The sequence below is a fragment of the Bradyrhizobium sp. LA6.1 genome (assembly GCF_040547805.1).
In the GTDB taxonomy this organism is placed as follows: domain Bacteria; phylum Pseudomonadota; class Alphaproteobacteria; order Rhizobiales; family Xanthobacteraceae; genus Bradyrhizobium; species Bradyrhizobium barranii.
Window position 1 is genome coordinate 1 of sequence record NZ_JBEPQK010000032.1, and the last position, 54,608, is coordinate 54,608.

The window sequence follows — 54,608 nt, forward strand, 5'->3', positions numbered from 1 at the left end:
CGACGCAGGTGACGTCGTGACCGAAATCCGCAAAGCAGGCTCCGGACACCAGTCCCACATAGCCCGTTCCGATCATCGCGATTCGCATGAAAAACCCTGTTCCAGCTTGGTTAACGAAACCCCAACCTGAGCGGTTTAGCATTTTCCTGAGGGGAGAGAACAGCCCGGATGCAAAAACCGGCACGTGAATTGTACCGGTAAAGAAACCTTAAACCGCAAGGCTTCACACTGCGCCACGTCCGCACAGAGCCGGGCGGACCGCGCCTCGAAACGGGACACCATGGCACTATCAGGCACAATCGCCGCGAGCGGGCTTTCCAAGGCCCCCTCGCCCGCGCGTGTCGACTGGGTCGACTATGCCAAGGGCATCTGCATCGTCATGGTCGTGATGATGCACTCGGTGCTGGGGGTGGAGATCGCCGCCGGCCAGACCGGTTTCATGCATGTCGCCGTGGCCTTCGCAAAGCCGTTCCGGATGCCGGACTTCTTCCTGATTTCGGGCCTGTTCCTGCCATTGGTGATCGATCGGGATTGGCGAACCTATCTCGACCGCAAGGTGGTGCATTTCGCCTATTTCTATGTCGTCTGGGTGACAATCCAGTTCGGCTTCAAGGCACCGGCATTCGCGGCGGAGACGAGCTGGCGCGAGGCCGGCCTGCTGTATCTGGAATCCTTCGTCGAACCGTTCGGCACGCTCTGGTTCATCTACCTGCTGCCGATCTTCTTCGTGGTCACAAAACTGACACGGCGTATTCCGCCGCTGGCGATTTGGCTCATCGCTGCCGCGCTGGAGACGGCGCGCATCTCGACCGGCTGGACCGCGATCGACGAATTCTGCGCGCGCTTCGTCTATTTCTATTCGGGATATCTGTTCGCGCCTTACGTGTTCGCGCTGTCCGATCGCGCGCGCAACCATCCCGCACTCGCGCTGACGGCGCTTGCGACCTGGGCGCTGGTCAATGCGGGCCTCGTCGCGCTCGGCGCCAGCGAATGGAAGATCGTCTCGCTCGCGCTCGGCTTCGCCGGCGCCTGCGCCATCATCACGGTGGGCACGCTGCTCGCGCGCGCACAGTGGTTGAACTTCTTCCGCTTCTGCGGCGAGCATTCGATCGTGATCTACCTCGCCTTCTTCCTGCCGATGGCGGCGACACGAACGCTGCTGCTGCGCACCCACATCATTGCCGACATCGGCACGGTGTCGCTGATCGTCACCATCGTCGGCGTGATCGGATCGCTCGCGATCTGGTACGTCGCATTGCGGCTCAATGCCCGCTTTCTGTTCGAACGGCCGCAGACGTTCTGGATCGCGCCGAAGAAGGCCGGGCCAGTGTTGCAGGCGGCGGAGTAGCCGCCCTCTCGGTGTCGTCGCCGGCTCGACCGGGCGACCCAGTACGCCGAGACGCCAGTGATTGAGCCGAGAAGCCGCAGCGTACTGGATTCCCCGCTTTCGCGGGGAATGACAGCGGGGATGTGGGGAACGACAGTGGGGATAGCGGCACTAGCGACCCAAAAATCCCCCGCTCAAGGCTGTCAAAGCCCGCAAAAATTCATACATTGCGGCCATGCCCAAAAGCTCCCCAACGACATCCCCGAAGACCGCCGCCAAAGCCGACACCAAACCCGCTGCTGACAAGCCTGCTGCCAAACCGGTCGCGGCGAAGGTGGCCGGCAAGGGCGACCACATCTTCCTGGTCGACGGTTCCGGCTACATCTTCCGCGCCTATCACGCGCTGCCGCCACTGAACCGCAAGTCCGATGGCTTGCAGGTCAACGCCGTGCTCGGCTTCTGCAACATGCTGTGGAAGCTGTTGCGCGACATGCCCGAGGACAACCGCCCGACGCATCTGGCGATCGTGTTCGACAAGTCGGAAGTCACCTTCCGCAACAAGATCTATCCCGAGTACAAGGCGCACCGGCCGCCCGCGCCCGACGATCTGATCCCGCAATTCGCGCTGATCCGCGAAGCCGTGCGCGCCTTCGATCTGCCCTGCCTGGAACAGGGCGGCTTCGAGGCCGACGATTTGATCGCGACCTATGCGCGGCAGGCCAGCGACCGCGGCGCCCACACGACCATCGTATCCTCCGACAAGGATTTGATGCAGCTCGTGAACGACAAGATCATGATGTACGACACCATGAAGGATCGCCGCATCGGCATTCCCGAGGTGATCGAGAAGTTCGGCGTGCCGCCGGAGAAAGTGGTCGAAGTGCAGGCGCTCGCGGGCGATTCCACCGACAACGTGCCCGGTGTGCCCGGCATCGGCATCAAGACCGCCGCGCAGCTGATCGTCGAATATGGCGATCTCGAGCAGCTTCTGTTCCGCGCCACCGAGATCAAGCAGCCGAAACGGCGCGAGGCGCTGATCGAGAATGCCGAGAAGGCGCGGATCTCGCGCAAGCTGGTGCTGCTCGACGACAAGGTCGAACTCGAGGTGCCGCTGGACGACCTCGCGGTGCACGAGCCCGACGCGCGCAAACTGATTGCCTTCCTGAAGGCGATGGAATTCACCACGCTGACGCGCCGCGTCGCCGACTATTCGCAGATCGATCCCGCCAATGTCGATGCCGATGCGTCGAACAGCAGCGGCGCGAGGGCTGGCGGCGACGCCGCCAAGGCAAAGACGTCAGAGACCTCCGGCGATCTGTTCGCCGCTCCAGCCGCGACCGCAACGGGCGGCGACAAGGGCGACAAGTCGGCCGGTCTCAAGGGCGCGCCGATTTCACTGGCCGCCGCGCGCGAAGAGGCGCTGCGCAAGCTGCCGGTCGACCGCGGCAAATACCAGGCGGTCAAGACGCTCAAGGAGCTCGACGCCTTCGTCGCGCGCATCCACGACGCCGGTCATGTCGCGATCGAGACGAGAGCCAACTCCATCGATCCGATGCAGGCCGATCTGTGCGGCATCGCGCTGGCGCTGGCGCCGAACGAGGCCTGCTACGTACCGCTCGCGCACAAGCAGTCCGGTGGCGGCGCCGGCCTGTTCGACGCGGGTCTCGCGCCGGACCAGGTCAAGCATGCCGACGCGATCGAAGCGCTGCGGCCGGTGCTGGAATCGGCGGGCATTCTCAAGATCGGCTTCGACGTCAAGTTCACCGCCGTGATGCTGGCGCAGCACGGCATCACGCTGCGCAACGCCGACGATGCGCAGCTGATCTCCTATGTGCTCGATGCCGGCCGCGGCTCGCACGCGATCGAAGCGCTCGCGGAGCGCTGGTTCGGCCACGCCATGCTGAAGGAGAGCGAGCTGCTCGGCAGCGGCAAGGGCAAGATCACCTTCGACCAGGTGCCGATCGACAAGGCCGCGCCGCTGTCGGCGGAAGGCGCCGACATGGCCTTGCGCGTGTGGCGCGTGCTGAAGCCGCGCCTCGTCGCCGAGCACATGACCGCGGTCTACGAGACGCTGGAGCGGCCGCTGGTGTCGGTGCTCGCGCGCATGGAGCGGCGCGGCATCTCGATCGACCGCCAGGTCTTGTCGCGGCTATCAGGCGACTTCGCCCAGACCGCGGCGCGCGTCGAAGCCGAGATCCAGGAGATCGCGGGCGAGCCCGTCAATGTCGGCAGCCCCAAGCAGATCGGCGACATCCTGTTCGGCAAGATGGGACTGTCCGGCGGCACCAAGACCAAGACCGGCGCGTGGTCGACGACCGCGCAAGTGCTCGACGAGCTCGCCGAGCAGGGCCATGACTTCCCGAAGAAGATCCTGGAGTGGCGCCAGGTTTCGAAACTGAAATCGACCTACACCGACGCGCTGCCGACCTACGTCAACCCGCAGACCCATCGCGTCCACACCACCTACGCGCTGGCCGCGACCACGACGGGCCGGCTGTCGTCGAACGAGCCGAATCTGCAGAATATTCCGGTGCGCACCGAGGACGGGCGAAAGATCCGCCGCGCCTTCATCGCGACACCGGGACATAAGCTCGTCTCCGCCGACTATTCGCAGATCGAGTTGCGGCTGCTCGCCGAGATCGCCGACATTCCCGTCCTCAAGCAGGCGTTCAAGGACGGGCTCGACATTCACGCGATGACGGCCTCCGAAATGTTCGGCGTGCCGATCGAGGGCATGCCGAGCGAAATCCGGCGCCGTGCCAAGGCGATCAATTTCGGCATCATTTACGGCATCTCGGCATTCGGCCTCGCCAACCAGCTCGGCATCGCGCGCGAGGAAGCCTCGGCCTACATCAAGAAGTATTTCGAGCGCTTCCCCGGCATCCGCGCCTACATGGACGAGACGCGCGACTTCTGCCGGAGCAACGGCTATGTCACCACGCTGTTCGGCCGGAAGATGTACTATCCCGACATCAAGGCTTCGAACGCCTCGGTGCGCGCCTTCAACGAGCGCGCCGCGATCAACGCGCGGCTCCAGGGCACCGCCGCCGACATCATCCGCCGCGCCATGACGCGGATGGAGGACGCCCTGGTCCAGAAGAAGCTGACGGCGCAGATGCTGCTCCAGGTGCACGACGAACTGATTTTCGAGGTGCCCGACGCCGAGGTCGCGGCGACGCTCCCGGTGGTGCAGCACGTGATGCAGGACGCGCCGTTTCCGGCCGTGAACCTGTCGGTGCCGCTGCATGTCGATGCGCGCGCGGCGAGCAATTGGGACGAGGCGCATTGATGGCTCCACCAGCACGGTGTCGTCCCGGCCAACGCCGGGACCCATAACCACAGGATCGAGTTAGGCGAAGATTGCCCATGACGGTCCAGCCTCAAACTCCTCCCTGGGGGGTATGGGTCCCCGCTTTCGCGGGGACGACGTTGGAGTGAGATGCGGGACTCGAATTGTCCTCCGTGCAATTGCGCGATGGCTCCGCCGCGCGGCGCATATTAGAATCGTGCCGTCTCCCGCACCGGTTCACCCATGCCCCACACCTCCGCCCTGCTCGGCTTCGCCCTCGTCTGCCTCGGTCTCGTGCTCACGCCGGGGCCGAACATGATCTATTTGATCTCGCGCTCGATCACGCAGGGGCCGGCGGCGGGCATCGTCTCGCTCGGCGGGGTGGCACTCGGCTTCGTGTTCTACATGCTGTGCGCGGCGTTCGGCATCACCGCGCTCTTGCTCGCCATTCCCTTTGCCTATGACGCGCTGCGCTTCGCCGGCGCGGGCTATTTGCTGTGGCTGGCCTGGCAGGCGGTGAAGCCGGGCGGACGTTCGCCGTTCCAGGTGAAGCAGCTCGCGATCGACAGCCCGCGCAAACTGTTCGCGATGGGCTTTGTCACCAATCTGCTCAATCCGAAGATCGCGATGCTGTATCTGGCGCTGCTGCCGCAGTTCATCGATCCCACCGCCGGCAGCGTGCTGACCCAGTCGGTGGTGTTGGGGGCGATCCAGATCGCGATCAGCGTCAGCGTCAACGCGATGATCGCGCTGGCCGCAGGGTCGATCGCGCTGTTCCTGGCGAGCCGGCCGAGCTGGATGCTGGTGCAGCGCTGGCTGATGGGCACGGTGCTGGCCGGGCTTGCGGTGCGGATGGCGGTGGAAGCGAAGAAGGTGTGAGGCACACTGTCATGCCCCGGCTTGCCGCCTTCGCTGAAGCTTCGGCGGCCGGGCGAGCTTGTGGCCCGGCGTAGCCTTGGCGGAGCCGGGACCGGGGCATCCAGTACGCCGCGGCCTCTCGGCTCAATCACCGCCGCCTCTGGAATACTGTATCGCCCAATCAATCCAGCTTCGCGTCCATGCCCCGCTTCACCGCGGGACGCGCCATCAGCGCCTCATACCAGCGCTTGACGTTGGGAAAATCGGCCAGCTCAACCTTGTGGCGAGGGTGGCGCCAGGCCCAGCCCAGGATGGCAAAATCGGCAACCGAGAGGTCGCCGGCGACGAAGTCGTGGGCCTCCAACCGGCGGTCCAGCACGCCGTAGAGCCGGCGCGTCTCCGCCATGTAGCGCTTCAGGCCATAGGCGCGATCCTGCTCGTTCTCGAGCGCGATGAAATGGTGCACCTGGCCGGGCATCGGGCCGAAGCCGCCCATTTGCCACATCAGCCATTCATAGACGGGGATGCGCTCCGGGAGCGATTTCGGCAGGAATTTGCCGGTCTTTTCGCCGAGATAGAGCAGGATCGCACCGGACTCGAAGATGCTGACGGGCTTGCCGTCCGGGCCCTCGGGGTCGACGATCGCGGGGATCTTGTTGTTGGGGCTGAGCTTCAGGAAGCCCGGCGCCATCTGCTCGCCCTTGGTGATGTTCACCGGCACCACCTTGTACGGCAGCCCCATTTCCTCCAATGCGACCGAGATCTTGCGGCCGTTCGGCGTGTTCCAGGTGTGCAGCTCGATGGTCATTCAGGCATTTCCTTCCCCGAGATATCTGGCATCCAACTACTCCAGAAGGTTGCACCCCCACAACTGGCGGACCGGGATGGCCGATCCCTGTTGACTCGACCGGTCCCCTCTGGAATGTCGCGGCCGTCGCGGATAAATTCCGCCACCTCCAAAAAGCCCCGAGGGACCGCCGTGTCGAAATCTGCCTCCCGCGCCCGCCTGTTCGAAATCATCCGCCGGCGCTCCTTCGGCCGCGGTGACGTCACGCTCGCGTCGGGCCGCAAGAGCGATTTCTACTTCAACCTCAAGCCGACCATGCTCGACCCCGAGGGCGCGACGCTGCTCGCCGAGCTGACCTATGAGGCGCTGAAGGACGACCAGCTCGACTTCATCGGCGGGCTCGAGATGGGCGCGGTGCCGCTGGCCGGTGCGCTGGCGCAGATCTCCTGGATCAAGGGCCATCCAATCGCGGCGTTCTTCGTGCGCAAGAAGCCGAAGGAGCACGGCGCGAAGCTCGCGATCGAAGGTCTGCCCAAGGGCGAGACGCTCGAAGGCAAGCGCGTCGTGATCGTCGAGGACGTCACCACCACCGGCGGCTCGGCGATGAAGGCGGTGGAATCGGTGCGCGAGACCGGCGCCGAAGTGGTGCTGGTGCTGACCATGGTCGACCGCGAGGAAGGCGCCACCGATACGTTTGGCGCGGCCGGCCTGCCGTTCCGCTCGCTGTACAAGGCGTCGGAGTTCCTGAAGGCTTAAGGCCGCGAGACAGTCCGTCCATGCCCGGGCGTTGCCCGGAAGCAACCATCCGCCGGAAGCTGTGCCCGGCCTTGAAGAGGTCACGGCCTCGACTTGAAATCGCCTCCGCTCAACTGCTCATTTACCATCCAGCACTATGGTGAATCATGTGCCGAGACCTCGGAAGGTTCCGGCCGGTTCAGTAGCGTCGGAGTGAGCATTGCGTACAGCCTTGTCCCATGCGCGTCGCGCGATGCTTGTGGCCGCCAGCCTGGCGGCCCCGCTGCTTGCGGCTCCAGCCCCGGCTTCGGCCGAAGGCCTGTTCGACTTCTTCTTCGGCGGAATGCAGCGGCCCCGGCCGCAGCGTGAGGTTCCGCAGCAGTCGAACTCCTTTGCCGATCCCTTCGCCAGCCAGCAGAATCCCGCAAACCCGCAATATGTGCCCCCGACACGCGCGGCGGCGGCCGGCGGCTCCGGCCCGGCCTTCTGCGTGCGCACCTGCGACGGCAAATATTTTCCGCTGATGCGCGGCCTCGCCTCGCCCGCCCAGATGTGTCAGGCGTTCTGTCCTGCCACCACGACAAAGATCTATTTCGGCTCTTCGATCGACGGCGCCGCTTCGCAGACCGGCGAGCGCTACGCCGACAGCGAAAACGCGTTCGCCTATCGCAAGGCGCTGCGTGCCGACTGCACCTGCAACGGCCGCGAGCCGGTCGGCCTCGCCCCGGTCGATCTCGCGCTGGATTCCTCGCTAAAAGCCGGCGACGTGATCGCAACCAGCGACGGCCTCGTCGCCTATACCGGCATCCGCGTCGGCAATGACCAGGCTGCGGACTTCACGCCGGTTGCCTCCTACCCCGGACTCACCGCGCAGGTCCGCGCGCGGCTCGGCGAGATGAAGGTGGCCCCGGTGCGGGCAGAGACGGTCGCGGCAGATGCGCCGGCCTCAGTCGAGATCGTGCGCGAGGCGCTGCCTGACGTGACGGTGCCGAAGACCCCAGCACAGAAGCCGGCGAAGCGGGCGGGGCTGGACTAAGCCCCAACTGAATCAAAGTCGTCATTGCGAGCGCAGCGAAGCAATCCAGTCTGTCACCGCGAACAGATTATGGATTGCTTCGCTACGCTCGCAGTGACGGAGAGTGCTGCGTCATCTCCCGATGATCACCCCGATCACGTTCGGGGCCGCCAGATATTTCTCCTCGATCGCCGCGCGCGCGGCGGCGCGGTTTTCCTGAGTCAGCAGGCCGCGCTTCTCGGCCAGGATCATCCAGCAGAAGCCCCACCAGTCGGTGAGCATGCCCGCCTCGCCGATGAGATCGTAACCCTGCTCCGCTGCGAAGATGCGCGCATGCGCTTCGTCCAGCGTGTCGAGGAACAGATGATCCTCGGTCGAGAACAGATCGTCGCTGACGTCGTCGATGGTGTAGCCCCAGATCGACTGGCACACCGCGTTGAACTCGCGGTCGAACTGGTCGTCGTCGACCGCGTAGCGCCGCGCGGCCTGATGCAGCCGCGACAGCGAGCGCGCGAAATCGGCGATCCGGGTGAGGGCAAATTGATCAAAGGCGATGGTGGACATGTAGTCCTCGCAAAGTCTGACGGACGCTAGATATTGTGTCGGCAACGTGCCGAATCACAATGATATATCAAAGACTTGCTAAAGTGTTCTTAATTTGTTCCGGAACAGGGGACAAAGTCCGACTGGCGGAATCGAAAGGGGCCGCCTCGCAGCGACCCCTTTGCCGGTTGCAATCGTGTTCGGGATGAAATCCAGCCCCGGCAATTTGGCAAGTTAGAGGTACCTATGGACTTAGGCGATTCCGGATAAGTACTGGACGTAGTCCTGTCCTATTTTCTGTTGACGCGCCCGATGGATCCGGTTCGCACGAGGCGGGATCTCAATAACAGCGCGAGGCCGCAATGGCGTGGACGCGCCGGTCACCGAGCAGATGGGCGACAAAGCCATTGCTGGGAAAGATCTTTGCGAACGCGGCATCGCGGATGCTGAGACCGCCGGCATAGGCGCCGAAGGCGGGCATCACGGCGCGCATTCCGTCACTGGCGAAGCAGCGGCGTTCCATCGAGCGGCCGCGTGCGGAGACGCGCGCCTTCGGATGCAGATGGCCAGCGATCTCGCCGCGCGCACCGGTCGGCTCGTGGCGGAAGGTGATCGGGCCGATCGCGACTTCGTCGGCGACGGTCCCGCCCAGATCGCGCGGCAGCATGGGATCGTGATTGCCCGAAATCCAGATCCAGTCGCGGCCGGTCTGGAGTGCGGCAACAGCATCGCGATCGTCGGACGACAACCGCTCATGCGCGGTTCGGTCGTGAAAACTGTCGCCGAGCGCGATAACCGTTCGGGGATTATGGCGGGAGATGACAGCAGCGAGACGGCTCAGCGTTGCCAACGTATCGTAAGGCGGCAGCAGCACACCGCGCGTGGCGAAGCTGGACCCTTTTTCCAGATGCAGATCGGAGACGACGAGCAGGCGCTGCTCTTCCCAGAACAGCGCTCCGGAGAGATCGGTTGCGAACGACACACTGGCGATATCCAGTGCAAGCGTTGAAGTGATCGATAGTGCCACTTGCTCCGTCATGGCCGGGCTCGTCCCGACCATCCACGTTCTTGCCGCGGAAGCAAAGACGTGGATGCCCGGGTCAAGCCCGGGCATGACGATGTGGATGGAGTTGCGCGCACCACTGGTAAAATTCTCTACGACATCGCCTCTTTGACCAGCTCGTCGGCGGCTTCCGCCAGGAGCTCGTCGCCAGCTTCGCCATAGACTGACTCGCGGCCGATTTCCAGCATCACGGGGACGGCGAGCGGCGAGACGTGATCGAGTTCCCGATGCGTGATACGGCCCTGGATGCGGGCAAGCATGGCGCCGAGACGGCGCAGGTCGAGCAGGCCGGTAGCGGCATCGGCACGGGCGGCGCGCAGCAACACGTGATCGGCCTGGTGCTTGCGCAGGACGTCGTAGACGAGATCGGTCGAGAACAGCACCTGGCGGCGGCTCTTGTCCTCGCTGGTGAAGCGCCGCTCGATCAGGCCAGAGATCAGCGCGCAATTGCGGAAGGTGCGCTTCATCAGCGCGGATTCCGCGAGCCAGGCTTCGAGATCGTCCCCGAGCATGTCCGGGTTGAACAGCGCGTCGAGATTAAGCTCGCCGTTGCGGATCATGAAGGAGGCATCGCCAAGCCCCCAGATCGCCACCGCATATTCATTGGCGACGAAGCCGAGCGGCCGGGCGCGCATCCGCTCCAGCCGCCGCGTCAGCAGCATGCCCAGCGTCTGGTGCGCGAGCCTGCCCTCGAAGGGATAGCAAATGAGATAATGCTTGTTGCCGCGTGGAAAGGTCTCGACCAGCAGCTCGCGCACGCCGGGCACACGTGAGATGTCTTTCTGCAACGACAGCCAGTCGCGCACCTGCTCAGGCAGACCGTTCCATGCACGGCGGTCGTCGAGCAGGCGCCGCACGCGCTCGGCAAGATAGGTCGAGAGCGGAAATTTGCCGCCCATATAGGACGGCACTTTCGGATCCTTGTCGTTGGCGCGGGAGACATAGACCTGATCCTCGGCCAACGCCTCATAGCGCACGACTTCGCCGCCGAACACAAAGGTGTCGCCGGCGGTCAGGCCCTCGATAAAATATTCCTCGATTTCGCCGAGCACGCGGCCGCCGCGCGCGATGACGCCGGTCGAGCCGCTGCCGGTGGAGCGCCCACGAACGAGCCGCACCTTCAGCATCGGCTCCTCGACGATGGTGCCGACATTGAGACGATAGCTCTGCCGCACCTTTGGATTGGCAACGCGCCAGCGGCCCTGCTTGTCCTGCTTGATGCGGGCGAAGCGCTCGTAGGTCTTCAGCGCGTAGCCGCCGGAGGCGACGAAATCGACGACGTCGTCGAAATCCTGCCGGGCGAGATCTGAGTAAGGCGCGGCCGTGAGCACCTCGCCGTAGAGATCATCGCTCAGAAACGGCTCGCCGCAGGCGCGGCCGAGCACGTGCTGGGCCAGCACGTCGAGTGCGCCGGTGCGCAAGGGTGGCGTATCCTGCGCATTCTCGGCGATCGCATCGATCGCGGCCCGGCACTCCAGCACCTCGAACCGGTTCGCCGGCACCAGCACCGCGCGCGAGGCTTCATCAAGGCGGTGATTGGCGCGGCCGATCCGCTGCATCAGACGCGAAGAGCCTTTTGGCGCACCGATATTGACGACGAGATCGACATCGCCCCAATCGACGCCGAGGTCGAGCGAAGAGGTGCAGACCACGCCGCGCAGTCTGCCCGCCGACATCGCGTCCTCGACCTTGCGACGCTGGGCGACGTCGAGCGAGCCGTGATGCAGCGCGATCGCGAGGTTGTCGTCGTTCATGCTCCAGAGATTCTGGAACAGCATCTCGGCCTGGCTGCGGGTGTTGACGAAGACGAGCGTGGTCTTGTTGGCCTTGATCAGCTCGTAGATTTCGGGAAGCGCGTGGCGCGCGCTGTGGCCGGCCCAGGGCAGGCGCTCGCGGGTATCCAGCATCTCGACCAGCGGCGGCGCGGCACCGCCGGCGACGACAATGTCGGCGGCCGCCTCCTTCCCGCCGGGCTGCGGCACCAGGAAGCGCGCAAGCTGGTCCGGCTCGGCCACGGTCGCCGACAGGCCGATCGCGCGCAGCTGCGGCGCCAGCCGCCAGAGCCGCGCCAGACCGAGCGAAAGCAGATCGCCGCGCTTGGACGTCACCAGCGCGTGGAGCTCGTCGAGCACGATGCGCTTCAAGGAGGAGAACAGGAACGGCGCGTCGTCGGAGGAGAGCAGCAGCGCGACCTGCTCAGGCGTCGTCAGCAGGATATCGGGCGGATAGCGCCGCTGGCGCTGCCGCCGCGACACCGGCGTGTCGCCGGTGCGGGTCTCGACCTTGATCGGCAGCCCCATCTCCGCAATCGGCCGCTCGAGATTGCGGGCGATATCGACGGCGAGCGCTTTCAGCGGCGAGATGTAGAGCGTGTGCAGGCCATCGCTGCGGCGAACATCGCGGCCGGTGGAGACGAGGCTTTGCTTCGCCCTTCCGTCCCGTTCGACCGGCTGCGTCGAGAGCTCCACCAGCGTCGGCAGAAATCCCGCCAGCGTCTTGCCCGCGCCGGTGGGCGCGACCAGCAGTGCGGAACGATCCTCGCGCGCCTTGTCCAGCAGCGCGAGCTGATGCTCACGCGGCGACCAGCCGCGGGCCGCGAACCACGCCTGGAAGCGGTCGGGCAGCAGCGTGGCCGGCTCGGCCGGGATTTTGAGGATGCGGGGCGGCACGGCATCACAGGTAAGCCGTGGGGGTGGGTTCGTCGAGGGGTGGAAATGTGAATAGGTCTCGTAGGGTGGGCAAAGCGTAGCGTGCCCACCATTCGCACCGAGGTGCTCGGAGAGATGGTGGGCACGGCGCAAGTGCGCCTTTGCCCACCCTACGGCACTCTGCCGCACCTACTCCGACATCGGCTTGTCGGAGATGTCCCAGTCCTTGCCGCTGAAGGTGGAGATGAAGAGCGTCTTCATCGGCGTGTAGTCCTCGGGCGTGTAGCTGTAGGTGACGCCGTCGAGGAAATAGGGCGAGTGGAAGCCTGCGAGCGTGGACGCCTGCTTCAGCACGTTGGCGCGGGTGAGATCGTCGCCGCAGCGGCGCAGGATCTCGCCCATGGTGACGGCCTGGCCGTAACCGGCAAAGGCGATGGTGTTGTCCTGATCGATCGCCGGCGTGTACTTCTTGCGTAGCTCCTCGAACGCCATCACGTCCGGGTCCTTCTCCCATTTGGGCAGGCCGACTTCCTTGTTGTAGCGGATGGCGACGATGCCGGCGGCATTCTCCAGGCCCGCGGCATTGAGGATCGAGCGGCCGGTCGAGCCCGCCGACAACAGCTGCAGCGGCTTCCAGCCGAGCTCGGCCACTTTGCGGATCGACTGCGACGACGCCTTGCCGGTGGAAATGTTGTAGAAGACGTCGGCGCCCGATTTCGAGAGATTGATGAGCTGGGAATCGACGGTCGGATCGGTCAGATCGTAGGTCTGCTCCATGATCACCTGCGCGGTGCCCCCGGCATCCGCCAGCACCTTCTTGAACGGACCGAGGAAGTCACGGCCGAAATCGTCGTTCTGGTAGAGAATGCCGACCTTGGCATTCGGCTTCACGCTGAGGACGTGCCGCGCCAGGATGCGCGCTTCGGTCGGATAGAGCGGCAGGCCCGCCATCGTCCATTTGAACTCTTTCGGATTGTTCCACTTGGACGCGCCGGTGTTGAGCAGCAGTTGCGGCACGCCTTTCGAATTCAGGTATTTGTGCACGGAGGTCTGCGGCGCGGTGCCGAGCGAGCCATAGAGCGCCAGCACCTCTTCCTGCTCGACCAGGCGCCGCGTCGCCTCGACGCATTTCGGCGCGCTGTAGGCGTCGTCCATGGTGAGGAACTTGACCTTGCGGCCGTTGATGCCGCCCTTCTCGTTCAGCATCTGGAAATAGGCTTCGCCGATGCGGCCGAGCACGCCGTACAGCGAGCCGGGCCCGGAATGCGGCACGGTCTGGCCGATCTTGATCTCGGTGTCGCTGGCGCCCGCATCGTATTTCTTCTCCGCAGCCCAGACATGCGGCGCAGGCAAGGTGGATGCAGCGATGGTGGCGAGCGCGCCGGCGCTGAAATCGCGCCGCGTTGGATTTTTGGTCATTTTTGTTTCTCCCTAGCGCCCGCATTGTGCTGGCATCGCAGCGCGGGTCGCAAGTGGGAAGTCGCAGCTCAGCGACGCAATGACGCTCAAATCGCGGGGTTTTTAGCGCCTAAACTCAAGTTTTCTCGGCGACGACGACGAGGCCACGCACCGGCTCGTTGTTCTCGATGCGTGGCGATGCCGGCTCCAATGTCAGCAGCTTGAGCCCGGCCTTCGCCATCGCGTCACGCACATATTCCGCCGAATGGGCATAGCGCAGGCCTTCGCCGAGCACGATGCCGCTGCCGTCATGCGTCTCCAGCGTGAAAGCGAGCACGCCGCCGGATACGAGCACGCGCTTGGCTTCGACGAGTACCGGCGCGAGATCGGAGAGATAGACGAACGCATCTGCGGCGACGACGAGGTTCGCGCTCGCATCGCCCTTGGTGCGCAGGCCTTCGATCATGTCGGCGACCTCGAGCTCGGCATAGAGCTCGGTGGCGCGCGCCTCCTTGATCATGCCGGGCGACAGATCGATGCCGATGAAATGATCGACCTGCTTGGCGAAGGCAGCGGCGGCAAGCCCGGTGCCGCAGCCGAGATCGATGGTGCGCTTGAACAGGGCCGGCTTCTTTGCGGCGACGCGCGCGGCCACCACCGCCTTGAAGATCAGCGACGGTGCGCGATAGTCGAGATCGTTGATCAGCGTATGCTCGAAGCGCGGCGCATATTGATCGAAGAGGGCCTGCACATAGGCCTTGGGCATCTCCGCCATCTGCGCGTCGCCGAGCCGCATCAGATGCAGGGCGGAGCCGTGCTGGTCCTCGGGGTCGCAGTCGCGTGCTTTCCGGAACGCCGCAATCGCCTTGTCGCGCTCGCCGAGCTGCTGGCGGATCTCGCCGAGCGTGAACCAGGCCGAAGTGAAGTCAGGCGCGAGCTCGATCGCCTGCTCGATGAGGTCGGCGGCGGCGGGCAGATCGCCCTTGAGCTGGAGGTCGCGCGCGAACTCGAAACGGCGGTCGGCCATGAGATCGCCGGAGGAGTGGAACAGGCGCAGGGGCATAGGGACTCGGCTCGTCATTGCCGGGCTCGACCCGGCAATCCATCAAAAAGGGAACTGTTTAAGAGGATGGAGGCGCGGGTCAAGCCCGCGAATGACGGGTTCATTTGGGGTGGCCGCTCCCTATATGATGGACATGCGTCCGCAAGACATCCTGCTGCCAACTGCTGACGGCCTGTGCTGCAAGCCTGGCAACTTCCACATCGACCCTGTCCGCCCGGTCGAGCGGGCCGTGATCACCCACGGCCATTCCGACCACGCCCGCGCCGGCCATGGCGCGGTGCTGGCGACGCAGGAAACGCTGGACATGATGCGGCTGCGCTACGGCGAGAACTTCGCCGGCTCGACGCAAGCGATCCGCTATGGCGAGGAGATCCGGCTCGGCGACGTCCGTGTGAGGTTTCACCCGGCCGGTCATGTGCTGGGCTCGGCGCAGATCGCCGTGACCTGCAAGGACACCTGCATCGTCGCCTCCGGCGACTACAAGGATGCGCCCGACCCCACCTGCACGCCGTTCGAGCTCGTGCCATGCGACGTTTTCATCACTGAAGCCACCTTTGGCCTGCCGGTGTTTCGCCATGGCGATGCCGCGGGCGAGGTGAGGAAGCTGCTGGCCTCCGTTGCATTGTTTCCCGAACGCGCACATCTCGTCGGCGCCTATTCGCTCGGCAAGGCGCAGCGCGTAATCGCGCTGTTGCGACAGGCCGGCTATGACGCACCGATCTACCTGCATGGCGCGATGGAGAAGATCACCGAGTACTATCAGAGCCGAGGGATCAATCTCGGCGAGCTCAAGCCGGTGCTGGGCGTCAAGAAGGCGGCGCTCGCCGGCACCATCACGCTGGCGCCGCCGTCGGCCACCTCGGACCTCTGGACGCGGCGCTTTCCCGACCCCGTCACCGCCTTTGCCTCGGGGTGGATGCGGGTGCGTGCCCGCGCACGGCAGCGCGGCATCGAGCTGCCGCTGGTGATCTCCGATCATGCCGATTGGGATGGCCTCACCAAGACCATCGCCGCGACCGGCGCCGGCGAGATCTGGGTGACGCACGGCCAGGAAGATGCGCTGGTGCATTGGTGCAAGTCGCAAGGTCTTCGCGCGCAGCCGCTCGATCTCGTCGGCTATGGCGAGGAGGAGGAGAGCGAGACGCCGCTTCAAGATGAGGCCGAAGCATGAACCGCTTCGCCGAACTGCTGGATCGCCTCGCCTACGAGCCCGGCCGCAACAACAAGCTGCGGCTGATCACCGGCTATTTCCGCGAGGTCGGCGATCCCGACCGCGGCTACGCGCTGGCCGCGCTGACCGGCGCGCTGAGCTTCAAGCATGCCAAGCCCGCGCTGATCCGCGATCTGATCGCGGCGCGTACGGATGAGGTGCTGTTCGGGTTGTCCTACGATTACGTTGGCGATCTCTCGGAGACCGTGGCGCTGATGTGGCCGCGGCGGGTGCCCGGCAACGGAAAGTCTTTTCCGGGCCACCCCTCTCCCCCGCCCTCCCCCGCAAGGGGGGAGGGAGCGCAGCGGAGCGCGCGGCGGCCGGTGAGCATCACGACTGACAGTGATTCAGCGAGTGATGGAGGCACCACTCTCTCCGTTCCCTCCCCCCTTGCGGGGGAGGGGCAGGGAGAGGGGTACCGCGGGCGGGATGCTCATGAGTCCACACATCCAAGCAACCACAACAACCCGCCGCCCCCAACCCTCACCGAGGTCGTCACCACGCTGCGCACGCTCGGCAAGACCGAGCTGCCAAAGCAGCTCGAACGCTGGCTCGACGAGCTCGACGAGACGGGCCGCTGGGCGCTGCTGAAGCTCGTCACCGGTGCGCTGCGCATCGGCATTTCCGCGCGCCTCGCCAAGACTGCAGCCGCAGCGCTCGGCGACAAGGACCCGCATGAGGTCGAGCTGATCTGGCCGGGGCTCAGCCCTCCCTATCTCGACCTGTTCGCCTGGCTGGAAGGCCGCGGCGAAAAGCCGGTCAATCGCGATCCCGCGCCGTTCCGCCCGGTGATGCTCGCGCACGCGATCGAGGACACGGATTTCGCCGCGCTCGATCCCGCCGACTACATCGCCGAATGGAAATGGGACGGCATCCGCGTGCAGGCGGTGGCGGGCCGCGATGACCGCGGGCAGATCACGGCGCGGCTCTATTCGCGCACCGGCGAGGACATCACGGGGAGCTTTCCGGACATCGTGCCGTCGCTGCGGCTGGCGGGCGCAATCGACGGCGAGCTTCTGATCCTGCGCGAAGGCCGCGTGCAGAGTTTTAATGTTCTGCAACAGCGCCTCAACCGCAAGGTCGTTTCGCCGAAGCTGATCAAGGAGTTTCCGATCCATTTGCGCGCCTATGATCTGCTCGGCGACGGCGAGAACGATCTGCGCGAGCTGCCCTTCGCGGAGCGGCGCGAACGGCTGGAGACGTTCGTCGGCAAGCTCGACGATCCCCGCATCGACCTATCGCCCACCGTGCCCTTCGCAAGCTGGCAGGCGCTGACCGCGGCGCGCGCCGATCCCGCGAGTGCCGGCGCGGGCGAAGATGCCGATGCCGTCGAAGGCGTCATGCTGAAGCGGCGCGATGCGCCTTACCTGCCGGGGCGACCAAAAGGCCAGTGGTGGAAGTGGAAGCGCGATCCGCACATCATCGACGCCGTGCTGATGTATGCGCAGCGCGGCCACGGCAAGCGCTCGTCCTATTACTCCGACTACACCTTCGGCGTCTGGACCGAAGGCGAAGCCGGCGACGAGCTGGTGCCGGTCGGAAAAGCCTATTTCGGCTTCACCGACGAGGAGCTCTTGCAGATCGACCGTTTCGTCCGCCGCAACACCACCGAGAAATTCGGCCCCGTACGCCACGTCGTGCACGAGCGCGACAAGGGGCTGGTGCTGGAGGTGGCGTTCGAAGGGCTCCAGCGTTCCCCGCGGCACAAATCCGGCGTCGCCATGCGCTTTCCCCGCATCAGCCGGCTGCGCTGGGACAAGCCGCCGCGCGAGGCCGACCGGCTGGAAACGCTGGAAAGGATGCTGAAGGCTGACGAATCCCTACCAACAATTAAGGTTGCGGCGTCCGCCGACAGCCATTGACGAGGGAATGCGGGTTCCCCATCTGCCCCGCCGTGACCTATAATGGGGTCGAATCCCCGCGAGGAGTTTGAGATGGTCCAAGACGTCAGAGATTTGCCGGCCGGCCGCAGCGATGGGCTGAACCGCTTTCTCGGCGGCTCGCCGCTGGCGGTCGCGTTTCGCCTGGTCCTGCTCTCGATCCTGGTCGGCGTCGTGCTCGCCGCGATCGGCTTCGATCCCTGGAATATCATCTACAGCATCCGCTTGCTGTTCCAGCGCCTCTGGGATCTCGGCTTCGACGCGGTGAACTGGCTGTGGCGCTACTTCCTGCTCGGCGCCGTCATCGTGGTTCCGATCTGGCTGCTCTCGCGCGTATTCGGCGCGCCGCGCAACAGGTAAGGATTTGGGAGCCCGCAGCCGATGCAATTGCGCTTTGTCGGCTGCGGCGACGCCTTCGGCTCGGGCGGCAGGCTCAACACCTGCTTCCACGTCTCGGGGCGCGCGGCCAACTTCCTGATCGATTGCGGCGCGTCGGCCCTGCCGGCGCTGAAGCGACTCGAAATCGACCGTGATGAGATCGACCTGATCCTGATCACGCATTTCCACGGCGACCATTTTGCCGGGCTCCCCTTCGTCCTGCTCGATGCGCAATTCTCGCGGCGGACCCGGCCGCTGACCATCGCGGGCCCGCAAGGCCTCGAGACGCGGCTCGGCCAAGTGATGGAGGCGCTGTTCGAGCACTCCTCGAAGACCAAGCAGCGCTTCGAGCTGAACCTCATCGAACTCGCGCCCGGGCGAAGCCAAACCTTTGGCGGGGTGAATGTGACGCCCTACCCGGTGGTGCACGGCGAATCCGGCGGGCCGTTCTTGGCTTACCGCGTCGAGGTTGAAGGTCGCACGCTCGCCTACAGCGCCGACACCGAATGGACGGAGACACTCATTCCGCTGGCGCATGGCGCGGACCTTTTCATTGCTGAAGCCTATATGTACGAGAAGGTGGTCAAGAACCATCTCAGCCTGAAGACCTTGGAACAGCATCTGCCAGCAATCGGCGCGAAACGCCTGGTCCTCACCCATATGAGCGACGACGTGCTGTCGCGCCTGGACAACGTACCGCATCTCGCCGCCGAAGACGGCATGGTGGTCGTGTTCTGACATGCACGCGCCCGTTCATCCCAGGATCGGCTCTCGCCAGGTCTTCACCATCGCCGGTCCCGCGATGGTCGCGAACCTCACCACGCCGCTGATCGGCGTGGTCTCGACCACCGCGATCGGGCGGCTCGACGATGCCGCGCTGCTTGGCGGTGTCGCGATGGCCTCCGTCATCTTCGACTGCCTGTTCTGGCTGTTCGGCTTCCTGCGCATGAGCACACTCGCCTTCACGGCGCAGGCGATGGGCGCGGGCGAGACGCGCGAGCAGACCGTGATCCTGGTGCGCGGCTTCATCGTCGCAGGCCTGATCGGCGCCGCGCTGATCGTGCTGCAACTGCCGCTGGCCGCCGGGCTGTTCGACCTGATGGGCGGCAGCGAAGGCGTCACGCGCGCGGCAAAGACCTATTTCATGATCCGGATATGGTCGTCGCCGTTCGCCTTCGCCAACTACGTCATTCTCGGCTGGCTGGTGGGGCAGGCGCGCGCCAATCCGGCGCTGCTGCTGCAGGTCGTCATCAACCTCATCAACATGGCGGCGACGATCTTGCTGGTGCTGGTCTACGACACCGGCATCGCGGGCGCGGCGATCGCCGCACTGATCTCGGAGACGATTGGCTTCGTGCTCGGCGTGGTCGTCTGCCGGCGCTATGCGGATGGCGGCTTTGCGGTGCCCCTTGCCACGCTGCTCGACCGGGCAAAACTGATGCGGCTGCTGGCGGTGAACTCCGACATCATGATCCGCACTGCGGCGCTGATCGCCGTGTTCCTGTTCTTCACCGCCAAGGGCGCGCGCGCCGGTGATGTCACGCTGGCGGCGAATTCCGTGCTGAACAATTTCCTGCTGGTCAGCGCCTTCTTCCTCGACGGTCTTGCGAACGCAGCCCAGCAGCTCTGCGGGCGCACGTTCGGCGCTCGCGATGCCAGGGGCTTTGCGGATTCGACCCGGCTGGTGCTGCTGTGGGGCCTCGGTTTCGCACTGGTCGTCGCGGTGCTATTCGCGCTGTTCGGGCCTAACCTGATCAATGTCATGACCGCAAGCGAGGACGTCCGCCGCGCCGCGCGCGATTTCCTGCCGTTCATCGTGCTTGCGCCGATCCCCGGCGTGTTCGCGTTCGGCTTCGACGGCATCTATGTCGGCGCGACCTGGGCGCGCGAGATGCGCAATTTGATGCTGTTATCGTTCACGATCTTTATCGGCGCCTGGTGGGCGCTGCAATCGTTCGGCAATGCCGGGCTGTGGAGCGCGCTGATCGCGTTCTACGTCGCCCGCGGCGGATTGCAGGGCGCGCGCTATCCGGCGCTGTATCGGGTGACGTTCCCGAAATCGTAGATTCGTAGCCCGGATGGAGCGCAGCGAAATCCGGGATCTTCGTGCTCGCGGAAAGATTCCCGGATTGCGCTGCGCTCCATCCGGGCTACGGGACGGTGGCTACATCCCAGGCCAGTCTTCCGCCGTCAGTGTCGCCGCGTCGGCGCCGACGATTTCGGACAGCGAATCCCGCCCCGTCCGCAGCAGCGTCGAGGTGAGGTCACGCTTGATCTCGTCGACCAGGCCGAGGCCCTTGTAGACCAGCGACGAATAGAGCTGGATCAGGCTCGCGCCGGCGCGGATCTTCGTCAGCGCGGCGCCGCCGGAATCCACGCCGCCGACGCCGATCAAGGGGAACGCGCCCTCGACGCGCACATAGGTCTCCGCGACCATGCGCGTCGACAGGCGGAACAGCGGCCGGCCGGAGAGGCCACCCTGCTCCTTGGCGCGCATTTCCTCGCGCAGCGTGCTCGGCCGCGCGATCGTCGTGTTCGCCACGATCATGCCGTCGACCCGGCGCGAGCGCGCCACCTGCACGACGTCGTCGAGCTGGGCGAGGCTCAAATCAGGCGCGATCTTGAGCAGCACCGGCGTGTCGCCGGCCTTCTGGCGCACCCGCTCGCGCGCGTCGATCACCCTGGCGAGGAGATCGTCCAGTAGCGCGCCTTCCTGTAAATTGCGCAGGCCCGGCGTGTTCGGCGAGGAGACGTTCACGGTGAAATAGCTCGCGACCGGTGCAAAGGTCTCGATCAGCTTGACGTAATCGCCAACGCGATCCGGCGAATCCTTGTTGGCGCCGACATTGACCCCGATGATGCCGCCGTGCTGCGCACGCGCCGCGAGCCTGCGCAGCGCGACTTCAGCGCCGTCATTGTTGAAGCCCATGCGGTTGATCACGGCCTCGTCGCGCTCCAGGCGAAACAGCCGCGGCCGCGGATTGCCGCTTTGCGGCTTCGGCGTCACCGAACCGATCTCGACGAAGCCGAAGCCGAGCCGCAGCAGCGCATCCGGCACCTCGGCGCTCTTGTCGAAGCCCGCGGCCATGCCGATCGGATTGGGGAAGTTGAGCCCGAAGGCACGCACTGCCAGCTTGGGATCGTCAGGCCGCGGCTTGACCGGCGGCAGGAAGCGCAGGCCCTGGATCGCGAGGCGATGCGCATCCTCCGGATCGAGCCAGCGCAGCACCGGCAGCGAAAAGGCGTCGAAGGCGCGGATCACGGCATAAGCTCCGGAACGTCGTGGCCGCCATCGGAGCGCATGTTGAGGTTCATCACCGACAGCACCGCGCCGAGATCGAGCTCGCCATAGAGGTGCGGAAACAGCTCCTCATTGCGCGAGCGCTCCCAGCGCAATGCGCTGCCGAGCGCGTCGCCGTCGACCTCGACCAGGAACAGCGCGCGCTGCCCGAAATAGTGCTTGCGCAAGGTCTCGGGAACCTGGGGCGCGGTCGAGAAATGGATGAAACCGTCGCGCGAATCGTCCGCGCTGCCCCGGTAGACACCCTGCCGTTCCGCCTCGCGCCAGGCCGAGGCCGGACAGATTTTGTAGATCTTGACCACCGCTCACGCAGCCCTGTTTGCTCTTTGAGTCTTTTGGGTTTTTTCGTCTCGTGCGGGTCCTCAAAACCCGGGCGCGACCGTAATGGCCGCCCCCTCCGAACTCAAGGCTTAGAGCCATTTCCGTTCCGATGAAATCGGAACGGGGCTTTAAATTCTTGTTTTGACGCGTTTTCTTGACGCGAACCGGTATCCGCTTCGCTTGAAAATGCTTCCCCCACCACCCCTTGCGCGAAAAACGGAAAACCGGTTGATTTGAGGACAGTTTTCCTGAGTTGCGACGGGCTGGACCTTCCATGGTCAGACAGGCCAAAGCGCAGAGGATACTGACTCACGACCAGATCTGGGGAGCGCTGGATCGGCTGGCGGAGCGTGCCGGCCTGTCGCCGTCCGGCCTCGCCAAGCGGGCCGGGCTCGATCCCACCACCTTCAACAAGTCCAAGCGCGTCACCCCCGACGGGCGTGAGCGCTGGCCATCCACCGAATCGATCGCGAAAGCGCTGGCGGCGGCCGGCTCCTCGATGGACACCTTTGCCGGATTGACCGGTGACGACGCCAGCGACGGCCACTCGGTGCCGCTGCTCGGCCTCGCGCTAGCCGGCGCGAGCGGCGCTTTCGACGAGTCCGGCTTTCCATCGGGCAAGGGCTGGACCGAACTCGCGCTTCCCACCGCCGAGGACAGTCGCGCTTTTGCGCTGGAGATTTCCGGCGATGCGCTTGCCCCGGCCTATCGCGACGGCGACGTCATCCTGATCTCGCCCCGCGCACCGATCCGCAGAGGCGATCGCGTGGTGGTGAAGACCAAGGCGGGCGAGGTGACGGTCGCGACGCTGAAGCGCCGCACGGCAAAGGCACTGGAATTGCAGCCGCTCGATGCATCGCAGGCGGAGCATACGATGGCGCCGAGCGACGTCGGCTGGATCGCGCGAATCGTGTGGGTGAGCCAGTGATTGCGTCGTGACCGGACCATGACGCCGGCCGCGCCGCTTCTCGCCTCGGCGACCTTGCGACTCACCGTCCCTCTCGCATAGGTTGCGGCCGATTTTTCCGATCAAATTCATCACAGGGGGATATGATGAATCGCCGTCACGCATTGAAGGCCCTGGCGGGTCTCGCGCTTTGTCCGCTGTGCAAGCCGGCCTTTGCCGCCGAAGGCACGCATTGGAGCTACGAGGGCGCCGGCGGCCCGGCCAAATGGGGCGATCTCGACGCGGCGAACAAGGCCTGCGCGGTCGGCCTGCAACAATCGCCGATCGACATCGAGGGGACGATCAAGTCGCAATTGCCTGTTCTGAAGCTGAACTGGGGCAAGAGCGCCGACACCATCGTCAACAACGGGCACACGATCCAGCTCAACTTCGCCGAAGGCAGCACGCTCACGCTCGGCGACGTCAAATACAAGCTGCTCCAGGTGCACTTCCACCGGCCGAGCGAGCACATGATCGGCGGCAAGAACTTTCCGATGGAAGCGCACTTCGTGCATCGCAACGATGCCGGCGGACTCGCCGTGGTCGGCGTGCTGATGGCGGAAGGCAAGCCGAACACGGCCTTCGGCAAGATCGTCAAGACCATGCCCGCGGCGGAAGGCCCCGCGGTGAAAGCCGACGCGGCCATCGATCCCCACGCCATGCTGCCGCACAGGCTGAGCTACTTCCGCTACTCCGGCTCGCTGACGACCCCGCCCTGTTCGGAGGTGGTCGAATGGCTGCTGCTGACCGACCCGATCCAGGTGTCAGCCACCGACGTCGCTGCGTTCGCAAAGCTCTATCCGATGAACGCGCGCCCGGTGCAGAAGGACAACCGGCGCTTCGTGCTGCGCTCGATCTGAGGCGCGCTTCAAATCTGTAGCCCGGATGAGCGTAGCGACATTCGGGCTACGGCATCTACTACGCGCTTCGCGCCAGCGCGCCGTCGATCATGTTCACCGCGTTCTGCACGCCGTAGACCGCAACGAAGGAGCCGAAGCGCGGGCCCTTCTCCTGGCCGAGCAGCACCTGGTAGAGCATGTTGAACCAGTCGAGCGTCACGCCTGGACGGCCGTCCTTGCCCTTCTTGACCTGGTCGAGGAACGGCTCGCGGCGGCCGATCTCGTAGACGACGTTCTGGATGTCCTCGGCCGAGGATTCCTGCGGAAGCTGCGACAGCGCATCGCGCAGATCCTGCAACGCGGCGCGCTCAACCTCGGTCGGCTCGCGGAACTGCTTCGTCGGCGCCACGAAGTCACGATAGTAGTTGATGGCATAGCCGACCATCGCATCGAGCTTCGGATGCGTCTGCGGGCTCACGCCGGGACGATAACGGCCGATGAAGCCCCACAGCGTCTCGGCATTCTCCGCATTCGACGACGACACCAGCGTCAAGAGGAGCTGGAACGTGACGGGCATGTCGCCCTTCGGCGGATGGCCGTTGTGGATGTGCCAGACCGGATTGCCGAGCTGCTGCTTGCCATCCTGCTTCGCAAAGCCATCGATGAACTGCTGGTAGTCGTCGACATTGCGCGGGATGACATCGAAATATAGCCGCTTGGCCGCCTTCGGCTCGCGATACATGAACAGCGACAGCGATTCCGGCGAGGCGTAGCGCAGCCATTCGTCGATGGTGAGGCCGTTGCCCTTCGACTTCGAGATCTTCTGGCCCTTGTCGTCGAGGAAAAGCTCGTAGTTGAAGCCTTCGGGCGGCGTGGCGCCGAGCGCCTTGGCGATCGCGCCTGACAGCTTCACGGAGTCGATGAGATCCTTGCCGGCCATCTCGTAGTCGACGCCGAGCGCGACCCAGCGCATCGCCCAGTCAGCCTTCCACTGGCACTTGACGTTGCCGCCCGTCACCGGCGTCTCGACTTCCTGGTTGGTATCGGGATCGACATAGGTCACGGTACCGGCCGCGACGTCGCGGCGGATCATCGGGACCTGGAGCACGACACCGGTGGTCTTGCTGATCGGCAGGAACGGCGAATAGGTGGCGCGGCGATCGGGCCCGAGCGTCGGCAGGATGATCGCCATCACCTTGTCGTAGGCAGCTAACATCTTCAGCAACGTCGCGTCGAAGCGGCCGGACGTGTAGTAGTCGGTCGAGCTCGCGAACTCGTAGTCGAAGCCGAAATGATCGAGAAAGGCGCGCAGCCGCGCGTTGTTGTGGTGCCCGAACGACGGGTACTCGTTGGAGAACGGATCCGGCACCCGCGTCAGCGGCTTGCCGAGATGCGCGGCCAGCATCTCCTTGTTGGGGACGTTGTCGGGCACTTTCCGAAACCCGTCCATGTCGTCGGAGAAGGCGAGCAGGCGCGTCTTGATCTTGTCCTCGGTCAGCACGCGGAAAGCATGGCGCACCATCGAGGTGCGCGCGACCTCACCGAACGTTCCGATATGCGGCAGGCCGGACGGGCCGTAACCGGTCTCGAACAGCACCTCGTCCTTCGGGCTTTTCTTCAGCCGCGCGACAATGGCCTTCGCCTGCTCGAACGGCCAGGCGTTGGATTGTTCGGCGAGCGCACGCAGGTCGCTCGGGTTCGCGGCAAGATCGATGACAGACATTCAGGGGCCTCCGGGCCGCGGAAAATAGCGATTTCCGGGCAGAATGCAAAAGTAGCAGCGCCTTTATCGTGGAATCGTAGGGTGGGCAAAGCGAAGCGTGCCCACCACTGCCAAAGACGGTGGGCACGGCGCTAGCGCGCCTTTGCCCACCCTACGGCACTAAAACGGGCTCACCGAAAAATACCGCAGCCACAGATCGGTGTAGCGGCCTTTCTCCCAGACGCGGAACAGGGCCCAGTTCAGGGCCTGGCGCAGCACGTCGTTGCCCTTGCGGACGGCGATGCCGATGCCCTCGCCGAAGAAGCGGCTCTCGACGAAGGGACCGCCGGAGAAGGCGCAGCAATCGCCGGAATCCGTGCCGTTGATCCAGAACGCCAGCGAGATGGCGTCGCCGAAGATGAAGTCGACCTCGCCCTTGCGCAAGGCGGCGCGCATCGCGTCGTCGTTGGGATAGGGATGCAGCTCGGCGTCGGTGAACATCGCCTTGAGGTACGCTTCGTGCGCAGAGCCGGCGATGACGCCGACTTTCTTGCCCTCGAGATATTCGGGCCGGATCTCCGGCATCACCGCATCCTTGCGCGAGGCGAAGCGCGCCGGCACGCGATAATAGGGATCGGTGAAATCAACGCGGACGCGAAGCTGCGGACTCACCGCCATCGAGGCAATGATGGCATCGCCCCGGTTGGAGGAGAGCGCGTCAACCAGGGTCTCGAAGCGACGCATCTGCACCGTGCAGGTGACCTTGATCTCCTCGCACAGCGCGCGGGCGAGATCGACGTTGAAGCCGGCCGGATTGCCGTCGGCGCCGGTGTAGTTGAACGGCGGATAGTCGGTCTCGGTCAGGAAGCGGATCACGGTCAGGCGCGACAGGTCGGGCCGCTCCGGCCGCCGACGCGGGTCCCAGAAGCCGGGCACGGCCTGCGGGGCCGCCTGAGGCGCGACCTGCGGCGTGGCCTGGGGTGCCGCCGGAGGCTGCTTGGCCGGGGCCTGGGCCTTTGCGGAGGGCAGGCCTGCGAGCAGACATGCGCAGGCGACCAGCCCGGTCAGGACGCGGCGCACGGTTTTGGACGATTTTGCCTGTCGCGACGGGGCCATCGGCGGGAAATGAACGAATTTCGTTGGGATCGGAAGGCGTTATAGACCATCCCGCCGGGAACGCGAGCGCCGATTGCGGGATGGGTAAAGGTCTCTCAGCCGTCATGCCCGGGCTTGTCCCGCCTGCGGGGCCGAAGCCCCTCCGGCAAGGCGAAGGCCCGGGCATCCACGAACATTAGCACCCTCCGAAGAACGTGGATGGCCGGGACAAGCCCGGCCATGACGATGTGGAGAGGACTGCGCCCGAAAGGGCCCTCAGAGATACCGCTTCAAATCGGCCGCGGCCTCCTCCGGCGTCCGCTTCATGTTGAACGGCGATACGAACCGCCCGTCGCGGTCCATCAGGTAGATCAGCGCGGTGTGGTCCATGGTGTAGTCGCCGTCCTTGGTCGGGACCTTCTTGGCATAGACCCGGTAGGAGGTGATCACCTTGGCGGTCTCGGCGGGGTCGCCGCTGAGCCCTTCGAGGTGCGGGTCGAAGCTCGACAGATAGTCCTTCATCGTCGCCGGCGTATCGCGCTCGGGATCGACCGAGATGAAGACGGCATTGACCTTGTCGGCATCCTTGCCCATCGCGCGCAGCACTTCCGAGATCTCGAACAGCGAGGTCGGGCAGACGTCGGGGCAATGGGTATAGCCGAAGAAGATCAGGGTCGGCTTGCCCTTCAGGTTCTTGTCGGTGACGGCCTTGCCGTGCTGGTCGGTGAGCTGGAACGGGCCGCCGATCGCGGCGGGCTGCGCCACCTTGCTGACCCCGCCCATCGCCCAAAACACGATCAGCAGTCCGACGACGAGGCTTGCAGCGAAGGCGGTCGCGATCACCAGCGGACGGGCAGTGGAGCTCATGAGCGGAAAACTTCCTGTCGCAGGTCAGAAGCAGGCGGCAAAGCCGGTCCTGATCATTTCGAAGAACACCTGGCTGCCGTAGTGGAACCAGAGCGCCAGCGCGCCGAGCACGACCAGACCGCCGATCCCCGCGCCAGCCAACAGCAGCACGAACGGCAGCCGGCCGGCAGTGGGCGAATTGTCCTGTAGCGGTTGGGCCGGGTGCAGTGGTTGAGCCATGACAACGATCGGGGCGAAGGCCCCGGTTCCCTTGCCATTCAAATAGGCGTTGGCCTGGGCCCGGGCAAGCGCCGCGGGTGCTCCAAGGAATACTTCCCGGAATCAGATCGCGCCGATGACGTCAGCGAAGCAGCTGGCCCCGAGCGGACTCCAGCTCTTCCGCCTGCGGGAGAGCCCGGCGCAGGGGGCGGTTGGTCGAGGCCTGCGCGTCGAGGTAGCAGGGCTTGTACATGGCCTGGAGCTGCTTGCCCCTCAGGAAGAGCATGTGCGGGGTGAGGCCGCCGCGCTGGTTGATCCAGCGCTTCACCTGCGAGGGATACATCGCATAGAGCATCTGGGTCGCTTCGGAGTTGGTCACCGCACGGCCGTTGGCGCCAAAATCCCAGGCGGCGTGGAAGCCGAGGGTCGCGTGCGAGGTCACACAGATGCGGTCGCGCGGAATGGCGCCGAGGACGATGGTGCAGGCCGAGGCACAGAGGCCGTCGATGATGACGGTGTCGCCTGACTGGCGCAGATCCTGGTACCTGTCGACGTAGGTTCCGATCCGGCCACCGCGGTCATCCGCAATCCGAACCACTGCGTGAGAAGCCCCCATGCCCGCGATCAGGAGAACCGCCGCGAGCAACCCCGTCAGAAACTTCATTGTCCCCCGCCCCAGTCGAATTCGAATCTGCGTGTCAGGTGGTGATGCGTTGCTAGCGTCCGTCGTAACCGTGGTTTTGTCTAGGCACGCCGGCTGGCTCAAAACAAATTCAAATCCAGTGTTGCGCCCGCGCTGCAGTCGGACGGCCCTAATCCCAAAGCGGAACAAGTTAACGATGCCTTATGCGCCACACCCTTGATCTCAGCTGCAACCGCTGGCTTCAATCCCGGGTAACTACAAGGGGGGAACCTATGGCTGAAGAGACAGACGTCATCGTCGTCGGTGCGGGACTATCGGGACTGGTGGCCGCAACCGAGATTGCCGACGCGGGCAAGCGCGTGATCGTGGTCGACCAGGAGGGCGAGCAGTCGATCGGCGGCCAGGCATTCTGGTCGTTCGGCGGCTTGTTCCTGGTCAATTCGCCGGAGCAGCGCCGGCTCGGCATCAAGGACTCCTTCGACCTTGCCATGCAGGACTGGATCGGCACCGCCGGCTTCGACCGCGACGAGGATTTCTGGCCGCGCCAGTGGGCCGAGGCCTATGTGGCATTTGCGGCGGGCGAGAAACGCGACTGGCTGCGCGCGATGGGGCATCGCATCTTCCCGGTGGTCGGCTGGGCCGAGCGCGGCGGCTATGACGCGATGGGCCACGGCAATTCGGTGCCGCGCTTCCACGTCACCTGGGGAACCGGCCCCGGCATCGTCGAGCCGTTCGAGCGCCGCGCGCGCGAGGCCATGAAGAGCGGCCGGCTGACCTTCAGGTTCCGCCATCGCGTCGATGCGCTCTCCATCACCAACGGCACGGTGGACGGCATCAGCGGCGCCGTGCTCGCCCCTGACAATGTCGAGCGTGGCAAGAGCTCGTCGCGCAACGTGGTCGGCGAGTTCGCGCTGAAGGCGCAGGCCGTGATCGTGGCGTCCGGCGGCATCGGCGGCAATCACGAGCTGGTGCGGCAGAACTGGCCGAAGCGGCTTGGCGAGCCGCCGAAGTTCATGGTCTCCGGCGTGCCCGAGCATGTCGACGGCCGCATGATCGGCATCACCGAGAAATCGGGCGCGCGGCTGATCAACCGCGACCGCATGTGGCATTATGTCGAAGGCATCCAGAACTGGAATCCGATCTGGCCGCGCCACGGCATCCGCATCCTGCCCGGCCCCTCCTCGATGTGGTTCGACGCAACAGGCACGCGGCTGCCGGCGCCGTTGTTTCCCGGCTCCGACACGCTCGGCCAGCTCCAGTACATCATGTCCACGGGCTATGATTATTCCTGGTTCATCCTGACCCAGAGCATCATCAAGAAGGAATTTGCGCTGTCGGGTTCGGAGCAGAATCCTGATCTGACCGGCAAGAGCTGGCGGATGACCCTGCGCCGCGCCACCAACAAGGGCGCGCCGGCGCCGGTGGAGGCATTCAAAAGCCATGGTGTCGACTTCATCGTACGCGACAAGATCGAGGATCTCGTCGCGGCCATGAACAAGCTCGCCGGCAGCGACCTCCTCAAGCTCGAGCACGTCAGGATGCAGATCGAGGCGCGCGACCGCGAGATCGCCAATCCCTACGTCAAGGATGCGCAGGTGATGAACATCCACAATGCGCGGCGCTATATCGGCGACAAGCTGATCCGCACGGCCTCTCCGCACCGCATCCTCGATCCCGCGCAGGGGCCGTTGATCGCGGTCAAGCTCAACATCCTCACCCGCAAGACGCTGGGCGGTTTCGAGACCGATCTCGACTCGCGCGTATTCGGCAGCGAGGGCAGCGTCATTCCCGGCCTCTATGCGGTCGGCGAAGCCGCAGGCTTCGGCGGCGGCGGCGTGCACGGCTATCGCTCGCTGGAAGGCACCTTCCTCGGCGGCTGCCTGTTCTCGGGCCGCAATGCCGGCCGCGCCGCGGCGAAGGCCGTGGGCTAGATCATGCGGAGGTGGATGCAGATCGGGGCGCTTCTTGCGGCATTGGCCGCAGCCTCGGCCGCATCCGCCGATACGATCGACGTCAACGGCGTGAAGCGATCCTACACCGCGCAACTGCCGGCGAAGCGGCTGGTGCCGCTCGTGGTCGTGCTGCACGGCAAGACCCAGCGCGGCGCCGACATGGTCGCGCGAACGTCGTGGCCACAGGTCGCGAAGCGCGAAGGTTTTGCCGTGGTCTTTCCTGATGGCCTTAACCATGCCTGGGCCGATGCGCGGACCAAGGCTGGACCGGCGCTGCGTGGCCCGCCCGAGGGCACCGACGACGTCGCCTTCATCGCAAAGCTGGTCGAGACGCTGGTCACGAACGGCACGGCAGACCCGAAGCGTGTCTATGTCGCCGGTATCTCCAATGGCGGCGCCATGGCGATGACGCTGGTTTGCGCGCGCGCCGATCTGTTTGCGGCGGGCGCGAGCGTGATCATGAACCTCACAGATGAGGCCGCAGTCACCTGCCATCCATCGCGGCCGTTGCCGATGCTGCTCATCAACGGCACGGCCGACCCGTTGGTCCCCTACGAGGGAGGACGGGGATCGAGCTATTATGCCGCAGACGGGTTCTGGTCCACCGAAGAGACGCTGGCTTTCTGGCGCAAGCTCAATGGCTGCGAGACCGACGACGCCGAGGTGACCGATTTGCCCGAGAAGGCGCCCGCGGATCAGTCTACGGTCACACGGATCTCCTCACGCTGTCCCAAAGGGCACGACGTCGTGCTCTATCGCATCAACCATGGCGGCCACCGCATGCCCGGCTTCGCTCCGGATGCCCGCTTCCCGAAGGTTGCAACCAGCCTGCTCGGGCCGCAGAACCGCGACATCGACGGCGCCGAGACGATCTGGTCGTTTTTCAGTCAGTTTCCGTGAACGACGCTTGCATCAGCGGGCAACGCATGCGTGCCCGGCAACGCATGCGTGCCCGGCAACGCATGCGTACCTGGCAACGCATGCGTGCCTGGGGTGGCAGAGCGGGGGGCGCTGGGTTAGACAGGGCCGCCATTCCCACCAGGAGATCCCCCAATGAGCATTCAGCGTTTCGAAACCGGCCCGCGCATGAGCCAGGTCGTCGTGCACGGCAACACCGTCTATCTCGCCGGCGTCGTCGCCAACAAGGCCGCCGGTGAAAGCGTCACGAAGCAGACCCAGGACATCCTGGCGACCATCGACAGCCATCTCGCCAAGGCCGGCACCGACAAGTCGAAGCTGCTCTCGGCCACGATCTACATCACCGACATGAAGACCTTTGCCGAGATGAACGCGGTGTGGGACGCTTGGGTCTCGCCCGGCAACACCCCGGCTCGCGCCACCGTCGAAGCCAAGCTCGCGGCGGCTCAGTACACCGTCGAGATCATGGTCACCGCGGCGAAGTAAATTCGCGCTGAGATTGTTGCGAACGTCCGAAGCGCGATGAGAGCATCATCGCGCTTCTTTTCTGCGTACGCATGACCTCCGAGGTAATCGATCTGCGCGTGCGAACCTTCGATAGTCGAGACAGCCGAACACGGCGCCATCGAAGGAGAGCACCATGACCGACCCCGTCACCATCGCCCGCCGCTACATCGAACTCTGGAACGAGCGCGCCGCAGGCCGCCGTCGCGAACTGCTCAGCGAGAACTGGACGGCTGATGCGAGCTATGTCGATCCCCTGATGAAGGGCGACGGCCGGGACGGCATCGACGCGCTGATCGCGGGCGTGCAGCAGCGCTTTCCCGACTTCAAGTTCACGCTGATCGGCGAGCCCAACGGCTACGGCGAACACGTCCGCTTTTCATGGGGCCTCGGTCCCGACGGTGTCGACAGCCCGATCAAGGGCACCGACTTCGCCGTGCTTAAGGACGGCCGCATCAGGAGCATCACGGGATTTCTGGACCAGGTGCCCGCGGGCGCGTGACGTCTCTTACCCTCCCCTGGAGGGGGAGGGTCGGCTCACATTGAGCGCAGCGAAATGTGAGACGGGGTGGGGTGACAGTCTCTCCACCGATGCGGTGCCCGAACGGAGAGATCACCCCACCCCGCTCGCGCTGCGCGCGATCGACCCTCCCCCTCCAGGGGAGGGTAAGCAAGAGCCCGGCCCTTAGCTTGCAGTTGCCAGCCGATAGGCTCTCTTCGCATTCACGCCAAATGCCTTCCCTCGAACATTCGGACCCAGCCTCGCGAGGCACGCTTCCAGCGCCCCCTTGATCTCGCCATAACTCCCGGCAAGCAGACACACCGGCCAGTCCGATCCGAAGATCAGGCGATCCTCGCCAAAACATGTTGCGGCATGTTCGACGAACGGAAACAGCCGCCCCGCATCCCAGTCACTCCACACCGCTTCCGTCGCGAGGCCCGAAATCTTGCACCAGACATTGCCGCAGGCCGCGAGAGCCGCGATGCGATCGGCCCATTCGGCGCTTCCGCCATCGGCGATCGGCGGTTTTGCGGCGTGGTCGAGCACGAAACGCGCTTGCGGAAAGGCCTGTGCAGTTGCGATCGCGGCGGGCAGTTCGCGGGTGCGGACGAGGAAATCGTAGGCGAGATCGCGGGCGAACGTTGCGGTGAGGCCGCGTTGAACGTCCTCGCGCAGCAGCCAGTCCGGATCGGCCTCGTCATGCACCTGGTGACGAATGCCGACCAGCTTGTCGCCGCCGGGCGAAGCGCGCAGGCGATCGAGCGTGTCGCCAAGCGCACCGTCCGTCAGATCGGCCCAGCCGACGACGCCAATCACCGAGGGCGTCGCATGCGCGATCCGCAAGAATTCCTCGGTCTCCTCCACCGCGGAGCGGCACTGCACCACGATGCTCGCGTCGATGCCGTTTGCTTTCAACAGCGGCGCGAGATCGGCGGGGCCGAAGGCGTGGCGAATCGAGGCCAATTCCGGCGCGTCCATCCAGGGATAGTCGGCGCGCGAAGGATCCCAGAAATGCTGATGGCCGTCGACGATCATGCCTCACGCTCCGCCCGGCAACGGCGCGCGTGCGTCGACGAGTTTGCGCGCACGCAGCTCCTGCCAGAAGGCTTGTGGCACCGCCTTCTCCGACATCGCGATGTTGTCGGAAACTTCCGCGGCGTTGCGCGCGCCCAGCACGGCAATTGTGACCGCCGGATGGGCCATGCAGAACTGGAGCGCGGCGGCCTTCAGCTCGGTCCCGTGCTTGCGGCAGAGCTCGTCGAGCTCGAGCGCACGCGCGATCAGCGCCGCGTCGGCGTCCTGATAGTTGAACTTCGCGCCAGGATGCGGATTGGCCAGAATGCCGCTGTTGTAGATGCCGCCGAGCAGGATGCCGATGTTCTTCTCGCGGCAGACCGGAAACAGCGCATCCAGCGCGCCCTGGTCGAGCAGCGTGTAGCGGCCGGCGAGCAGGAAGCAGTCGACCGGAACGGCCTGGGCAAAACGGACCAACATTTCCGACTGGTTCATGCCGGCACCGATCGCCTTGACCGTGCCGTCGGCGCGCAGGCGCTGGAGTGCGCGGAAGGCGCCGGCCACGGCATCGTCATAGTGATCGTCGGGATCATGCACGAGCAGGACATCGATGCGGTCGAGTCCAAGGCGCGTCAGGCTCTCCTCCACCGAACGCATCACGCCGTCATAGGAGAAGTCGAACACCGGCCGCTCGCGCGACGTGCCCTTGTAGTGCGCGTCCTCGGCGGCCGCGCCATCCGGCGCGCGCAGCAAGCGACCGACCTTGGTCGAGATGACGTAGGAGTCGCGCGGCTGCTGCCGGAGGAAAGCGCCGATCCGCCGTTCGGCGAGGCCAAAGCCGTAGAGCGGCGCGGTGTCGTAGAAGCGGATGCCGGCCGACCAGGCGCGCTCGATCGTGGCGAGCGCATCGGTATCGCTGACGGCGGTGAACAATCCGCCGAGCGGGGCCGAACCGAGACCGATTGAGGTGACGTCGAGGGAGCCGAGCCGCGACCGTTTCATTCCCATTGCCTTCCAAAAGTCTTCCTTCCAACCGTCCAATCATCTCTCCCGCTTGCGGAAACCGCAAGCGGGAGAGGCTCGCAGGAGCACGGGGCTGGCGACGCTCCTACTTCAACATCTGCGCAACGTTGTCCTTGGTCACGAGATCGAGGCCGGTATAGACGATCTCGGGTACCTTCTCGCCCTTCTTGATGGCGAGCAGCGTATCCATCGCCTTCTCGCCCATCTCGAACGGACGCTGGCCGACCAGCGCATTGGCGTAACCGTCGCGCAGCAGTTCAAGCTGCATCTTCAGCGTATCGGCGACGACCAGCGTGAACTTGCCGGAGTCGATGTCCTTCTTGTTCCTGGAGGCGAAGGCCTTGAAGCCTTCGGGGGCGAACATCGGCCAGCCACCGATGGGAACGATCGAGGCGAGGTCGGGCGTGGCGGTGCGCATGTCCGTCATCTGCTGGACCGCCAGCGCCGGATCGTCGTTGCAGAAGGTCGGCGAGCCCGCGACCTCGGTCCATTTCGAGCCCTTCAGCGCCTCGCGGACGCCGTCGACGCGCTCGGCGAGATTCTTGGCGCCCGGACCGCCCGAGACCATCGCGTATTTGCCGCCATCGGGCCGCAGCTTCAAGAGCTCCTTGCCGAGCGCGACGCCGAACTCCTTGTTGTTGGTGCCGATATAGGCGATCCGCTTGGAGCCAGGCGCATCGGCATCGAAGGTGATGACGGGGATGCCGGCCGCGGTCGCCGCCTCGATCGACTTAGTCATGGCCGCAACGTCGGCGACCGAGATGGCGAGGCCGTCGACCTTCTGGGTGACGAAGTCCTGGATGATCTGCGCCTGCGTCGCCGGCTCATGCTCCACCGGCCCCTTGTAGATGCACTCGATGTTACCGAGCTCCTTGGCACGCTTCAGGCAGCCGTCGCGCGCGAAGTCGAAGAACGGATTGTTCATCGCCTTGGGCACGATCACGAAACGGTAGTTCGCGGCAAACGCCGGCGTCGCCATCATCGCGACCGCGATGCCGGCAAGAAGAAGTTTCCTCATTGTTTCCTCCACCCTTCTCTGGCGCCCATCCTCTCAAGATCGTCCGGGGAGCGGACAGGCGACATTTTCGTTGCCCTCCCGGAACGACGTCAGTTCAGATCATCCGCGAGCGGATGCGATCGACCAGCACCGCCAGGATGATGATCACGCCAACCAGCGTCTGCTGCCAGTAGGAGCTGACCTGTGCCAGCACGAGGCCGTTGCGGATCACTTCCAGCAGCACGCAGCCGACGATGGCCCCTAACGGACCGCCGATGCCGCCGGCGAGGTTGGCACCGCCGATGACGGCCGCTGCGATCACGTTGAGCTCGTAGGACGTCGCCATGTTGGCGGGCGCCGATCCGAGCCAGCCGGAGATGATGATGCCTTGCAGCCCTGCGGCAAGCGCGCAGATCACATAGACCTCGATCTTCACCCGCACGACCGGTATGCCCGTGAGCTCGGCGGCCTTCTCGTTGCCCCCGAGCGCGAACACGTGGCGGCCGAACGAGCTGTGGTGCAGGACCACGGCCATCGCCAGCGCGAGGACCACGAGGTAGATGAAGGGCACCGGCACGCCGAGCACGTCGCCCGAGGTGAGCGCGTAGAAGTAATCAGCGTCCGGCCCGCCCGGAAAGCTGCCGCGGCCGTTGGAGACGACGTAGCCGAGCCCACGCACGATCGAGAGCATGCCAAGCGTGGTGACGAAGGGCGACAGGCCGAGCACAGCGATACAGAAGCCGTTGACGAGGCCCGCGATCAGCGCGACGCCGAGCCCCGCGAGGATCGAGATCAGCAGGATCAGACCCGGCACGTTGGCCAGCACGGTCTTGCCGTCAGCGGCCATATGCACGAACAGCGAGCCTGCGGGCGAGCCGGGCGCCGACAGCTCGGTCATGACCATCGAGGTGATCATGGCGGAGAAGCACATCATCGAGCCGACCGACAGATCGATGCCGCCGGTGATGATCACGAAGGTAACGCCGAGGGTGGCGATGGCGATGAAGGAGAAATTCTTCGCCACGTTCTGCATGTTGCCTTCGGTGAAGAAATAGGGGCTGGCGAAATGCATCACCACCAGCAGCATCGCCAGCGCGAGCAGGACATAGCCGGTCTGGGAGGCGAAGATGCCGCGCTGCCACCATCTGATCCGGCCGACATTGGTGAAGCTGATCGGAGATTCCAAGGGCATGGCCATCACGCCGCCTCCTTCGCGCCGGTGATCAGGGCGGTGACTTCCTCGGGCGACGTCTGGTGGATCGGCTTGTCGGCCCGCTTCTCGCCGCGACGCATGACGACCACGCGGTCGCACACCGCGAACACGTCGGGCATGCGGTGCGAGATCAGCATGACGGCGACGCCCTGCTCCTTCAGCCGGTGGATCAGGCCGAGCACCTGCTCGACTTGGCGTACCGAAATCGCGGCGGTCGGCTCGTCCATCATGACCAGCCGCGCGTTGGAGAGGCGCGTCCGCGCGATCGCAACCGCCTGGCGCTGGCCGCCAGACATCTGCTTGACGAGATCGTCGGGGCGCGTCTCCGAGCGCAATTCGCCGAACAGTTCCAGCGCACGCACCGCCATCGCCTTGTGGTCGAGCAATGCGAGCGGGCCGAACCTGCGCTTCAGCTCGCGGCCGAGGAAAACGTTGGCAGCAGCCGTCAGATTGTCGGCAAGCGCGAGATCCTGGTAGACGACCTCGATGCCGACGCCGCGGGCATCGACGGGCCGGTTGAAATGGACCGCGTTGCCGGCAAAGCGGATCTCACCATGGCTGGGACGGAAATTGCCGGCGATGATCTTGACCAGCGTGGACTTGCCCGCGCCGTTGTCGCCCATCAGGCCGACGACCTCGCCGGGCTGGACCTGCAGGTCGACGCCATGCAGCGCGCGGATTGCGCCGAACTCCTTGCCGATGCCGGTCAGCTCGAGGACCGGTGTCGCTTCAGCCTTTGTCATCAGCGGCCTTCCTCAAACGTAACGGTTGACCAGGGATTCCAGATATTCCTGCCGCCCCGAGCGCGGCCGCGGGTCGAAGCCGGGGCTGAGCGCACGGTCGGCAAGTTCGGCGAGCGAGCGCTGGCCGCCGAGAATGGCCCGGCCCTCGGGTCCCGCCCATCCCTCGTAGCGCTGCGCGAGCGGTGCGGTGAGGGCGCCGGCATCGAGCATGTCGGCGGCGGCGAGGAACGCGCGCGCGCAGGCATCCATCGAGCCGACATGGGCATGGATCAGATCGTCGGGGTCGATCGACTGCCGCCTGATCTTGGCGTCGAAATTGAGCCCGCCCGAGGTGAAGCCGCCGCGATTCAGGATCTCGTGGAACACCAGAGCCAGCTCCGGCACGTTCATCGCGAACTGGTCGGTGTCCCAGCCGAGCAGATCGTCGCCACGATTGACGTCGAGCGAGCCGAAGATGCCGAGCGCCTCGGCGAGCGCGACCTCGTGATGGAAGGAGTGGCCGGCGAGGATGGCGTGGTTCTGCTCGATGTTGAGCTTGACGTCGTTCAGGAGATCGTAGCGTTCCAGGAAGCCATAGCAGGTGGCGACGTCGAAATCATATTGATGCTTGGTCGGCTCCTTCGGCTTCGGCTCGATCAGGATCGGGCCCTTGAAGCCGATCTTGTGCTTGTGCTCGACGACCAGCGAGATGAAGCGGCCGAGCTGGTCGAGCTCGCGCTTGAGATCGGTGTTGAGCAGCGTCTCGTAGCCCTCGCGGCCGCCCCACAGCACGTAGTTCTGGCCGCCGAGCCGGTGCGTCACCTCCAGCGCGGCGCGGACCTGGCCGGCGGCATAGGTGAAGATTTCGGGGTCCGGATTGGTCGCGGCACCCGCCATATAGCGGCGATGCGTGAACAAATTGGCCGTGCCCCAGAGCAAGCGGACTTTTGCGGAGGCCATCTTCGCCTCGAACAGATCGGCGACCGCGTTGAGATTGGCGACGGACTCGCTGAGCGAAGTGCCTTCCGGCGCCGCATCGACGTCGTGGAAGGTGAAGAAGGGCACGTCCAACAGGCGGAACAGCTCGAAGGCGACATCGGCCTTGGCGCGTGCCTGCGCCATCGCATCGGCACCTTGATGCCAGGGGCGCAGAAAGGTTTCGCCGCCGAAGGGATCGCCGCCCGGCCAGCAGAACGAATGCCAGTAGCAGACCGCAAAGCGCAGATGATCCTCGAGCCTGCGGCCATGCACGAGCCGGTCCTTGTCGTACCAGCGGAAGGCGGGCGTGTTTCCCGCATCCTTGCCGCCGAAGGCGACAGGGGCGCTTGCATCGAAGAATTTTGCTGGTGCGTTCACTTAAGGCTCTCCTTCAACGCAGGATAAAGTTCGCGCCATTGCCGATAGGCCTCATCATAGGCCGCAGTGACGGATGCGCGGGGCGCAAAGCTCGTGAGCCGCCGCGGGCGCTTGCACACTTCCGCGGGATCTTCGCCGGTGGCGGCAAGCCGGCCGAGCCGAGCGGCGCCGAGCGCCGCCCCGACCTCGCCCTCCTCGACGCGGTGGACGGGAATGCCGAGCACGTCGGCGCAGATCTGCGCCCACAGCGGCGAGCGCGAGCCGCCACCGACGAGATCGACCTCAGCGATTGGCCCGCTGGCCGCGCTCAGCGCCGCGAGGTTGTCGCGCGCGGCGAAGGCGACGCCTTCCAGCACGGCCTGCACGATCTGGCTGCGCCCGGTCGCACCGCGCAGGCCGACGAAGGCGCCGCTGGCGGCGGCATCGTTGTGCGGCGTGCGCTCGCCATCGAGATAGGGCAGGAATTTTATGGAGCTCGGCCCGCCGACACGCTCGCCGAGCGGCGCCAGGAGCGCGGCGGCCGGCGTCTCCATCACGCCCGCGAGCCACGCCAGCGAAGCCGCGGCCGACAGCATCACGCCCATCTGATGCCAGAGGCCGGGCAGCGCATGGCAGAACGCATGCACGGCCGAAGCCGGCGCCGGTGCAAACCGATCGGTGACGCGGAACACCACACCTGATGTGCCGAGCGACAGGAACGCATCGCCCGGCGCGATCGCGCCGAGCCCGATGGCGCTCGCGGCATTGTCGCCGGCACCGCCGGCGATCACGACATCATTCGCCATGCCCCAGCGCCGCGCGAATTCCGGCGCGAGCACTGCACTGACCTCGCTGCCCTCGACGAGGCGCGGCATGTGGTGGAGATCGAGCCCGACGGCATGCAGCAGCAGCGCCGACCAGCGGCGCAGACCGACGTCGAGCCACAGCGTGCCCGCGGCGTCGGACATGTCCTCGACCATCTCGCCGGTGAGGCGATAACGCACATAGGCCTTCGGCAGCAGCACCTTTGCCACGCGCTCGAAGATCTGCGGCTCGTGCCGCGCGACCCAGAGCAGCTTGGGCGCGGTGAAGCCGGGCATCGCCAGATTGCCGGCGATCGTGTGCAGCGACGGGCAGCGCCGCTCGAGCGCGACGCATTCGGCGTGCGAGCGGCCGTCGTTCCACAGAATAGCGGGGCGCAGCGGCCGTCCATCCTCGTCCAGCAGCGTCGCGCCATGCATCTGGCCGGACAGCCCGATGCCGCGCACCTGCACGACCTTGCGCGGATGGCGGGCGGCGAGATCGTCGACGGCGCCAACCGCCGCATCGACCCAGGCGTCGGGATCCTGCTCGGACCACAGCGGCGCGGGATGCGACAGCGCAAGCTCGCGCGCGGCCGTCGCGACAATCGCGCCGGTTTCGCTCACGAGCACCGCTTTCACACCGGATGTGCCGATGTCGATACCGAGATACACGCCGTCCTCCCTTTCGCCTGATGCGGTGCGCGATCTCAGAGTCGCCCTTTCCGCATCGGACCGTTTCGAAATCCACCCGCCCCTAAGGCAAATTGTCCCGCATCACGATGTCGATCCTGATCTTCTCCTGTTCGCGCAAGATCGGCTCGCCGCGCGCAAGCGCGAGCAGCACGCGCACGGCGGCGCGCGCTTCATGCCCGGGGTTCTGCGAGATCGCGGCATCCATCACGCCCTGCAACAGCAGCCGGCGCGTCAGTGCGGTGACGTCGTGTCCGACGAACACCACCTGCTTGCCGCGGCCGGCATCGCTCAACGCTTTGGCGACGCCTTGCGTGCCGGCGCCGACGTTATAAAGGCCGACAATGTCAGCATGCCTGCCGAGCAGCCGCGCCAGAACCTGTTCCGAACGGCCGTCTTCGTCGCGCCCTTCCAGCACCGGCAGCACGCTGAGATCGGGGAATTCCGACGCCATCACCTGGCTGAAGCCGAAGATGCGTTCGGAATGGTCGCGCAGGCCCTGCGAGCCCGCGACGATCGCGACCTTGCCGGACTGTTGGCCGACCAGCCGACCGACCAGCGCGCCGGCGGTGCGCCCCGCCGCAATGTTGTCGATGCCGACATAATGGTGGCGACGCGAGGACGGCACGTCCGAGACCAGCGTCACGACCCTGGTCCCGGCGTCGACGAGATCGTTGATCGCGGCGCGGACCCCCGGATGGTCCAGCGCCACCACGGCGACGCCGTCGTAATCGCCGGACAGCGCCTCCAGCGAGGCCGCGAGCACGGACGGGTCAAACACATCCGTGGCGACGACCTCGACGCCGAGACGGCGGGCCGAGAGCCAGGCCGACATCTCGCCGAGATAGGCCTCGATCTGCTGCATGAAGGGGTTCGGCCCCGCCGGCATCACGAAGGCAAAGCGGCGGGCACGGCTGCGGGCGAGCTCGGCGGCGGCAACGTGCGGCTGGAAGGCGTTGCGCTCGATCGCCGCCTTGACGCGCCGGACCGTATCGGGCCGCACGCCCGGACGGTTGTGCAGGACGCGGTCGACCGTCGCGAGGCTGACGCCCGCCTCGCGGGCGATGTCCTTCAGCGTCAGCGTGGTCGCGGTGAGAGTATCGGCCATGGCTGAAGGTTATCGAGGTGTTTTGAGGTACGCAACTCATTTTGAGGCGCACGATGACGTTTTCGGGCCCGGGTCACACCGCGCGGCCTCAGCCGCCGGTCAGGTCGCGCGTCAGGAACAGGCTGTTGGGATCCTCGACATAGCCCTCGAACGGGCCGCAGAGCACAAAACCGTGCGCCTGGTAGAGCGCATGCGCCGGCTTGAAATAGTCCCACGAGCCGGTCTCAAGGCTGAGCCGCTTCAAGCCGCGCGCGCGGGCTTCAGTGACGATGTGGCGCAGCATCCGGCCGCCGAAGCCGCGCCTCCGCGTGGTTTGCAGCGTCTGCATCGACTTCACCTCGCCATGGTCGGCCGAGAGCATCTTCAGCGCGCCGGTGGCGACCAGCGTCTCGCCGTCCCAGCCGGTCCAGAACGCGACGTCGCTCGCACGGAGCCCCGCGAGATCGAGCGCATGGGCGCTGCCCGGCGCGGTCTGCGCCCGCGCAGCCGTGACGTGATGGTCGAGCAGCGCAATGACGCGTGGATCAAAGGTGTCGCCGGTGCGGACCTGCATCGTCACGGCCTCACCTCACTTGAAAGCCGCTTCTGCATGAGGACCATATCGAGCCAGCGGCCGAACTTGCAGCCGACCTCCGGCATGCGGCCAACCTCGGCAAAGCCGAACGACGCGTGCAGCCCGGTCGAGGCGGAATTCGAGGCCTCGATCGCGGCGACCATCGTGTGCTTGTTGAGCGCGATAGCGCGCTCGATTAGCGCGGCCATCAGGCTGCGGCCGACGCCGAGCCGATGATGTTGCTCGCCGACATAGACCGAATTCTCGACCGTGTGGCGATAGCCGGGCCAGGGGCGGAAATCGCCGAATGATGCGAAGCCGACGACGTCCCTGCCCTTCATTGCGACCAGCACGGGATAACCGGCCGCTTGCCGAGCGCGCATCCACTCGCGCCGCGAAGCCAGATCGGCCGGTCCGTCGGTCCACACCGCCGTGGTGTTGATCGCGGCGTAATTGTAGATGGCCAGAATATCTTCGGCATCCTCCAGCGTGGCGTCCCGCACGATCAGCGACATCACATTTTCCCGTACGATGTGCCGCGCCGCGTGATGATGACGTAGCGCGCATCCTGTTTGGTCTCGTTCTCGAAGGTCACCGCCCGCATCACGTCGAAATCGAGACAATCGCCATCGCGCAGCCGCACGGTCTTGGCGTCGATATGCACGCAGACCGCCCCCTCCAGCATCAGCAGTTGCTGGGTGAACGCGTTGCGGCCCCAGGGGCTGTAGGAGACACGCGCGCCGGCCGGCAGGTCGACGACGATGATCTCGATGCCGCTCGCCGCATCCGGCGGCGAGGCGTGCCGCCGACGGTAACCGCTGTCGGGATCGCGCCAAAGCGGCTGGTCGGCAAGCCGCATCAGCCGCTCCGGCGGCTTCTCCGCGAGCGCGACGACATCGCTGAGGGTGACATCGAGCGCCGCGCAGAGCTTGTTGAGCAGCGCAGCGGTGGCGCTGCTCTGCGCCCGCTCCACCCTCCCGATCATGGCCCGGCTGACACCGGAGCGCGTCGCGAGTTCGTTCAACGTCATGCCCGCCTGCGTCCTCAACGTCTTCAAGCGACGACCGATCGCACGATCGAGTTTCTGCTGGTCCATCTCTTTGCAGGTCCTGGTCTTCATCCGAACATTGCCTGACACGAGGACCGTACCCATCAGGGCGAGCGGAGATTAAGCCGGGCGGGGCGCGCGTGCCGGGAGCGAGGAGCTAATATATTAGAATCTTTGCGCGGCAAATTCTCCGGCGCCTTGCCACAGGCGCCGGGAAATGGCGGGTTCGACCGGGCTTTCCGTGGAAATTCGCTAGACAAGAAAATCCAGCGCCGCGCCATGGGCTTGCGGGATCAAGGATCCAGGCGCGAGGTGAAGCGTCATCGCATGATGATCCGCATCGGTCAGTGTCAAAATACCGGTCTGAGCGTCAAACGCCGCGTTCACCGTGGTGTCGAAGCCATCCAGCACCAACGTTGTGCCTGGCGTATAGTTTGAGATGACGCCGGATGTTTGTTTGGCATCGGGTCCGAAGACAAATGAGTCCGTACCCGTCAGAACGACATTGCTGCTTAGATTGCCAGTGACCACCAATGTCCCGTTGTTGACGTTGACAGCGCCAGTCCCGCTTAAATTATCGACCTTGAGCACGCCACTATCCAGGACAGTGCCGTTGTTGACGAGGTTGCCCGGCACATCCACCTCACTGCCGGTGTGCACATTGACGATGCCGCCATTGGTCAATCCATTCTTGAAGTCGATCGTGCCGGCCTGATCGGCGGTGATCGTTCCAACGGTGTTGAAAACGGCGTCGTCGAAATCGAGCGAGCCGTGCACGGCTTCGATCAGGCCGCTGCTGGTGACGGAATTGCCGGTGTTGACCGCAAGCGGCTGGGACCCGTTCGCCTCGAGCGTGCCGGAGAAGCCGATATCCAAGGTGAGGCTGTGATCTCCGTTTCCGATGGTGCCGGCGCCGTCGATCGTGCCACCTTCAAGGTCGAGCGTGTGATGCGCACCGCTGTTCAGGATCGAGGAGCCCGGATCGAGCTTGATCTCGCCATTGCCAATGACCGTGGTGTCGCCGGTCAGGATGGCTTTCGCGAAATTGAAGAACTCGATCTTGCCGCCATTGTTCAGCGTGCCGCTGACATGCAGAGCGCTTGCGGCACTGTCGTCAAACACGGCGCCGGCCTTGAGCGTCACGTTGTTGAAGCTGTTGGCGCTGCCTGCAACGGATTCGATGAGTCCGCCTGATGTCGCATCCAGCGACGTCCCGTCGAGATGCACGTTGTCGAAGGTGATGGTGCCGCCATTGGCGACGATCGCACCGAGGGAACCGCCGAAGATCGTATCGTTCACGAACGCGAGCATCGCCTGGGTTTCGCTCAGTGAACCGAGATTGTTGATCGTGCTGTTGCTGATCACACCGGCGCTGGCGGTCTCGTGCAAATTTCCGGTCACGCTGATATTGATCGTGGCCCGGTCAATCGACGTGAAGCCGGTCGAGCCGGTGACCGTCAGAACGCCACCGCCGCCGCTGGTGTCATTCACGTCAGTGACCGTGATCGCGACGTTCTTTGTCGCGATCTCTGTCCCGTCGCTGACCGCGACGGTGACGTCGTAGACGTTGTCGTGGTTCGCGTCTTTCGGCGCCTCGAAGTCGGGCGCGGACTTGAACGTCACATCGCCCGTCGCCGACACGTCGAACAGAGCCGCGTCAGTGCCGGACAGCGAATAGGTCAGCGCGGGACTGTCCACATCGGTCGCCGCGACGTGGTAGGCGACGCCAGAGCCATTCTCCGCGAAGCTTGCCGTCGTGCCCGAGCTGATCACGGGCGCATCATCGATTCCCGTCAGCGTCACGGTGATGCCCTGTGTCCCGTAGAAGCCGTCGAGGACCAAGATGAAGATGTCGGTATGGGTCTGTCCGGCCGCGAGCGGAGCGATGTTGGCATGAGAGACATCATAGCTCCACGTCACCTTGCCATCGGCAACGTCGATGGTGGCCGTGAGTGTGCCGAGATTGCCGTCTTGCGGTGCCACCGCGACCGTGTGGGCACCGGCAAAGAAACCCGCCTGCGATGTCGAAACATGGGCAGCGCCATTGTCCGTCAGCTTCGCTGCGGTGAAGGAAGGCGTAGTAAGATCTCTTACAAAGATGTCGTAGGTATGGTTGGTATCGCCCGGCACCAGAATGCTGGATAAAGACTCGAATGCCACCTTGGTGCCATCAGGCGAGAACACGGGAAGCCGGCTGCCGCCTCCGAATTCCCACGGCCTGCCCCCATTGGTCGAGACGGCCGTGATGGCACCCGTGGCCAGGTCCTTCACATAGACGACCTGATCGGCATTGACACCCGGCACGAGATTGGTGGCACTGGAATAGAACGCAATCTTGGTGCCATCAGGCGAGAACACGGGTTCCTGGGCTTCGCCGTTGTTCTGCGGGACTCCGTCGGCATCGGTCGATACCAGCGTGACCGCGCCTGTGGTCAGATCCTTAATGACGATGTTGCCGATTAGGTTGTTAGAACTACCCGGCACAAGATTGTCGGCAAAGGTATAGAACGCCACCTTGGTGCCATCTGGCGAGAACACCGGGTCGAAGCTGCCGCGATCCCCACGAGCGCCGCTGGCGCTCTCCGACACCAGTGTGGTGGCCCCGGTGGAAAGGTCCTTGATGTAGATCTCGGTGGTGTCGCCGCGCACTGTGGCCGACCCGAACACGATTTTGGTGCCATCGGGCGAGAACGAGGGGGGAAGGTAAAGCCATTCTCAAGCCCGCCGCCGGGTCCTCCGTTGTATGGACTGGGCGCTATGAGCGTTATCGCGCCAGTGGTCAGGTCCTTCACGAAGATGTCGCGCACGTGGTCGGTATCATCAGGCACGAGATTGTCGGCATCGGAATAGAACGCAACCTTGGTGCCATCAGGCGAGAATATCGGGTTGGTGGTCGATAAGCCGTCCGCCTGCTCCCCACTGGCACTCGTCGATACGCGCGTGAGGGCACCGGTGGCCAGGTCCTTCACGAAGATGTCGACGCCCGTTGCGAACGCCAGCTTGGTGCCATCGGGCGAAAAAATCGGCTGGTAGCCACCCAGCTGAACCCCGCTGGCATCGGTCGACACGAGCGTGATCGCCCCGGTCGAAAGGTCCTTCACGAAGACGTCGGGTGCACCGTTGGTATCGCCGGGCACCAGATTGTCGGCATAGGATGCGAACGCCACTTTCGTGCCGTCGGGCGAGAACGCTGCCTGGACACTCGCGCCATCCGCCTGCGCCCCGGTTGCGCTGGTCGACACGCGCGTGAACGCATCGTCGCTGCCACCGCCAGCGGTGAAAACAGGTGCTGAATTTGTCATCAATGCCTCCGTTTGCCCGGCAACAGGCCGGACCCGAATGTTTTGCACGACAATCAGAAACAGAAACGCGGCACCAATGAGTCCCTGCTGTCCAAGGCAAGTTTAGTGCCCCCAGATGACGAACGCTTGATGCAGCCGCGAAGGATCAGATGAAGGATCAGATTGAGCGTCGTTGGCTGCGCCGCTGCACGACAGGCAATCAAAACTGCGCCAGCAGTCTTTCACGATACGCAGCCGCGCCGAACTGCGAGAGCGCATAGCATCCCTCAGGGTGATCTCGTGTCGTCGGGATGAATAAGCCGCTCCATTCTGAAATGCAGCGCGAGCGGTGATCCGTTACATCACCAAGAATTGCCATCGCCAAAAATTGGCCACTTTAACCGACGCTGGGGAGACCGACGCCATTTGGCGGATCTTTGGCCCCTTCATGCTTCCGGATACGCCAAGATGAACGTGGCCATGGGTCGGAGAAACATCCAACACGCCAAATCAGCGGCCATCAATTTTTGAATGGAGCGGGCGAAGGGAATCGAACCCTCGTATGCAGCTTGGGAAGCTGCCGTTCTACCATTGAACTACGCCCGCAATTAACTGATATCGCTACCGTATTCCGAAGGATCGCGAATTGCGTGGCACGCTTTTGGCACGGTATTCAGCGATCTTCGTCGATTGATATAGCACGGGTACCGGCGGGGATTTCAAGCCCTCCTGGGCATCTTCACGGTTTTGCGGTTCTTTGAGCACGTGAAAGACGAGCGCAACCAGCCGCTCGGGCATTTCAAGCGAGAGGCGAGATGAGATAGCGGGAAGGCTGTGCCACGCGTCCAGATATGCCTCTTCAATAGAGACCATCATCGGGTCAACGTATGAAGTGAGTTCCGCTACACTCTCCCCGGTTGTACTGAGTCGGGCATAAGCTGGGGAAGCGAGTATGAGCAATGTTACGCGTCGGGCTCTGCGGGTTTACGCAGCACTCACCGAGCTAAAGGGCAACGAAAACGACGTTCTGGACGCACTGACCCCGTTCTTCGAGCCGATTTTGGCACTGATGAACGGAAAGGTTTTTGATCCCTATACATTTTCGGCAGGCGTACGCAGGCTGTACCGCTGGCGGTTTACTGGGGACATCGCTTCCACATTGATCCCGCGCTTCGAGCGCAAGGGAATACTAAAGAAGAGGGCGCAGGCGGGTCAGGATACCGTATGGATCGTCAATTTTACCGACCCTCAGGGAGATGCGGCACCACCGGCAATCCTGTCGGCATTTGAGCGGATTATTGATGAGTTCGAGAAGTTCCCGCCAAAGGTCACTGATCTGCTCTCGTACAAGAAAAGCCGGGAAGAGCTAAAGGACATTCTGATCCGCTTCTTGGTGATGATGGACGCGTCCGGCGAGGGTGCCTTTGCGCCACAGCTCGGTGAGTTGGAGCCAGGGGCGGAGGCCCGCGCGCTCATCGCGAAGCTGGAAGAAGGTGGTACACCGCTCGATCCCAATGACCGGTATATGTGCGCGCGATTTGTGCAGCACTTGATGAAGAACAGACGGGAGTCTGTTCCTCACCTGACACGCCTCTCGTCCATCGGATTGTTAGCGGAAGTCGTTGAAGATTTTCTCAAGCCTACGCACGTCGAAACCCGGACGGATTTGACCGTCATCCTCGACGCGCCGATCGCGTTGGATCTGCTCGGGTGTTCTGGGAAGGCGCTGAAGGACGACATTGCTACGGTCATCGCCGCGCTCAAGAAGATTGGAGCATCGTTCATCGTATTCCCAATTAGCTGCATCGAAATGCAGCATAATCTGCGGAGCATGCTGTCGCTGCCACCCGAGCAGCGACGGGGCTATACGCACAACGCCATGATTAAGCGGGAGATCGGACTCGACTTCGTCCAAGCTGTCGCGAACAACCCCGAGCGTGCGCTGGACAATATCGGCATCACGGTGCGGCAAATTGGTATGGATACCTTCCCGCACAATCACCGGTACTTCACACTAGAACAGCACGACGATTTCTTAAATTCGATCACGTGGGGCAATAATGTGAACGCGCGTGAACACGACGCGACGTGCCTTACGCTCACGGCCCGGCTACGCGAGGGTAAACAAAATAGTGATGTTTTCAAAACGCGTTACGTGATGGTGACGCGCAACACCCGATTTGTGGGACACGCGCGCAATTACGCTCTGCAGAGCAGGATAATCAATCCACTGCAGGAGGGTCCAATCATCCACGCCCGTGACCTGGCCACTACTGCATGGCTGCGGACAGGACTTGGTGCCGACGAAACTATTCCACGCGGCTACCTAATCGCGACCTGTGACAGGGTGTTGCAGGTCAGGCCGGAAGTCAGAAACGCCCTCGCCAACCAACTCGCTCTGGTGACACCCGAGCGCTTGGAGCAGCTAAACTTGCTGCTGCTGGACGCGCGAAGTGTTCAAAAGCTCGCCGACGAAACGCTCAACAACGAAAACATCGTGACTTCCGAAAACGCGGAGCATCTCCTCGATGTGATGCGGGAAGCCACTGCCGAGGAATTGCGCGGAAAGCATGAAGCGCAGCTTGCGACGGAGCGGCAAGCAGCGGCGGAGTCGCTGGAGAGGGCCTCTTCGGAAGTGTCGCGATTGAGCGAGCAACTCGCTACGCTGCAAATGCGCGAAGCACAGGCGCTTGCGTTAAAGGAGAGTCAGCTCAAAGGTGTGGTTGGCGACGTCAACAAGCAAGCGAGCAGGATCGAGTTTTCTTTCCTCGCAGTTTTGCTGGTGCTTGGCGTCGCCGGTGGCGTCAACTTCTTCACCAGCTATTTCGACGGGCATTGGATCTGGAACAGCATCCTGATGCTCGCCGGATTGGTAAGCTTCGCGCGGCTCGTATTCGGACTACTCGAACGGCCTATGCCAGCGCTTGCAACGTTGCTGAACTACTTTTGTCGAAACAGGGCCGGCAAGAAGCTCTCGACACTCGGACTTTTGGACGAAAACTACCGCCTCGGATACAAGGCAGGCAGGATCATCCTCTTAGAAAGCAAGGAGCTCATAGTTCTTGAGAAGGCCAGCAAAGAGTGAAGCGCTTCATTCGCTGAACGATCTTTCCAACGGATGATTCCTAAAACCTCGAAACGACGACTGTAGATTTCGCGCGACGAGGTGTCGCTGACACCATGACGAGACGGACAACTCGCTCTGTCATCACTCGCAATCGTTGTCGCGGCGTCGCGGGCCACTATCCACAGCAACGATGCTCGAAGCGGCTGCACAGATAACCGGGGACGCCGTTTGACGTCCGCTATGCCTCTGATAGCGGCCCGAAATCGGAATGTTGCAGGACTTCCGCCTTGGGCCACATCCGGACTCATGCAGCGCAGCATCCTCCACCCGTTGCCGGGATCACATAGTCCACTTTTCCAAGGAACAGGCGGCCTGGGTATGGGTTGAGCACCATCTCCACATCGTCGCCCGGCTCAACATTCGACAGCCAATTCTGCGGAAATACGGCAGCGACGGCGGTATCGGACACGTTGACGAATGTTCCGGCCGCAGCAAGCGGCATCGGCACAAGCATGGTGCCGATCTGCACCTGCCAATTCGTAACGTATCCATCGCCTGGCGCCGTCATTTTGCACTGCGCCAGGTTGAACCGCGCGTCATCCAGTTGTGCTTCAACGGCCGGAACGTTGCTTTGGGCCGTTCGCACAGCGGCTTCGGCCTGTTGCGCAGAAGCCTGCGCCTGTGCAAGGGCGGCTTCGGCTTGTTGAACGGCGGCGTCCGCCTCCTGACGTTCTTGCGCTGCCTTGGCCACGTTGAGCTGACTGATGGCAGCTCTGTCCGCGCGCTGAATGTTGAGGGCGATTTGTTCCTGGGTCTTGGCTAGTTCGTCCGCGGCCTTCGCCTTCGCTAGGATGGCCTGCGCATTCGGTATGGCCGTTTTTGCGGTCGCCAGCGCAGCCTCGGCTTGTCTTACGTTGGCCTTCGACGCTGCCAGCTGCGCCTCGACCTGGTTCACCGTGTACTGGTACGGCGCCGAGTCAATTTCCAGCAACAAGTCACCTTTCTTCACGCGCTGATTTGCCTCGGCGTGAATCGTCTTGACCTGCCCTTTGACGTAAGGAACGAGCTGCACCACGTATTGGCTGGTCACCATCTTGTCCGTAATCGGCGCCGACTGCGTCCAGACCACCACGACGCCACCGATCATGAATACGCCCGCGACGATCAAGCCGGCGATCAGATAGGCCGTGGGCTTGAGGCGCAGGACCTTGAACAGCAAGAGAACGATCGCAACGTAGACGATGATCAGGATTGCGATCACGGCCGCACCCCCTTGTCACCTGAATGCTGACGCAATGCCGTTCCGCTGTCGCCCCTGCCAGCTTCAAGATCGCTCTTTGCCGGTTTCAGGCCGAATGGCGTTGTGAACGCCCATACGAACGCCACCGGCCATAGCAAGCCGCCGGTCGCGATCCCGACCCAGCTCATGGCATTGATCGCGCTGGCCTGCGGATGATTCCATTTCCGCGCGAGCTGACCCGGAAGTTTGCCCAGATTGACGACAATGATGACGCCAACAAAAATCAGAACAGCGAACACGACAAACGCGAACGCATCCAGCGCGCCAAATGAAGAATCCACTGCCAGCCCTCCATCTAAAGGTGCGCGGTCATACCCCCAGTGGCTCTTCGGTCGGGCCGTAAAGCCGGAGATCACTTCACTTCCGCGATGTGGCCGAGCTCCCACGTCTTCTCGAACAGCGGCTTTTCGGGGCCGTAGAACCGGAACAGCACCTCGAACTCGCCGCCGCCCCTGGTGGGCACCCAGTTCGATTCCTTCCCCGCCGGCGCCTTGGGGCCGAAGTAGAGGTCTATCGACACGTCGGCGTTCTTCGTCAGCCCCGGTGTGTTCGAGCCGCGGCTCGACCAGGGCATCTCGCGGATCAGCGCGTGGGTCGCGCGGTCGTACACCGTCGCCGACCAGTGCGAAGACTCAACTTGAGCAAATCGAATCCGCTTCAATTCATCTTCTCACGGAGCTTTCGGATGAACTCGCGAAGGTCATTCGCGTAATCCTCAATGATCCGGCGCGCCTCCTCTATGCGAGTTGGCTTGGGCTCGGATTCGGAAGGCTCGTTCATGGCAGAGCCTTGAACCTAGATCGCCGGCAACCCGTTGATCTAAATCAACGGACCTTTCGTACTAGCTCTTGCAATATCCGCGATAATCGATGCGAGTCTGCATATCCGTCATCGTCGCCAGTACGGCCCCCTCGCATTTGGTATCAGGGTTGTGCCGGTTCTTGCGGATCGAAATCGGCAAGCCGCCGCCTGTCGTTTAACACGATCTCCCGCTGATAGTGGTCGAGGAACGTAAGGACGCCCGCTTTACGCAAGCTAGATAGCACGCGAGAAACCGTCTCCAACGTCAAGCCGAGATAGTCCGCAATGTCGAGACGAGTCATCGGGAGCGACACCTTGTCTGCTCCGGTGCGGCAATCCATCTCAAGCAAGAAGGCGGCAACCCTTTCTACCGCGGTCTTGCGGCCCAGAAGCAGCATATGGTTTTCTGCGTGCTCCAGGTTGCGCGTGGTCATGCTGAGCAGGTTGTGCGAGACAACCGCATCTCTTGTGGCCACCAATTGAAGGCTTTCTCGCTTAATCAGGCGTACCACGGTTTCGACGACCGCCTCCGCGGTAAATCGATGCGTGTCGCCATTCTGAAGCCCGAAGATATCGCCCGCTAAGTGGAAGGCGGCGATTTGACGTCGACCGTCCGAGAGTAACTTGTAACTTCGCACCGCACCATGCTTGACTTGATAGACATACACAGCGGGCTCTTTTTCGCCGAAGATTTCGGTGCCTTTTCGGTATGTAAACTCACTTAGGCCGATAATTCGGTTGAATGCACTCGCTAAACCGGATTCATCGAGTGTATTGGGCTGAGGTCGTCGATCCGTTGTGATACGCACAAACATCGGTCATTCCTCTTCCGCATCAAATACTTTGGAGAATCCTTCTCGTGTCCGCAGGTCGTTCGACGAGCGACCATGTTCATTGAATGTACCTTAGGTCATTCCAAGGTACAATGTCAGGTTGATGGGCGCGAAAGGGCGTAACTGCCTGCTATGGGTCACAATGCGAAGAACTCGACCTGAGCAAATCGAGTCCGCCATGGCTCACTGAGCGGACCTCTGCGAGGTGCGCCGCTACGTCGCCGATGGGCCAATAGACGACGTCGCACCTGCACGAGGTGGCCAGCGCCATGCCGGCCACCTCGCTGCGGCTTCACCTGACGAGTTCGATCTCGCTGGGCCGCCACGCTTTCGTGAAGAACGGTTCGAGCGGGCTGTAGAGGCGCAGGATCAAGAACCAGTCCTTTCCAGGCATGGTTTGTATCCAGTTGCCACGTGCGACGCCCGCCGGCTGCGTCGGACCGAAGTAGATCGTCGTCGAACCGTCAGCACTGGGTTCGGCCGCGGGCGACGGATAGCCCTGGCTGCCGGCGCGCGGAAAGCGCTGCGGGGTATCGAGCATCGAGCGGGTCATGTTGTCGTACACGGTAAACGACCAAAAGTTTGCCTCCGGGATACCCTTGGGCAGCGTCACTTTATAGGACTTGGCACCATCGAAGTGCTGCTTGTTGGCATCGAGCATCGCAAACAGATATTGCGAGCCGATGCCGGGTAAGCGCATGGCCATGGCGGGCGTGATGCCGGTGACGCCGTAAAAGAAGTTTGTTCGCGCATCCATCGTCCGGTAGCCGGTGGCCGGGAAGGGTTTGACGCCCTCTGGCGTGATCATCGGGATCGGCGTCTCGAACTCGTAGCCGGTCACGAACAGGTAATTGAACCACGACGAGTCCGGATAGTAGAACCAGCTCGGATCGCGCGGACTCATGAACAGGCTGCGCGAGGTCGCGTTGGCGACTGCCAGTGCCTCGGCCATGATTTTCTTCATGCGTGCGTCAGGCGCGAAAGGCTTGTTCTTGATGATGCCGATGGCGGCCAGCGGACCCATCAGCTCGGCATCTAGCGAGGTGGCCGGCTCCTGTTGCACGACCTCGTTCAGCATTTCGAAGTAGGTCCAGTCGTTGGGCGGAATGGTGTTCATCACCTTGCCGCTGCCTTCATGGAACACGGTTGTCGGCGGAGCGGTTACCCGCCCGAGCTTGGCCTTCCCGGCCAGAAATTCGGCGATGGGCGTGCCGACGCCGCCCGGTTCGTAAGGATAGACCTTGGTGAACTTCTTGATCGTGTCGACCACCGGTTTGGGATCGTTGTGGTTCTCCAGGAACGACCGGCCGAACCACACGATGGTGTTTGTCCGGGCGCGCGCGACATAGAACCCGCCTTCCGGCAGCGGACCGTCGTAGCCCGGTGGCACGATCAGATACTTACCGCCCTCTCCACGGTCGGGGCCGGGAAGGCCGAGGTCGGTGACCCAGCGGAACCAATGGTCTTGAACTGCCCCGAGAAACTTGGGTGGGGTCTCCAGCACCATGGGCCCTTTGCTGAGATCGAGATAGCCCATGACGTAGATCGTGTCGGCGTTGGCCGTCAGGAACAGCGACTTCGCATCCATCAGCTCGGAGAAGACGAGAACCTCGTTGTCCTTCATGCCGATGCTCTGCATGCCTTGGCGCAGTGCGTGGATGCTGACGCCTCGCATGTTGTCCATGAACGCGCGAAACGCGTACGTGGTGTCGAGGTTGTCGAAGAGCTTCTCGGCCGTTGACTTGCTCGGCACGCCGTCTTTGAACTCAAGCGTGCCGATCCGGGACTCGACTTTATCTGGCGTCGTTAGCGATGGTGGGATTGTGGGGGCGGTCTGTGCCGCTGCCAAGTGGGGCAACGTGAGGGTGGCGCAGGCCACAATGCCTGCAAGGAGGCTAACATGCTGCTTCATGTCGTCTCCGATTTCGTTACAAATCTTCAACAAAGCGCGCCGACCTAGTGCTGCGGCAACCCTAGAATGCTTCAAATTGCCGCCGGCGACTATGCAAAAAAGCGGCAGAAGCTGAGGACATATGTCCGAGATGGGTCAAAAGCAGCGGTGGTCGCCAAGTTGGATCGGCGTCCGGTTTGCCCCTGACAGCCGACACGACACGCGCTCAATCGACCTTCGGCTAAGGGCCCACAAGCCGACTCTCTCCCCGTATAGTAGAGGCTGCTGAAACGGAGAGAACATGAACGTGCCGGAGATCATTCCGACGGGCCATCGAAATCGGTGAACGGAACGGCAAGATTACCTTCGATGAGCTGAATCAATTGTGTGACAGTGGAGTACTGGACCCCAAAGACATCGAGCGTATTCTCAACGCACTTAGCGAAGCAGGAATCTGGATCGAAGGGGACTGAAACCTGGCTCTGGTAACGACATAAGTCTAGCAAGGGTAAAAGCGGCAACGTGAGCAAGCGCAATTAGGTAAGCCGGAAGATGGTGATCTATCTCAAGCTCCGAAACGAGGGAACCGATGTGTGGCGTCCAGTTGAGGTGAGCCCGTCGGAGCGGATTTGTATCGCATCCTAGATGTCCCCGCCGAAGGTGAAGAGTGGCCGGTTGCGCAGAACGAGATAGTTGAGTGCGAGCGCCGTGTTCTGTCTAGTGAAGAGTGCCTAGTTGTCAAAGCGACTTAGAACGTGGGGGGTGATCCGGGCCGAAGCGATGGTCCGCTGTGGGTCAAAAGCGCCTTTTGCGAGGTCGGCCAGTCACTTCCGGTGTACCTTGATGAGCGGTCCTTCTGAGAGGCCGCGCAGACTTCGCAATCGGGCCACTTGCGGACGTGAAGTCAGTGAGCACGAAGGACAGCTGTGGAGCGCGACCGGACGTAA

At 63.9% G+C, this 54,608-nt stretch carries 50 protein-coding genes and 1 tRNA gene; 18 read left to right on the top strand and 33 right to left on the bottom strand.

Annotated elements, in window-relative coordinates; genetic code table 11:
* Positions 1–88: NAD-binding protein (locus ABIB99_RS42275; protein ID WP_183902824.1), on the bottom strand; the 88-nt coding region annotated here is incomplete at its 3' end.
* A gap of 192 nt (positions 89–280) precedes the next feature.
* On the opposite strand from ABIB99_RS42275, the gene ABIB99_RS42280 reads away from it, so the two are divergent.
* The 3 genes from ABIB99_RS42280 (at position 281) to ABIB99_RS42290 (ending at position 5,495) form a co-directional block, all read left to right on the top strand.
* Positions 281–1,348 (top strand): acyltransferase family protein, encoded by a 1,068-nt coding sequence (locus ABIB99_RS42280; RefSeq protein ID WP_354181775.1) that lies wholly within the window; start codon positions 281–283, stop codon positions 1,346–1,348.
* A gap of 214 nt (positions 1,349–1,562) precedes the next feature.
* Positions 1,563–4,616 carry a DNA polymerase I gene (gene polA, locus ABIB99_RS42285; RefSeq protein ID WP_354181777.1) on the top strand — a complete coding sequence of 1,018 codons (3,054 nt, stop codon included), beginning with the start codon at positions 1,563–1,565 and terminating at the stop codon, positions 4,614–4,616.
* A 243-nt stretch (positions 4,617–4,859) separates the two neighbouring features.
* A complete protein-coding gene (locus ABIB99_RS42290; protein ID WP_038933366.1) occupies positions 4,860–5,495 on the top strand; it encodes a LysE family translocator in 636 nt (211 codons plus the stop codon).
* A 160-nt stretch (positions 5,496–5,655) separates the two neighbouring features.
* Here the strand turns inward: ABIB99_RS42290 and ABIB99_RS42295 are convergent, their stop codons facing one another.
* Positions 5,656–6,282 carry a glutathione S-transferase family protein gene (locus tag ABIB99_RS42295; RefSeq protein ID WP_354181779.1) on the bottom strand — a complete coding sequence of 209 codons (627 nt, stop codon included), beginning with the start codon at positions 6,280–6,282 and terminating at the stop codon, positions 5,656–5,658.
* Positions 6,283–6,453: 171 nt separating this feature from the next.
* Between ABIB99_RS42295 and pyrE the strand changes: the two genes are divergently transcribed.
* Entirely contained in the window at positions 6,454–7,017 is a 564-nt protein-coding gene (gene pyrE / locus ABIB99_RS42300; protein WP_014491354.1) for an orotate phosphoribosyltransferase, read from the top strand.
* Positions 7,018–7,249: 232 nt separating this feature from the next.
* A complete protein-coding gene (locus ABIB99_RS42305) occupies positions 7,250–8,032 on the top strand; it encodes a DUF2865 domain-containing protein (protein WP_354181839.1) in 783 nt (260 codons plus the stop codon).
* A 111-nt stretch (positions 8,033–8,143) separates the two neighbouring features.
* Here the strand turns inward: ABIB99_RS42305 and ABIB99_RS42310 are convergent, their stop codons facing one another.
* From ABIB99_RS42310 to ABIB99_RS42330, 5 genes are all read right to left on the bottom strand, one after another.
* On the bottom strand, positions 8,144–8,575 hold the full coding sequence (locus ABIB99_RS42310; RefSeq protein WP_014491352.1) for a hypothetical protein: 432 nt from the start codon (positions 8,573–8,575) through the stop codon (positions 8,144–8,146).
* Positions 8,576–8,894: 319 nt separating this feature from the next.
* Complete coding sequence (gene pdeM / locus ABIB99_RS42315; protein ID WP_354181782.1) at positions 8,895–9,593, bottom strand: ligase-associated DNA damage response endonuclease PdeM; 699 nt, start codon at positions 9,591–9,593, stop codon at positions 8,895–8,897.
* Positions 9,594–9,709: 116 nt separating this feature from the next.
* Complete coding sequence (locus ABIB99_RS42320; protein ID WP_354181784.1) at positions 9,710–12,286, bottom strand: ligase-associated DNA damage response DEXH box helicase; 2,577 nt, start codon at positions 12,284–12,286, stop codon at positions 9,710–9,712.
* Between the two features lie 168 nt (positions 12,287–12,454).
* Complete coding sequence (locus tag ABIB99_RS42325; protein ID WP_354181786.1) at positions 12,455–13,684, bottom strand: ABC transporter substrate-binding protein; 1,230 nt, start codon at positions 13,682–13,684, stop codon at positions 12,455–12,457.
* Positions 13,685–13,799: 115 nt separating this feature from the next.
* A complete protein-coding gene (locus tag ABIB99_RS42330) occupies positions 13,800–14,726 on the bottom strand; it encodes a class I SAM-dependent DNA methyltransferase (protein ID WP_354181841.1) in 927 nt (308 codons plus the stop codon).
* A gap of 133 nt (positions 14,727–14,859) precedes the next feature.
* On the opposite strand from ABIB99_RS42330, the gene ABIB99_RS42335 reads away from it, so the two are divergent.
* The 5 genes from ABIB99_RS42335 to ABIB99_RS42355 all read left to right on the top strand — a co-directional run bounded on the left by ABIB99_RS42335 (position 14,860) and on the right by ABIB99_RS42355 (position 20,259).
* Positions 14,860–15,897 (top strand): ligase-associated DNA damage response exonuclease, encoded by a 1,038-nt coding sequence (locus tag ABIB99_RS42335; protein WP_354181843.1) that lies wholly within the window; start codon positions 14,860–14,862, stop codon positions 15,895–15,897.
* Positions 15,894–17,798 carry an ATP-dependent DNA ligase gene (locus ABIB99_RS42340; protein WP_354181788.1) on the top strand — a complete coding sequence of 635 codons (1,905 nt, stop codon included), beginning with the start codon at positions 15,894–15,896 and terminating at the stop codon, positions 17,796–17,798. The genes ABIB99_RS42335 and ABIB99_RS42340 overlap by 4 nt, the downstream gene beginning before the upstream one ends.
* A gap of 72 nt (positions 17,799–17,870) precedes the next feature.
* Positions 17,871–18,176, top strand: coding sequence for a DUF6460 domain-containing protein (locus tag ABIB99_RS42345; protein WP_063979849.1), 306 nt, complete (start codon positions 17,871–17,873; stop codon positions 18,174–18,176).
* Between the two features lie 21 nt (positions 18,177–18,197).
* A complete protein-coding gene (locus ABIB99_RS42350; protein WP_354181791.1) occupies positions 18,198–18,932 on the top strand; it encodes an MBL fold metallo-hydrolase in 735 nt (244 codons plus the stop codon).
* Between the two features lies 1 nt (position 18,933).
* Entirely contained in the window at positions 18,934–20,259 is a 1,326-nt protein-coding gene (locus tag ABIB99_RS42355) for an MATE family efflux transporter (protein WP_354181793.1), read from the top strand.
* A 99-nt stretch (positions 20,260–20,358) separates the two neighbouring features.
* Here ABIB99_RS42355 and ABIB99_RS42360 read toward each other — a convergent pair whose 3' ends face one another.
* On the bottom strand, positions 20,359–21,456 hold the full coding sequence (locus ABIB99_RS42360; protein WP_208084073.1) for a quinone-dependent dihydroorotate dehydrogenase: 1,098 nt from the start codon (positions 21,454–21,456) through the stop codon (positions 20,359–20,361).
* Positions 21,453–21,797 carry a DUF952 domain-containing protein gene (locus ABIB99_RS42365; RefSeq protein WP_354118884.1) on the bottom strand — a complete coding sequence of 115 codons (345 nt, stop codon included), beginning with the start codon at positions 21,795–21,797 and terminating at the stop codon, positions 21,453–21,455. The genes ABIB99_RS42360 and ABIB99_RS42365 overlap by 4 nt, the downstream gene beginning before the upstream one ends.
* 293 nt (positions 21,798–22,090) lie before the next feature.
* Between ABIB99_RS42365 and ABIB99_RS42370 the strand changes: the two genes are divergently transcribed.
* Both ABIB99_RS42370 and ABIB99_RS42375 read left to right on the top strand, forming a co-directional pair.
* Positions 22,091–22,744 carry a S24 family peptidase gene (locus ABIB99_RS42370; protein ID WP_354181796.1) on the top strand — a complete coding sequence of 218 codons (654 nt, stop codon included), beginning with the start codon at positions 22,091–22,093 and terminating at the stop codon, positions 22,742–22,744.
* 125 nt (positions 22,745–22,869) lie between these two features.
* Positions 22,870–23,622, top strand: coding sequence for a carbonic anhydrase (locus ABIB99_RS42375; protein WP_063985922.1), 753 nt, complete (start codon positions 22,870–22,872; stop codon positions 23,620–23,622).
* Positions 23,623–23,680: 58 nt separating this feature from the next.
* Here ABIB99_RS42375 and ABIB99_RS42380 read toward each other — a convergent pair whose 3' ends face one another.
* From ABIB99_RS42380 to ABIB99_RS42400, 5 genes are all read right to left on the bottom strand, one after another.
* A complete protein-coding gene (locus tag ABIB99_RS42380; RefSeq protein WP_354181798.1) occupies positions 23,681–25,324 on the bottom strand; it encodes a lysine--tRNA ligase in 1,644 nt (547 codons plus the stop codon).
* 159 nt (positions 25,325–25,483) lie between these two features.
* On the bottom strand, positions 25,484–26,419 hold the full coding sequence (locus tag ABIB99_RS42385) for an ABC transporter substrate-binding protein (protein ID WP_063979856.1): 936 nt from the start codon (positions 26,417–26,419) through the stop codon (positions 25,484–25,486).
* 255 nt (positions 26,420–26,674) lie between these two features.
* Positions 26,675–27,265 (bottom strand): SCO family protein, encoded by a 591-nt coding sequence (locus tag ABIB99_RS42390; protein ID WP_014491337.1) that lies wholly within the window; start codon positions 27,263–27,265, stop codon positions 26,675–26,677.
* Positions 27,266–27,289: 24 nt separating this feature from the next.
* Positions 27,290–27,484, bottom strand: a complete 195-nt coding sequence (locus ABIB99_RS42395; RefSeq protein ID WP_028160269.1) for a hypothetical protein — start codon at positions 27,482–27,484, stop codon at positions 27,290–27,292.
* Between the two features lie 121 nt (positions 27,485–27,605).
* On the bottom strand, positions 27,606–28,127 hold the full coding sequence (locus ABIB99_RS42400; protein ID WP_085399635.1) for a Clp protease/crotonase-like domain-containing protein: 522 nt from the start codon (positions 28,125–28,127) through the stop codon (positions 27,606–27,608).
* Between the two features lie 251 nt (positions 28,128–28,378).
* Between ABIB99_RS42400 and ABIB99_RS42405 the strand changes: the two genes are divergently transcribed.
* The 4 genes from ABIB99_RS42405 (at position 28,379) to ABIB99_RS42420 (ending at position 31,982) form a co-directional block, all read left to right on the top strand.
* Entirely contained in the window at positions 28,379–30,037 is a 1,659-nt protein-coding gene (locus ABIB99_RS42405; RefSeq protein WP_354181802.1) for an FAD-binding dehydrogenase, read from the top strand.
* Positions 30,038–30,040: 3 nt separating this feature from the next.
* A complete protein-coding gene (locus tag ABIB99_RS42410; RefSeq protein WP_354181804.1) occupies positions 30,041–30,958 on the top strand; it encodes an extracellular catalytic domain type 1 short-chain-length polyhydroxyalkanoate depolymerase in 918 nt (305 codons plus the stop codon).
* A 153-nt stretch (positions 30,959–31,111) separates the two neighbouring features.
* The gene (locus ABIB99_RS42415; protein ID WP_014491332.1) at positions 31,112–31,462 is read left to right on the top strand and encodes a RidA family protein; all 351 of its coding nucleotides are present in this window, start codon (positions 31,112–31,114) and stop codon (positions 31,460–31,462) included.
* A 154-nt stretch (positions 31,463–31,616) separates the two neighbouring features.
* Positions 31,617–31,982, top strand: a complete 366-nt coding sequence (locus ABIB99_RS42420) for a nuclear transport factor 2 family protein (protein ID WP_028147997.1) — start codon at positions 31,617–31,619, stop codon at positions 31,980–31,982.
* A 183-nt stretch (positions 31,983–32,165) separates the two neighbouring features.
* Here ABIB99_RS42420 and ABIB99_RS42425 read toward each other — a convergent pair whose 3' ends face one another.
* The 14 genes from ABIB99_RS42425 to ABIB99_RS42490 all read right to left on the bottom strand — a co-directional run bounded on the left by ABIB99_RS42425 (position 32,166) and on the right by ABIB99_RS42490 (position 46,375).
* Positions 32,166–33,017 (bottom strand): amidohydrolase family protein, encoded by an 852-nt coding sequence (locus tag ABIB99_RS42425; protein ID WP_354181807.1) that lies wholly within the window; start codon positions 33,015–33,017, stop codon positions 32,166–32,168.
* Between the two features lie 3 nt (positions 33,018–33,020).
* Positions 33,021–33,998 carry an aldo/keto reductase gene (locus ABIB99_RS42430; RefSeq protein WP_354181809.1) on the bottom strand — a complete coding sequence of 326 codons (978 nt, stop codon included), beginning with the start codon at positions 33,996–33,998 and terminating at the stop codon, positions 33,021–33,023.
* A 106-nt stretch (positions 33,999–34,104) separates the two neighbouring features.
* Positions 34,105–35,037: a sugar-binding protein gene (locus ABIB99_RS42435; RefSeq protein ID WP_063985925.1), complete on the bottom strand. Its 933-nt coding sequence runs from the start codon at positions 35,035–35,037 to the stop codon at positions 34,105–34,107.
* Between the two features lie 94 nt (positions 35,038–35,131).
* Positions 35,132–36,214 (bottom strand): ABC transporter permease, encoded by a 1,083-nt coding sequence (locus ABIB99_RS42440; protein WP_085399632.1) that lies wholly within the window; start codon positions 36,212–36,214, stop codon positions 35,132–35,134.
* On the bottom strand, positions 36,214–36,972 hold the full coding sequence (locus ABIB99_RS42445) for an ATP-binding cassette domain-containing protein (protein ID WP_354181812.1): 759 nt from the start codon (positions 36,970–36,972) through the stop codon (positions 36,214–36,216). The genes ABIB99_RS42440 and ABIB99_RS42445 overlap by 1 nt, the downstream gene beginning before the upstream one ends.
* Before the next feature lie 12 nt (positions 36,973–36,984).
* Positions 36,985–38,307: a xylose isomerase gene (gene xylA, locus ABIB99_RS42450; protein WP_354181814.1), complete on the bottom strand. Its 1,323-nt coding sequence runs from the start codon at positions 38,305–38,307 to the stop codon at positions 36,985–36,987.
* A complete protein-coding gene (xylB, locus tag ABIB99_RS42455; RefSeq protein ID WP_354181816.1) occupies positions 38,304–39,761 on the bottom strand; it encodes a xylulokinase in 1,458 nt (485 codons plus the stop codon). The genes xylA and xylB overlap by 4 nt, the downstream gene beginning before the upstream one ends.
* Before the next feature lie 82 nt (positions 39,762–39,843).
* Entirely contained in the window at positions 39,844–40,887 is a 1,044-nt protein-coding gene (locus ABIB99_RS42460; RefSeq protein ID WP_354181818.1) for a LacI family DNA-binding transcriptional regulator, read from the bottom strand.
* 88 nt (positions 40,888–40,975) lie between these two features.
* Positions 40,976–41,440 carry a GNAT family N-acetyltransferase gene (locus tag ABIB99_RS42465; RefSeq protein ID WP_354181845.1) on the bottom strand — a complete coding sequence of 155 codons (465 nt, stop codon included), beginning with the start codon at positions 41,438–41,440 and terminating at the stop codon, positions 40,976–40,978.
* A 2-nt stretch (positions 41,441–41,442) separates the two neighbouring features.
* Entirely contained in the window at positions 41,443–41,955 is a 513-nt protein-coding gene (locus tag ABIB99_RS42470; protein WP_354181820.1) for a GNAT family N-acetyltransferase, read from the bottom strand.
* The gene (locus tag ABIB99_RS42475) at positions 41,955–42,536 is read right to left on the bottom strand and encodes a helix-turn-helix domain-containing protein (protein WP_028160282.1); all 582 of its coding nucleotides are present in this window, start codon (positions 42,534–42,536) and stop codon (positions 41,955–41,957) included. Before ABIB99_RS42475 ends, ABIB99_RS42470 begins: the two co-directional genes overlap by 1 nt.
* Before the next feature lie 204 nt (positions 42,537–42,740).
* The gene (locus tag ABIB99_RS42480) at positions 42,741–45,026 is read right to left on the bottom strand and encodes a VCBS domain-containing protein (RefSeq protein WP_354181847.1); all 2,286 of its coding nucleotides are present in this window, start codon (positions 45,024–45,026) and stop codon (positions 42,741–42,743) included.
* On the bottom strand, positions 44,948–45,790 hold the full coding sequence (locus ABIB99_RS42485) for a TolB family protein (RefSeq protein WP_354181822.1): 843 nt from the start codon (positions 45,788–45,790) through the stop codon (positions 44,948–44,950). Before ABIB99_RS42485 ends, ABIB99_RS42480 begins: the two co-directional genes overlap by 79 nt.
* Positions 45,791–46,301: 511 nt before the next feature.
* Positions 46,302–46,375: transfer RNA gene (locus ABIB99_RS42490), tRNA-Gly, on the bottom strand.
* 346 nt (positions 46,376–46,721) lie between these two features.
* Here ABIB99_RS42490 and ABIB99_RS42495 point away from each other — a divergent pair.
* A complete protein-coding gene (locus ABIB99_RS42495) occupies positions 46,722–48,854 on the top strand; it encodes a hypothetical protein (protein ID WP_354181824.1) in 2,133 nt (710 codons plus the stop codon).
* A 286-nt stretch (positions 48,855–49,140) separates the two neighbouring features.
* On the opposite strand, the gene ABIB99_RS42500 is transcribed toward ABIB99_RS42495, so the two are convergent.
* From ABIB99_RS42500 to ABIB99_RS42520, 5 genes are all read right to left on the bottom strand, one after another.
* A complete protein-coding gene (locus ABIB99_RS42500; protein WP_354181826.1) occupies positions 49,141–50,097 on the bottom strand; it encodes an HlyD family secretion protein in 957 nt (318 codons plus the stop codon).
* Positions 50,094–50,417, bottom strand: coding sequence for a DUF3302 domain-containing protein (locus ABIB99_RS42505; RefSeq protein WP_354181828.1), 324 nt, complete (start codon positions 50,415–50,417; stop codon positions 50,094–50,096). Before ABIB99_RS42505 ends, ABIB99_RS42500 begins: the two co-directional genes overlap by 4 nt.
* Before the next feature lie 71 nt (positions 50,418–50,488).
* Positions 50,489–50,797: a DUF1214 domain-containing protein gene (locus tag ABIB99_RS42510; protein WP_354181830.1), complete on the bottom strand. Its 309-nt coding sequence runs from the start codon at positions 50,795–50,797 to the stop codon at positions 50,489–50,491.
* A 262-nt stretch (positions 50,798–51,059) separates the two neighbouring features.
* Positions 51,060–51,752, bottom strand: coding sequence for a helix-turn-helix domain-containing protein (locus tag ABIB99_RS42515; protein ID WP_354181832.1), 693 nt, complete (start codon positions 51,750–51,752; stop codon positions 51,060–51,062).
* Between the two features lie 310 nt (positions 51,753–52,062).
* Positions 52,063–53,682: a DUF1254 domain-containing protein gene (locus ABIB99_RS42520; protein WP_354181834.1), complete on the bottom strand. Its 1,620-nt coding sequence runs from the start codon at positions 53,680–53,682 to the stop codon at positions 52,063–52,065.
* 362 nt (positions 53,683–54,044) lie between these two features.
* Here ABIB99_RS42520 and ABIB99_RS42525 point away from each other — a divergent pair, with 362 nt between their 5' ends.
* Entirely contained in the window at positions 54,045–54,134 is a 90-nt protein-coding gene (locus tag ABIB99_RS42525) for a hypothetical protein (RefSeq protein ID WP_354181836.1), read from the top strand.
* The last annotated feature ends 474 nt before the right edge of the window (positions 54,135–54,608 follow it).

Bases quoted from the DNA above. Each gene is read 5' to 3' on its own strand.
- ABIB99_RS42280 (WP_354181775.1), top strand. From the start codon at position 281: ATGGCACTATCAGGCACAATCGCCGCGAGCGGGCTTTCCAAGGCCCCC.
- polA (WP_354181777.1), top strand. From the start codon at position 1,563: ATGCCCAAAAGCTCCCCAACGACATCCCCGAAGACCGCCGCCAAAGCC.
- ABIB99_RS42290 (WP_038933366.1), top strand. From the start codon at position 4,860: ATGCCCCACACCTCCGCCCTGCTCGGCTTCGCCCTCGTCTGCCTCGGT.
- ABIB99_RS42295 (WP_354181779.1), bottom strand. From the start codon at position 6,282: ATGACCATCGAGCTGCACACCTGGAACACGCCGAACGGCCGCAAGATC.
- ABIB99_RS42305 (WP_354181839.1), top strand. From the start codon at position 7,250: ATGCTTGTGGCCGCCAGCCTGGCGGCCCCGCTGCTTGCGGCTCCAGCC.
- ABIB99_RS42310 (WP_014491352.1), bottom strand. From the start codon at position 8,575: ATGTCCACCATCGCCTTTGATCAATTTGCCCTCACCCGGATCGCCGAT.
- pdeM (WP_354181782.1), bottom strand. From the start codon at position 9,593: ATGACGGAGCAAGTGGCACTATCGATCACTTCAACGCTTGCACTGGAT.
- ABIB99_RS42325 (WP_354181786.1), bottom strand. From the start codon at position 13,684: ATGACCAAAAATCCAACGCGGCGCGATTTCAGCGCCGGCGCGCTCGCC.
- ABIB99_RS42330 (WP_354181841.1), bottom strand. From the start codon at position 14,726: ATGCCCCTGCGCCTGTTCCACTCCTCCGGCGATCTCATGGCCGACCGC.
- ABIB99_RS42335 (WP_354181843.1), top strand. From the start codon at position 14,860: ATGCGTCCGCAAGACATCCTGCTGCCAACTGCTGACGGCCTGTGCTGC.
- ABIB99_RS42340 (WP_354181788.1), top strand. From the start codon at position 15,894: ATGAACCGCTTCGCCGAACTGCTGGATCGCCTCGCCTACGAGCCCGGC.
- ABIB99_RS42345 (WP_063979849.1), top strand. From the start codon at position 17,871: ATGGTCCAAGACGTCAGAGATTTGCCGGCCGGCCGCAGCGATGGGCTG.
- ABIB99_RS42350 (WP_354181791.1), top strand. From the start codon at position 18,198: ATGCAATTGCGCTTTGTCGGCTGCGGCGACGCCTTCGGCTCGGGCGGC.
- ABIB99_RS42355 (WP_354181793.1), top strand. From the start codon at position 18,934: ATGCACGCGCCCGTTCATCCCAGGATCGGCTCTCGCCAGGTCTTCACC.
- ABIB99_RS42370 (WP_354181796.1), top strand. From the start codon at position 22,091: ATGGTCAGACAGGCCAAAGCGCAGAGGATACTGACTCACGACCAGATC.
- ABIB99_RS42375 (WP_063985922.1), top strand. From the start codon at position 22,870: ATGAATCGCCGTCACGCATTGAAGGCCCTGGCGGGTCTCGCGCTTTGT.
- ABIB99_RS42380 (WP_354181798.1), bottom strand. From the start codon at position 25,324: ATGTCTGTCATCGATCTTGCCGCGAACCCGAGCGACCTGCGTGCGCTC.
- ABIB99_RS42385 (WP_063979856.1), bottom strand. From the start codon at position 26,419: ATGGCCCCGTCGCGACAGGCAAAATCGTCCAAAACCGTGCGCCGCGTC.
- ABIB99_RS42390 (WP_014491337.1), bottom strand. From the start codon at position 27,265: ATGAGCTCCACTGCCCGTCCGCTGGTGATCGCGACCGCCTTCGCTGCA.
- ABIB99_RS42395 (WP_028160269.1), bottom strand. From the start codon at position 27,484: ATGGCTCAACCACTGCACCCGGCCCAACCGCTACAGGACAATTCGCCC.
- ABIB99_RS42400 (WP_085399635.1), bottom strand. From the start codon at position 28,127: ATGAAGTTTCTGACGGGGTTGCTCGCGGCGGTTCTCCTGATCGCGGGC.
- ABIB99_RS42405 (WP_354181802.1), top strand. From the start codon at position 28,379: ATGGCTGAAGAGACAGACGTCATCGTCGTCGGTGCGGGACTATCGGGA.
- ABIB99_RS42410 (WP_354181804.1), top strand. From the start codon at position 30,041: ATGCGGAGGTGGATGCAGATCGGGGCGCTTCTTGCGGCATTGGCCGCA.
- ABIB99_RS42415 (WP_014491332.1), top strand. From the start codon at position 31,112: ATGAGCATTCAGCGTTTCGAAACCGGCCCGCGCATGAGCCAGGTCGTC.
- ABIB99_RS42420 (WP_028147997.1), top strand. From the start codon at position 31,617: ATGACCGACCCCGTCACCATCGCCCGCCGCTACATCGAACTCTGGAAC.
- ABIB99_RS42425 (WP_354181807.1), bottom strand. From the start codon at position 33,017: ATGATCGTCGACGGCCATCAGCATTTCTGGGATCCTTCGCGCGCCGAC.
- ABIB99_RS42430 (WP_354181809.1), bottom strand. From the start codon at position 33,998: ATGAAACGGTCGCGGCTCGGCTCCCTCGACGTCACCTCAATCGGTCTC.
- ABIB99_RS42435 (WP_063985925.1), bottom strand. From the start codon at position 35,037: ATGAGGAAACTTCTTCTTGCCGGCATCGCGGTCGCGATGATGGCGACG.
- ABIB99_RS42440 (WP_085399632.1), bottom strand. From the start codon at position 36,214: ATGGCCATGCCCTTGGAATCTCCGATCAGCTTCACCAATGTCGGCCGG.
- ABIB99_RS42445 (WP_354181812.1), bottom strand. From the start codon at position 36,972: ATGACAAAGGCTGAAGCGACACCGGTCCTCGAGCTGACCGGCATCGGC.
- ABIB99_RS42460 (WP_354181818.1), bottom strand. From the start codon at position 40,887: ATGGCCGATACTCTCACCGCGACCACGCTGACGCTGAAGGACATCGCC.
- ABIB99_RS42465 (WP_354181845.1), bottom strand. From the start codon at position 41,440: ATGCAGGTCCGCACCGGCGACACCTTTGATCCACGCGTCATTGCGCTG.
- ABIB99_RS42470 (WP_354181820.1), bottom strand. From the start codon at position 41,955: ATGTCGCTGATCGTGCGGGACGCCACGCTGGAGGATGCCGAAGATATT.
- ABIB99_RS42475 (WP_028160282.1), bottom strand. From the start codon at position 42,536: ATGGACCAGCAGAAACTCGATCGTGCGATCGGTCGTCGCTTGAAGACG.
- ABIB99_RS42485 (WP_354181822.1), bottom strand. From the start codon at position 45,790: ATGACAAATTCAGCACCTGTTTTCACCGCTGGCGGTGGCAGCGACGAT.
- ABIB99_RS42495 (WP_354181824.1), top strand. From the start codon at position 46,722: ATGAGCAATGTTACGCGTCGGGCTCTGCGGGTTTACGCAGCACTCACC.
- ABIB99_RS42515 (WP_354181832.1), bottom strand. From the start codon at position 51,752: ATGTTTGTGCGTATCACAACGGATCGACGACCTCAGCCCAATACACTC.
- ABIB99_RS42520 (WP_354181834.1), bottom strand. From the start codon at position 53,682: ATGAAGCAGCATGTTAGCCTCCTTGCAGGCATTGTGGCCTGCGCCACC.